This is a genomic window from Paucidesulfovibrio longus DSM 6739, from assembly GCF_000420485.1.
In the GTDB taxonomy this organism is placed as follows: Bacteria; Desulfobacterota; Desulfovibrionia; order Desulfovibrionales; family Desulfovibrionaceae; genus Paucidesulfovibrio; species Paucidesulfovibrio longus.
Map to the genome: position 1 here is coordinate 285769 of NZ_ATVA01000015.1, position 57671 is coordinate 343439.

Sequence of the window (57671 nt, forward strand, 5' to 3'; positions counted from 1 at the left end):
CGTGGTTCCGCGCGGGGTGGAACACATGCCCGTCTGCCCGCGCGAAACGAAGATCATGCTCATCGAGCCCAAGGAAACCGTCAACACCGGCGACGCGGACAGCGAACGCAGGGTCGAGCCGGAGTGGATATGACCCGGCGCGAGAACATCAGCTACGGACACCCCCTGGAAGCCAAGCTCGGTTTCTCCCGCGCGCGCCGCGTGGGCGACATCCTGGCGCTGACCGGATGCGCGCCCATCGCCCCGGACGGAAGCGTGCACGCGCCCGGCGACATGTACGCCCAAACCGTGCGCAGCCTGGAAATCATCCAGGATGTGCTCGCCCGCGCCGGAGCGGGCCTCGAAGACGTGGTCCGCACCCGGATCATGGTCACGGACATGGAGCGCTGGGAAGAGGCCGCCCGCGCCCACGGCGAGGTCTTCGGCGAAGTCCGTCCGGCCTGCACTTTCTTGCAGGTCTGCCGCTTCATCAACCCGGAATGGCTGGTGGAAATCGAAGCGGACGCCGTCATGGGCGTTGCCGCGGACTGACCGCGCCGCAATAGATTCAAATCTCCGTTTAAGTCGCGGCGGGGGTGCTCTTTTATTGTGCACTCCCGCCGCGATGTGCTATGCTCGGATTGAGGGGGCATTGCAGCCGTTCATGCGGAACGCAGTTCCGAATGGATGGACGTCCTGCAACGTCATCACGCATGTCCGCGGCATGGCTGCGGAGTCATCTTTCAGACCGAGAAAGAGCACGGGGGAACCACCATGAGGAAATCCATCAAGGCGAAGCTGGTCGCGGGGCTGCTGATCACCATCGCGCTTCCTGTCGCGGCGATTTTCAGCATCATCGCCTGGAACACCAGCAACCAGTCCTTCGACAATTTCATCAGCAGCACGGACAAAGAGCTTCGCCAGGTCGACAAGACCATCGAAACCTTCATGAACCAGGCCCGCCTCAACGCCAATATGGCCGCGAGCGGCCCCATGTACGGACGCATCGACGCCGGGCTGACCAGCTACGCGGACACCACCTCGGACAACATCTCCCGCATCCGGCCCGACGACCAGCTCGGGCACGAGATTCGCGGCTTTCTGAGCTCCATTCAGAAAAGCCACCCGAACTACGTGGACGTCTACATCGGCACCCGCTACGGCAGCATGATCATGGGCAGGGACACCTCCCTGCCCGCGGGCTACGATCCGCGCAAGCGGCCCTGGTATCCCAAGGCCCTGGAAACGCCCGACCAATCCAGCATCTCCGACGCCTACGTTTCCACCACGGGCGACGTGACCATCAGCATCATGCACCCGTTCAAGGACGACGCAGGGCAGATTCTGGGCGTCGCCGCCATCGACATCACGCTCACGGACATGACCGACCTGATCAAGAACCTCAAGGTCGGCGAAAACGGTTTCGTGGTGCTGCTCCAGGGAGACGGCACCGTGCTCGCGGACCCGCGCCACGACGATTTCAACTCCAAGAAGGCCCAGGAGGTTTCCGAGGCGTACGGCGCGCTCTACGCCAAGGGCTCGGGCCACCTCGAAGTCAACGTGGACGGCGAGAAATACGAAGGCGTCATCCACACTTCCGAGACCCTCGGCTGGAAGTACATCGGCTTCATCCCGGAAAAGGAAATCATGGCGCCCGTCTACGCCGCCCTGTTCCAGATGGTCTGGGTCATCCTCGGCAGCCTCGTGTTCCTGGCCGTGGCCATCTGGCTCTTCACGGACAGAAGCATGGTGCGCCCGCTGCAACGGGTGCTCCGGTTCCTGCGCGAGGTCGTGGACGGCGACTTCACCCGGCGGCTCAATGAAACCCGCGCCGACGAAATCGGCGAGATCTTCTGCGCGCTGGACCGCATGGCGGACACGCTTCAGGCCAAGGCGGACCTCGCCACGAGCATCGCTTCCGGCGACCTGACCCGCGAGGTGCACCTCGCCTCCGAGCGCGACGCCCTGGGCAAGGCCCTGGAAACCATGAACGCGAACCTCAACCAGATCATCCGCCAGGTCAGCACCGCGTCGGTACAGATCGATTCCGGCTCGGACCAGGTCTCCAGCTCCAGCCAGGCCCTCTCCCAGGGGGCCACGGAGCAGGCCGCGTCCCTGGAGGAAATCACCAGCTCCATGACCGAGATCAGCTCGCAGACCAAGGCCAACGCCGAAAACGCCTCCCTGGCGAACCGGATGATGGGCGAAGCCAAGGACACCGTGCAAAACGGACAGAAGGCCGGACGCGAGATGGCCGACGCCATGACGGAAATCGCGGACTCCAGCGCCAAGGTTTCCAAGATCATCAAGGTCATCGACGAAATCGCCTTCCAGACCAACCTGCTGGCGCTGAACGCGGCGGTGGAGGCGGCCCGCGCAGGCAGCCACGGCAAGGGATTCGCCGTGGTGGCGGAAGAGGTCCGCAACCTCGCCTCCCGCAGCGCCAAGGCCGCCCAGGAAACCACGCAGCTCATCGAAACCGCGCTCGCGCGGGTCGAGGTCGGCCGCGAACTGACGGGCCGGCTGGATGAAAACTTCGAGGGCATCACCGGCGCGGCGGCCAAGGTCGCGGATCTCGTGGCCGAGATCGCCGCAGCGTCCAACGAGCAGGCCGAGGGAGTCGGACAGATCAACACGGGCCTGCACCAGGTGGACATGGTCACGCAGCAGAACACGGCCAACGCCGAGGAAACCGCCTCCGCGGCCGAGGAACTCGCCTCCCAGGCCGCCCAGCTGCGCGCCATTCTCCAGCGCTTCCGGCTCAAGGACCGGGATGCGTACGCCTCGAAGGAACGCTCCTCCCGCCAGGATTCCGACACCGGGCGCGGCGAACGCGAAGCCTCCGGCAAGCGCTACACCGTGCGCACCTCCAAGCCGCAGCCCCTGCCCTCGGCGCAGGCCGCAAAGCCCAAGACCGAGACAGCCAAGCCCGGCAAGCCCGCAGCCAAGCCCAAGCCGGAAACCGGCAAGGAACACGGCGGCAAGTCCGCCCCGGACGACGCCTGGGGAGCCGCGCCCGCGGCAGCTCCCAAGGCAAAGCCCAAGGCTTCCGAGGAAGTGCGGCCCGAAGACGTCATTTCTCTGGACGGCGACGAATTCGGCCGCTACTAGCAGCGCCCGCAACCTCCCGCACTTTGCAGGCCCCGGCTTCGGTCGGGGCTTTTTTCATGGCAAGGCACGCAATTTGCTTTTGCCCTTCCAGGCAATCATTTCCTCTTCAGCATATAATCGGGAGTCCACCATGGTCGATCCGCTGAAAATCGCGGTCACGCGACAGATCAACAAAGAAACGAATGCGTTCGAAAGCCATAACGGGATTGAAATCGTCAATTCGCGACCCTTGCGGGTGGGAATCGACCTTTCCAACGTCTGCAACGTCAACTGCATATTCTGCCTCGCCAAAGGCGGCCGAAAGAAGCGGTCGGATCCCGACGCTTTTCGCTCCGCGGACTGGATCGACCATCTTTCCACGCTGCTGCCCTTCATGCAGCGCGCCATCTTCAGCTCCTTCGAGGCCATCATCGCCCCGGAATTCCCCCAGGCGGTGGAAAAGGTCCGGCGCAGCTACACGCCGTTCAACATCTTTACCAACGGTCTGGCGCTGACGCCCGAAATGTCAAAATTCTGTCTGGAAAACGGTCTGGCCTCCATGAACTGCTCGTTCCACGCGGCGGACAAGACCACCTACCACGGCATCATGCGCGGCTCGGACTACGACACCGTCCTCGCCAACCTGATGCACCTGAAATTCCTGGCAAGAAAGATCAATCCCGATTTTCACCTGACCATGGTCTTCTGCGCCATGCGCCGCAACATCAAGCAGCTGCCCGCCTATGTGGACCTCGCCTATGCCGTGGGCGCCAAGGCCATCCAGGTCAACTACCTGCTCGTGACCGACGAGGACACCGGGCTGGAGCACGAGTCCATGTTCTTCCACCAGCATCTCTACGACCGCAACATCCACATCGCCAAGGCCAAGGCCACGCAGCTGGGCATCAAGCTGCTGCACCAGCCCACGTTCGGCGACTTTCAGGCTCAAAGCGGCGCCCTGGCCCCCTGCTACCGCCCCTGGGAACACCTCATCGTCACCCGCGACGGCGACGTCTCCATCTGCTGCGGCGGAACAAGCAACCAGGGCAACATCTTTGAAAAAGACTTCTTCAGCGTCTGGAACAGCGAAACGTTCCAGACCTTCCGGCGCAGGGTGAACTCGGACAACCCGCCCAAGGTCTGCCGTTCCTGCACGAGAGGCCGCGAGAACCCGCTCGATCCGCGCACGCACCTGACCTACCTGCGGCGGTTCCCGAACGTCGAACAGCAGCGCCGCCTGCGCGACATCGTCGACGGTTTCGAAAAGGGCCGGAAAGTCGTCCTGCCGGACGCGGAAACCGAACACGCGCCCTGCGCGCTGTAACCCCGGGAGAGGATCATGCTGACGCCTGTGGAACGCGCCAAAATCCAGAACAAGATTCTGCTCAACGCCTACGCCGACTCCAACACGCCGGTGCTGGCCACCTACCCAAGGCGCATCCAGATTCTGCCGACCCTGCGCTGCAACTACCGCTGCCGGATGTGCTTCCAGCCGGACGAGGACCACAAGCAGGGCGGCGAAATCGATTTCGCCCTGCTGCGCAAGCTGGAGCACGTCTATCCCTTCATGGAAGAGGTCTACTTCACCGGGGGAGAGCCGCTGCTCTATTCCCGCCTGGAGGAGGCCACGCGCCTGTTCGCGGCCCACGGCGTCCGGGTGACCATGTCCAGCAACGGCTCCCTGCTCAAGGGCGAGCTGCTCCCGCTGGCCCTGGACCACTTCCACATGATCAAGGTCAGCATCGACGCGGCCTCGCCCAAGACCTACGCGGGCATCCGCATCAACGGAAATTTCAACAACGTCATCGCCAACCTCGCGCGCGTCTCGGCCATGAAGGGACAGCGCCGCAGCCTGACCCCGCACCTCCAGTTCGGCTTCGTGGCCATGCGTTCCAACATCGAGGAACTGCCCAAGCTCGTGGCCCTCGCCGCGGACATCGGCATTTCCTCAATCCACGTGGGGCACGTGGCCTCCGGCGAGGTGCAGGGCGACATGGGCGATGAATCCCTGTCCCGCCACAAGGAACTGAGCGACGAACAGTTCCTGCGGGCCCAGGAAATGGCCCAGGCCCTGGGCGTGGAAATCCGCCTGCCCCGGCTGTTCGGCGCGGCAGGCGGCACGCAGGACGCAAAGCCGTCCACCACCAAGGTCTACGACACGGGAATCTGCAAGGAACCCTGGAAATTCATGCTGCTCAACCCGGACGGACGCATCAGCATCTGCTGCCACAAGGGCATCATCGCCGGCAACCTCGCGGAATCGGATTTCGACGAAATCTGGAACAACGCCTTTTACCAACGCATCCGCAGAACGCTGAACACGGCCAACGAACCGCCCGAATGCTCCGGCTGCCCGTACTACAAGCGCACGCTCATGGCCGAACGGGCGCGGGAGCCGCAAGCGCAGGCCGTGGTCTAGGAGGCCGTCCATGCCGCAACGCTGCGTGATCTACGGCAACTGCCAGGGAACCGCGCTGGATATATTCCTGCGCTTCAGCCCGGAATTCGCCCGGCTCTTCACTCCCTGCGTCCATTCCAACTGGCAGCAGACTCCCTTCCCCCTGGAGCAGCTCGAGGACTGCGCGCTCTTTCTCTACCAGCCGACCAAGGACCGGGGCGGGCTGGCCCCCTCCACCGAGGCCATGCTCGACGCGCTGCCGCCGCACTGCGTGCGCGTGGCCTTTCCCTATGTCTATTTCAACGGCTACTGGCCGTTCCATACGGATTCGCCCCACACGGACGTGGGCAGGGCATTTCCAAAGGAGCGCCACTACTACGCGGACAGCGTGCTGGACAAGCTCGCGGCCACGCCCCTGCCCGTGGAGCGCATCCTGAACATCTACCGCAATCTCGATTTCGAAGAAGAGCATCCGGCTGCGGAACGCCTCCGCGAAACGCTGCGCATTCAGCGTGAACGCGAAGAACGCACCGACATCAAATCCGCGGACCTCATCGAGGCGGCGTATCGCACCGAGCACATCTTCCTGACCGTGCGCCACCCCTCCAACACGATGTACCTGCGCACCTCCAACCGGCTGCTTCGGCTGCTCGGCCTGCCCCTGCTGCCCGACCGCGTCGCCGTCGCCGCGCCCAGCCCCTACAATGTCCCCTACGCCCATCCGATCCACCCCGGCCTGGCCCGCGTCCTGGGCCTGGAATTCGTCACCGACCGGACCCGCTACAATCTTTGGGGAGACTGGTTCGACTACGAAGCCTACCTGCGCGACTACATCGAGAACCGCCGACTGCTCCAGGCCCTGGCCGCCTGACTCCCCCACCCGGAAAAAAGCTTGAAGAGCGGGTCCGCTCGTATTACCAACCGGAGTACGGAGAGCGGACATCCGCACCCCCTCCGGCAACGGCCCGGCGCAAAGCGCCGCCCAGGCAACCCGAACCACGACCCGTCATGAAAATCGCCGGAATCATCTTCGAGTCCCTGCTCAAGGCGGGCGGCTACGAAATCTTCACATACAATCTCTTCAAAACCCTGGCCCAGCGGGGCAACGACGTGACGGTCTACGTGCCGCCCCGGCGGCTGCGCAAGGAACGAGGCTTTCTCTCCGCGCTGCCCTTTCACGTCCGCTCCCTGCCCCGGCAGACGAGCCTGCTGCTGAACCAGGCTCCCAAGCTGCTCGGCTGGCTGATGCGCCGCGAACAGGCCCGCCGGGGCCATGACGTCTGGCAGGTCATGGGCGCGCATCCCGAAGCCACGGCCGTGCGCGGACTGGCCGGGGTCGTGCCTCTCTGCCTGCGCACCCACGGCGACGACGTGCAGTTCGCCCCGCAATACGGCTACGGCATGCGCAAGGATCCCGGCGTGGATGCGACCATCCGCGCCAATCTCAAGCTCATGGACCGCGTGGTGGCCCTCACCCCCGGCATCGTGGACGACCTCGCCGAGCTGGGCACCCGCCGCGACCGCATCCGGGTCATTCCCAACGGCATCAGCCTCGCGCAATACGAAAAGCCGCGCGACCGCGAGGCCGTGCGCAAGCGCTGCGGGGTGACGCCGGACCAATTCTTCATCCTGACCGTGGGCCGCAACCACCCCAAAAAAGGCTTCGACCTGATCCCCTCCATCGCCGGAGCGCTGAAGGAACAGGGCAAAAATTTCTCCTGGCTCGTGGTCGGCGGCGAAACCGAAAAGCTCCGCCCGGAAATCCGCAGGCGCGGCCTGGAGGGCGTTGTCCGCCCCCTGCCGGGCATCCTCCCCCCGGCCTCGGCAGGCGCGGCCCAGGAGCTGCCGCCGGACGAACTGGTGGACCTCTATTGCGCGGCCGACGTGTTTTTCTTTCCCTCCCGGCTGGAGACCTTCGGCAGGGTCATTCTGGAAGCCATGGCCGCCCGCACGCCCGTGATCACCACCAACGCCCTGGGCTGCCGGGACGTGGCGGGCATGGGCAAGCACGCGCGCATGGTGCCCGTGGACGACGTGAAGGCCATGGTCGGCGCGCTGGTCTCCTTCATGGACGACCCGGAACTGCGCGCCCGCTTCGCCGTGGCCGGTCGCAGGCAGGCCGAGGGCCACGACTGGCAGGCCATCGCCAAGGCGTATGAACAGGTGTTCGAAGAACTCCGCGAAATCGGGCCGCGTCCGCCCGAAGAGAAACGATGATGAAAATTCGAGACGGCCTGCGCGGCGTGGTCCTGATCCTCCTTGCGTCCTGCCTTACCTTCGTCGCGCTGGAAGCGTGCGCGCGCGGCTATCTCTGGATCATCAGCGGCATGGATTCCCATGCGCTGGCCTACGGCTGGACGGATCGACATCTGAAGATGGACGGCCTGCTTTCCGCCCGTTTCGAGGAGACGGACAAGACCCTGGACCAGCAGCAAGGCGTGGTGTCCAACGACTGGGCCCCGGACGGCAGCAGCCTCGAGGGAACGCCGGAAACCGCGTTCGAGAGCGGCTGCGGCGGCGCCGTGCACTTCAATCTCTACGGGCACCAGATCCTTGCGAAGGAGATGCTGCGCTCCGAAACGCTGCAACGCCTCCTCGCCGATCCAAGATATGCGGACGGCCCCATCACGGCCTGGGCCTTTGGCGGCTCCACCACCGCCGGACGCAACTACAGCGCGGACGCCTCCTCCTGGCCGGAGGAACTGGAAAAACTTCTTCCCGACAGGCTGCGGATCGTCAACTACGGGGAAAACGGCTTCAGCTCCGACCAGTCCATCGACAGGATCAAGCGCCTGCTCAAAAGCGAACCGGCTCCCCAGGTGGTCTTCTGGGCCAACTGGGTCAACGAGTCGGACGTGCTCTACTTCGTCATGGACCGCAACTACGAGGCCCTCGCCCGCAAATTTCCCGAACTGGGCAGTCCCGAACTCCGGCAAAAGCTCTGGTCGCGCAACGCGCACCGCTATCTGCTCCGGAGCCTTGTGGTCAGCCTGGACAAGCGGCTCGCGGTTTTCCGGCTGCTGCGCGAGGCCCTGAGCGGCGTCACTCCAGCTGCGCCCTCGGAGCAAAAGGTCTCCACGCTCGCCGACGTCTTCCAGGACAGGGGCGTCGCGGTCACCGTGGAAAACTACCGCATCAACCTCGACGAGCTGCTGGAGCTTTCGCGGCAATACGGCTTCCAGGTCGTCATCGTCCGCCTGCCCATCCGCTGGCGGGGCATGCTCTGGGAAAACGGGCAGCCCAGCGACCGCTGGCTTTGGGCAGGCCCCTTCAACGAGGCCGTCGACGCGCTGGCCAAGGACCGAAACGTGCCCGTTCTGGACCTCCAGCGCCAAATGTTGGATGCGGGCTATTTCTCCACTCCGGCCGAATGAATTTTATCCCTACATTTCAGCATGTTAAATGTTTTGCCAAGGGGTTTCTTTTCTGGTACTTGATGCGAATTCCAAATCCTGTAACCCCAGCAGCATAATCCGTGCAATTGAACCAATCCTTCCAGTCGATAATAAGACATCAACCACTTTAGGAGTTTTCATGCGCAGCCTGAAGCTTAACGGTACGATCGTCAACGACGAGAACGAAGCGTACGTCATCGCCGAAATCGGCAACAACCACCAGGGCGACGTTGAAATCTGCAAGCAGATGTTCGACGCGGCCAAGGAATGCGGCGCCAATGCCGTCAAACTCCAGAAGCGGGACAACCGCTCCATGTTCACCAAGGCTGCCTTCAACCAGGTGTACAACTCGGAGAACGCCTTCGGCCGCACCTACGGCGAACACCGCGAATTTCTGGAATTCGGCGAGCGCGAATACGCCGTGCTCAAGGAGTACGCCTCCGAGATCGGCATCGACTTCTTCGCCACGGCCTTCGACCTCAACTCCGCCGACTTCCTGGCCAGCTTCGACATGCCCTTCTACAAGATCGCTTCCGGCGACCTGACCAACACCCCGCTGCTCAAGCACGTGGCCAAGATCGGCAAGCCGGTCATCCTCTCCACGGGCGGCGGCACCATGGCCGACGTGCGCCGCGCGTACGAAGCCATCATGCCCATCAACGACCAGCTGGCCATTCTCCAGTGCACCGCGGCCTACCCCTGCCAGCCGGAAGACATGAACCTGCGCGTCATCGAAACCTACATGCGCGAGTTCCCGGACGTGGTCATCGGCCTTTCCGACCACCAGAACGGCATCGCCATGGCCATGGTGGCCTACACCATGGGCGCGCGCATCTTCGAGAAGCACTTCACCCTGGACCGCACCTGGAAGGGCACGGATCACGCCTTCTCCCTGACCTCCAAGGGCCTCTCCAACCTCGTCCGCGACCTGCACCGCGCCCGCACCTCCCTGGGCAACGGCGTCAAGCAGCCGCTCGACCTGGAAGTCAGCCCGATCAAGAAGATGGGCAAAAAGATCGTGGCCGCCCGCGACCTGCCCGCCGGAACCGTGCTCACGTTCGAGGATCTGGCCTTCAAGTGCCCGGCCGACGGCATGCCTCCCTACGAACTGGACAACGTGCTCGGCAAGACCCTGACCGCCGAGCTGCCCGAAGACGGCGACCTGTCCTTCGACATCCTCAAGTAAGGGGGATTCGTGAACGACGCACTGTTCGACCTGAACGGAAGAACCGTGATCATTACCGGCGGCCTGGGACAACTGGGCCGCCAGTTTGCTTCCGCCCTGCTCCGACACGGCGCCAACGTGGCCGTGTTCGACGTGGCGGAGCCCGGCGAGAAATACCTCGCCGATTTCGCGGACCATGCCGACAGAATGCTTTTCGCCGTGGTGGACGTGACCAGCAAGGACTCGGTCATCCAGGGCCTGGAACAGGTCGCCGCCAAATGGGGCGCGCCCTACGGGCTGATCAACAACGCGGCCCTGGATTCGCCTCCGGGCGCTCCCGCCGAGGAAAACGGCCCCTTCGAGACCTATCCGGAAGCCTCCTTCGACCGGGTCATGGAGGTCAACGTCAAGGGCGTGTTCCTCTGCTGCCAGGTCATCGGCGCGGCCATGGCCGAGGCCGGACGCGGCTCCATCATCAACATCTCCTCGACCTACGGCGTGGGCTCGCCCTGCCAGGACATCTACGAATACCGCCGCAAGCGGGGCGAAACGTTCTTTAAGCCCGTGGCCTATTCCGTGTCCAAGTCCGCGCTGCTGAACCTGACGCGCTACCTGGCCACCTACTGGGCCGAGAAGGGCGTGCGCGTGAACACCCTGACCTTCGGCGGCGTGTTCAACAACCAGGACGAGGAATTCATGGCCGAGTACCGCAAGCGCGTGCCCATGCGCCGCATGGCGGGCGAGAACGAGTACAACGGCGCCGTGGTCTACCTGATGTCCGAGGCCGCCAGCTACATGACCGGCTCGAACATGGTCATCGACGGCGGCTGGACCGCCTGGTAGGCGTCGAACGCTGAACGCGGCCCCGCCGCAAGCTTCCCTAAGGAGGGGACATGCCCATCCCAGAGATCGTCGCCAACTGGATCGACGGCAAGCAGTCCCTCGCCGCCACGGGCGAGACCTTCGACAAGTTCAATCCCGCCAGCGGCGCCCTGCTCTGCAAGGGGGCGCGCTCCGCCCGCGCCGAGGTGGATGCGGCGGTGGCTTCCGCCAGGGCGGCCCAGCCCGCCTGGGCCAGGGTGCCCGCCGTGCAGCGCGGCATGATCCTCCACGACGTGGTCAAGGCGATGGAAGCCCGCAAGCAGGAGATCGCGGAGATCGTGCACCTGGAAACGGGCAAACGCATGTCCGAGGCCCTGGGCGAATGCGGCGGAGCCATCCAGCTCGGCCTGTTCTACGCCTCCGAGGGCCAGCGTCTTTACGGGCGCACCTGCCAGTCCGGCGCGGCCAACCGCTTTTCCCTCTCCGTGCGCCAGCCCGTGGGCGTGGCCGGACTGATCATCGCCGCCAACACCCCCATCGCCAACGTGGCCTGGAAGATCTTCCCGGCCCTGATCTGCGGAAACGGCGTGGTGCTCAAGGCCGCCGAGGACACCCCGGCCACGGCCTGGATCATGGGCGAAATCATTTCCGGCGTCCTGGAACGCCACGGCCTGCCCGGCGGCGTCTGCAACATTCTCCAGGGCCTGGGCGCGGAAGCGGGCCAGCCCCTGGTGGAGCACCCGGACGTGGGCGTGGTCTCCTTCACGGGCTCGGCCAAGGTCGGGCGCATCCTCGGCGAGATCGCGGGCCGCAGGCTGGCCAAGATCTCGCTGGAACTGGGCGGCAAGAACGCCCTGGTGGTCTGCGACGACGCGGACCTGGACCGCGCCGTGAAGTTCACCGCGCTCTCGGCATTTTCCAACGCGGGCCAGCGCTGCGTCGCAGGCAGCCGGATCATCGTTTTCGACGCCGTGTACGACGATTTCAAGGCCCGGCTTCTGGCCGCCACGGAGAAGCTGCGCGTCGGCTTCGGCGAAGAGGACGATTTCGGCCCGGTGGTCAACGCCCGCCAGCTCGCGAACATGTGCGCCGCGGTCAAGCGCGCCGTGGACCAGGGCGCGGCCCTGCTCGCGGGGGGAGGACGCCTGGAGGACGAAGCCCACGCGGGCGGCTACTACATGGCCCCGACCATCCTGGAGGGCGCAGCCCCGGACGCTGAGATATCCCGCGAGGAACTTTTCGGGCCGATCTGCTGCCTCTACAGGGTCAAGGACTTCGAGGAGGCCCTGGCTCTGACCAACGACTGCGACTACGGCCTTTCCGCCTGCGTCCATACCCGCGACCTGGACCGGGGCATCGAGTTCTGCAAGCGCGTGCGCACGGGCATGGCCGTCGTCAACGGCGCGACCTTCGGCTCGGAGCCGCACATGCCCTTCGGCGGCGTCAAGCAGTCCGGCAACGGTTCCCGCGAGCCCGGAACCGAGGCCATCGACATCTATTCCGACCTCAAGTGCATCAACATCCATACCGAACAGGACAATCTCTGATGGCCTACACCGCCAAATACATCTCCCGCGAAGCCCTGGCCGACATCGTCTTCGCGGACGCCCCGGCCCAGCGCCGCGCCGCGGCCTTTGCCGAGGCCAGCCGCATCAACTGCCTGTACATGATCCAGAACGCCGGGTCCGGGCATATCGGCACGAGCTTCAGCTCCCTGGAGATCATGAGCTGGCTGCACATGGAGGAGATGGACGAAAACGATTTCTTCTTCTCCTCCAAGGGGCACGACGCCCCGGCCCTCTACACCGTGCTGCTCGGCCTGGGCCGCCTGCCTTTCGAAAAGCTGCACCAGCTCCGCCGCCTGGGCGGCCTGCCCGGCCACCCGGACGTGGGCACCGAGTGCATGGTCACCAACACCGGCTCCCTGGGCATGGGCATCGCCAAGGCGCGCGGCATGATCAAGGCCCGCCGCCTGGACGGCCGCCCCGGCCGGGCCTTCGTGCTCCTGGGAGACGGCGAGCTGGAGGAAGGGCAGATCTGGGAATCGCTCCAGCCCACGGCCAACGGCGAATACTCCGAGCTGACCGTGATCGTGGACCACAACAAGATCCAGTCCGACACCTGGGTTTCGGACACCTCGGACCTGGGCGATCTGGAAACCAAGTTCCGGGCCTTCGGCTGGGAAGTGGTCCGCTGCGACGGCAACGACGTGGACGCGCTCAGCGGCGCGCTGGCCTACCTGCGCGGGGTGGAGGCCAGGCCCAAGATGCTCATCGCGGACACCATCAAGGGCCGCGGCGTGAGCTTCATGGAGCGGTTCGACGCCGAGGCCACGGGCGGCCTCTACGCCTACCACTCCGGGGCGGTCTCCCCGGAGGTCTACGCCAAGGCGCTGGCAGAGCTGACGGCCAACCTGACCACGGCCTGCGCCGAGGCAGGCATCCCCATGCCCGCCTTCACCGAAGCGGAGATCACTCCGGCCACGCCCCTGGAAAATCCGCAAAAGCTCGTGGCCGCCTATGGGCGCAAGCTGCTGGAGCTGGGCGGCGAGCGCGAGGACATGGTCGTGCTCGACGCGGATCTGGTCCTGGACTGCGGACTGCTCGGCTTCCGCGACGCCTTCCCCGACCGCTTCGTGGAATGCGGCATCGCCGAGCAGGACATGGTTTCCATGGCAGGCGGTCTGGCGCTTTCGGGCAAGCTGCCCCTGGTGCACTCCTTCGGCTGCTTCCTGACCACGCGCCCCGGCGAACAGATTTTCAACAACGCCACGGAAAAGACCAAGATCATCTACGCGGGCTCCCTGGTGGGCATCCTGCCGGGCGGCCCGGGCCACTCGCACCAGAGCGTGCGCGACATCGCGCTGATGTCCTGCGTGCCGGGCATGACCTGCGTCGAGCCGTGCTGCGAGGCCGAGACGGAAATGGCCCTGGAATGGGCCGTGCAGGCCAACCCCGGCAGCACGTACATCCGCCTCGTGTCCATTCCCTGCCCCAAGAGCTTCGAGCTTCCCGCAGGCTACAGGCTCACGCCCGGCAAGGGCGCGGTCCTGCGCGAAGGAAAGGCGGACGCCCCCCTGGTCTTCGCCTATGGCCCGGTGCTCACGGAGCAGGCCTGCCGCGCCGCGGACCAGCTCGCCGCTCAGGGCATCGACGCGACCGTGGTCAACCTGCCCTGGCTGAGCGGCGTGGACGAGCAGTGGCTGCGGGAGATCGTGGGCACGCGCGACAACGTGCTCACCCTGGACAACCACCTGCTCAAGGGCGGCCAGGGCGAAATGCTCGCGGCCACGGCGGCCCGCCTGGGCCTGGGCGCGCGCTTCCACTGCCTGGGACTGACCGGCAAGCCCGCCTGCGGCCGCAACGACGAAGTGCTGGCGCACCACGGCCTGGACGCGAATGGAATCGCCGGCCGCGTGCGGGCCATTGTTGCATAGGGCGCCGCCAAAGGTGGGACAACGCCCCGGCGGACGAAGGAAACTGGACAATCTCTGCACCGTCAGAGTAGTATTCGGCATTTTACAAAAGGATAGGTAGATGCAGGCTGTCATTCTTTGCGGTGGCCTCGGCACTCGTCTGCGCGAGGAGACCGAATTTCGCCCCAAGCCCATGGTCAACATCGGGAGCAAGCCCATCCTCTGGCACATCATGAAGATATACGCCACCCAGGGGATCACCGAATTCGTCCTGTGCCTCGGCTACAAGGGCGAGATGATCAAGAACTACTTCTGCCACTACGAGCTGATGAACAACGACGTCACGCTCGAACTCGGCAGGCCGGACCAGCTCTGCATCCACCAGAAGCACTCCGAGGCAGGCTGGAAGATCACCCTCGCGGACACCGGCCCCAAGACCCTCAAGGGCGGCCGCCTCAAGCGCATCGAAAAATACATCGACGGCGACACGTTCATGGTCACCTACGGCGACGGCGTGGCCGACGTGGACCTCAAGGCCCTGCTCGCCTTCCACAAAAGCCACGGCAAAATGGCCACGGTCACCGGCATCTCGCCCAAATCCCAGTTCGGCATCCTGAACACCGACGACGCCCAGGTCAAATCGTTCATGGAAAAACCTGATCAGGTCAGCACCGACCTGGTCAGCGGCGGCTTTTTCGTCTTCGACAGGCGGCTGTTCTCCTATCTCAGCGAAGATGAGGACTGCGACTTCGAATACGGTCCACTGGAACAGATCGCCAGAGAAGGCGAGCTCATGGTCTACCGCCACGACGGCTACTGGTCCTGCATGGACACCCTGCGCGACACCGAGCACCTGAACGACCTCTGGAACCGGGGCGCGGCCCCCTGGAAGATCTGGTAATGCGCCGGGCCGGGCTTTTCGGCAACGCCTATGACGGAACCCGTGTTTTTCTCACCGGAAACACGGGCTTCAAGGGCTCCTGGCTCCATCTCTGGCTGGAAGCGCTGGGAGCCAAGGTCACGGGCTTTTCCCTGGCCCCGCCCTCGGAGCCGTTCCACTTCCCTCTGCTCGACCTCGAAGGCTCCACCGTCACGGGCGACATCCGCGACCGCGCGCAGCTCGCCCGCGCCATGGCCGAGGCCAGGCCGGACATCGTCTTCCATCTGGCCGCCCAGCCCCTGGTCCGGCGCTCCTACGCCCAAGCGCCGGAGACGTTCGAAACCAACGTCATGGGCACGGTCAACCTCTTCGAGGCCTGCCGCGCAACGCCATCCGTCCGGGCCGTCGTGAACATCACCAGCGACAAGTGCTACGAACAGCTGGAATCGCCGCGCGGCTACGTCGAATCCGATCCCATGGGCGGCCACGATCCCTATTCCTGCTCCAAGGGATGCGCCGAGCTGGTCACCGCGTCCTACCGCCGATCGTTCTTCGCGCCCGCGCAGCCGCCCGTGCTGCTGAGCTCGGTCCGGGCGGGCAACGTCATCGGCGGCGGGGACTGGGGCGAGGACCGACTCATCCCGGACATGATGCGGGCCGCAGCGCAAAGCCGCGAATGCATCATCCGCAGCCCCCTTTCCGTGCGTCCCTGGCAGCACGTCCTGGAGCCGCTCTGCGGATACCTCATGCTGGGCCGACGCCTGCTGAACGGAGAATCGGTCTTTGCCGACGGCTGGAACTTCGGCCCGGCGAACAACTCCTTCCTGACCGTGGCGGAAGTGGCCGAAGCTGTTGCAGCTCATTGGCCCGCCGCTCGCCACCGCGCATCCCCCCCGTCCAACGCTCCCCACGAAGCCGCCATGCTCCGGCTGGACACCCGGAAGGCCCAGGAGGAACTGGACTGGATTCCCCTTTGGGACACCAGGCGGGGAATCCGGGAGACCGCCCGCTGGTACAAGGCGTATTATGAAGACGGCGAGGTGCTCACGCGGCAGCAGCTCGAAACGTACGTCAACGAGGCACGGCATGCGAACCGGGCCTGGACGGGGAACGCGGAATGATCTTCGAGCCGACCCCGCTCCAGGGCGCATTCGTGATCATCCCCGAACCCTTCCGCGACGAGCGCGGCGGGTTTGTCCGGGCCTTCTGCTCCCGCGAGCTGGAAGAGATCGGCTTTTGCGAACGCATCGCGCAGATCAACCAGTCCTACACCACCAGCAAGGGAACGGTACGCGGGCTGCACTTCCAGCATCCGCCGCACGGCGAGACGAAATTCGTCCGCTGCCTGCGCGGGGCCGCCTTCGACGTCATCGTGGACATCCGCGCCGGCTCGCCCACCTTTCTGCAATGGTTCGCGCGCACCCTGACGCCGGAAAACATGCAGACCATGTTCATCCCGCAGGGGTTCGCCCACGGATTTCAAGCCCTTGAAGCCGACACCGAGCTGCTCTATCTCCATTCGACCCATTATGCGCCGGGCCACGAGGGCGGGCTGCGCCACGACGACCCGGCCCTGCGCATCCGCTGGCCGCTTCCCGTGACCGTCCTCTCGGACCGGGATCGCAACCATCCTGAAATCACGGAAGACTTCTCCGGAGTCCAGTTATGAATTGCCGCTTCTGCAACACGCCGCTCTCGCACCAGTTCATCGACCTTGTCGGCTCGCCGCCGTCCAACTCGTTTCTCTCCTCCGAGCAGCTGAACGAGCCGGAAACGTACTACCCGCTGAAGCTCTTCGTCTGCCGCGAGTGCCATCTGGTGCAGATCGACGAATACAAGAAGTCGGACGACATCTTCAGTTCCGAATACATCTATTATTCCTCGTACTCCACATCCTGGCTCAGGCACGCCGAGCAGTACGTCGAAATGATCGCCCGGCGTCTGGACCTCGGGCCGCAAAGCCTGGTCATGGAAATCGCATCCAACGACGGGTATCTGCTCCAGTACGTCGCGGCCAGGGGCATTCCCTGCCTCGGCGTCGAGCCCGCGGTGGAGACTTCCGAGGTAGCCCGGAGCAAGGGCATCGAGGTGCTCAACGAGTTTTTCGGCAAGACGCTGGCCGCCCGCCTTTCCGGCCAGGGACGGCAGGCCGACCTCATCGTGGGCAACAACGTCCTGGCCCACGTGCCCGACATCAACGACTTCGTGGCCGGATTGGCCGAAGCCCTCAAGCCCGGCGGCACCGTGACCATGGAGTTCCCGCACCTGATGCGGCTGGTGTCCGAAAACCAGTTCGACACCATCTACCACGAACACTTTTCCTACCTCTCCTTCCACACGGTGCAGCGCATCTTCGCCGCGCACGGGCTGAAGGTCTACGACGTGGAGGAGCTGCCCACCCACGGCGGTTCGCTGCGGGTCTACGCGGGCCATGCCGAAAACGCGGCCCAGCCCGTCGGGCCGGGCGTATCCCAAATGCTTGAGAGCGAACGCGCCGCCGGAATGATGGAGATGGACTACTACGAAGGCTTCCAGGCCAAGGCCGACAAGGTCAAGCACGACCTGCTGGAGTTCCTGATCGACGCGCGGCGCTGCGGCAAGAAGGTCGCGGCCTATGGCGCCGCGGCCAAGGGCAACACCCTGCTGAACTACTGCGGCGTGAAGACCGACCTCGTCTCCTTCGTTGTCGACCGCTCGCCCCACAAGCAGGGGAAGTTCCTGCCCGGCTGCCACATCCCGGTGGTCGGCGAGGACGTCCTGCAGACGGAACAGCCCGACATCGTGCTCATCCTGCCCTGGAACATCAAAGACGAGATCATCGAACAACTGGCCTACTGCAAGAAGTGGGCGGCGCAATACGCCATTGCGATTCCGTCCTTGCGAAGCGGAAAAATATAGCAGGATTCGCGGATTCGACTCTGCTTTTCTTTTCGTCAGAACAACGTGCGTCCCGCCCTACCCCGCCCCCCCCGCAACCCAAGCCCCGCGCGGGGAGAAAGAAGTTGACCCATCAAACGTATTTCATTAACCATCCACAAAACAACATACAAAGCCGACCGTTATGGACTCCGGCATTGGATCGGGTGAGAAATGGACCCCATACGCGAATTCGAAAAGACCAGGGAACAACTCGTCGCCGACCAGGGCGACAACGCTTTGCTGAAGGATCATGCCGCACACTTCGCCTGCGAGTCCATGAGAAGCAAATACACCTACAACTTCAGCTGGATGGGCCGCCCGATCATTCAGTATCCGCAAGACATGATTGCGATGCAGGAGATCATCTGGAACGTTCAGCCGGACATCATCATTGAAACCGGCATCGCGCATGGCGGCTCCCTGGTGTATTACGCCTCCCTGCTGGAGCTGATCGGAGGTCCGGGGTACGTCCTCGGCGTCGACATCGACATTCGCGCCCACAATGAAGACGCCATCAAAAAGCATCCCATGTGCAAACGAATCAAGATGATCCAGGGGTCATCCGTGGATCAGCAGATCGTCGAGCAGGTACTGGAACATGCGCAAGGAAAGAAGCGCGTGCTGGTGGCCCTGGATTCCAACCATACACACGAGCATGTGGCGAAAGAACTGCAACTCTACTCGCCGCTTGTGACCAAAGGCAGCTATCTGGTCGTGTTTGACACCGCTGTCGAGTTTGCGCCTGACGAACTGAACGACGACAGGCCCTGGAGCGTCGGGAACAATCCGATGACCGCAGTTCGAGAGTTCCTCAAAACGACCCCGCGCTTTGAAATCGATGCAACCTTCGACAACAAGCTGTTGATCAGCATGGCGCCCAACGGCTACCTGCGTTGCATCGCGGACTGAGAACAAGCACGTTTATTAACTGACGACATCTCCCAGGAGGCACCTTGCATTCTTTCTTCAAAGCCCTCATCAGGCCGATGAAATACATCCCCTGCCTGCGCGGCGTTCGCGACAAGCTGATCGACCGTGAATTGATCTTCACGCGGGGCAAGGTGACCTTCAATGAAAACGACCTGATCCTTGTTCATCGCAACCCCCATTTCATGGAGAACGAACGATTCATCGAAGCCTATGACAAGGGGCGGCGCTATGATCCGAACTACCCTCCGATCCACTGGAGACTGCATACGATCTGCTGGGCCGCGAAACAGGGGTTGGCCCTCCAGGGAGATTTCATCGAGTTCGGCGTTAACAACGGCTTCTTCGCCGAAACCCTCGTGCAATACACGAACTTCAGCCAATATGACCGCAAGCTCTACCTCGTGGACACCTTCGAAGGGATGCAGGGCGAGCTTCTCTCCAACCGAGAGCTGAGCCTGACGGACTTCGACAAGGGCAACTACAACCACGACACCCACGACTGGTATCCGCAAGTCAGGAAACGCTTCGAGCCCTACCCCAACGTTGAGGTCGTGAAGGGGGCCGTCCCCGGCATTCTGGCTTCGCTGGAACATATCGAACGCCTCGCTTACGTTTCCATCGACATGAATTGCACGGTCCCTGAAATCGCCGCGGCCGAATTCTGCTGGGACAGAATGCCCACAGGAGCTGTGATCGTTTTGGACGACTACGGCTTCACCAAGCATACGGAACAGCGCGACGCGTTCGATGCTTTCACGAAGGAAAAGGGGATCGAAGTCATGCTTCTGGCGACAGGGCAAGGCATCATCGTCAAACCGTAAGGCCACTCATCCCAACGCGGACATCCCGTTCCCCTCGATAGAAAGACGCATGGCGGCCTCCGCGCTTTTGAGCGCTGAGCTTGGAATGCGGTTCGAGACCGATGCAGGGAGCCAAAGAAAATGGAATTTCTCGTAACCGGGGCAAGCGGCTTCGTCGCCCGTCACCTCATTCCGCATTTGCTGAACTGCGGGCACAAGGTGGTGGCCACTTCCCGCACCGGGAACAGTTTCATCAATTCCCTGTCCGGAAGCAACCTGACCTTCGTTCCGTATGACCTGTCCGACGAAGGCAAGGGCCTCTTCGATCTGTTTCACCGACCGGATCACCTCATCCATCTGGCCTGGGAAGGACTTCCCAATTACATGGAGTCCTTTCACGTGGAGGACAACCTCCCCCGCCACCTTCGATTCGTCCAAACCCTGCTCGACGAAGGCCTCCGGGCCATGACCGTGGCCGGAACCTGCCTGGAGTACGGCATGAAATCCGGCTGTCTGGCCGAAAGCATGGCTGCCGAGCCCACCGTGCCCTATGCCCAGGCCAAGGACATGCTCCGCCGGGAACTGGAGCGGCGCACAGAGAAATACGGCGCATCCCTGCGCTGGCTTCGCTTCTTCTACCTCTATGGACCGGGGCAATCGCCCAGGAGCCTTCTCCCCCAGCTGGAGGCCGCTGTGCGTCGCGGCGATGCGACTTTTCCCATGTCCCCCGGCGACCAGGTTCGGGATTTCCTGCACATCCATGAGGCGGCCGGACAGATCGCCGCGATAGCCCTTCAGAACGAAGTGACCGGGGTCATCAATTGCTGCAGCGGCAGTCCGACGTCCGTGCTCGATTTCGTGTCCCGGCACATCAAGGCCAATGGATGGGAGATCACCCCCGAGCTGGGAGTCTATCCCTATGCCGACTACGAGCCCAAAGAATTCTGGGGCGACACGGTGAAACTTCGTTCTGCTTTCGAGCGTTCCTGACTACAAACGGGCTTGCCCCGAAAGGCTTTGCCGACCATGACCCAGCCTCGCGTCCCCAAGATTTCGCTTGGATTGCCGGTATACAATTCCAAAAATACGATCAGAAACGCGCTCGACGCGTTGCTCGGACAGACGTTTACCGATTTCGAGCTGATCATCTCGGACAACTGTTCCGACGACGGCACATTCGAAATCTGCCGGGAATACGCGGAGCGCGACCCGCGAATCCGGCTCTACCGCAATGAATCCAATCTCGGAATAACGGAGAATTTCAGAATCGTCTGCAGAAAAGCCCGTGGGGAATACTTTCATTGGGTGGCCGGAGACGATTCCTGGGCAAAGGAATATCTGGGCACCCTTTCCGGAATGCTCGATTCCTCTCCGCGCGCCTCTCTGGCCGCCGCGCTGCTGCACCGCGAATATGAAGACGGGTCTACCCTTCCGACAATCCGATACGAAGGGAAGGACAATCCCGAAAAATTGCCTCGTTTCCTGATCGCCGCAAGATGCATCAGCAGCAGAACGAAAATTCGCGACAAAAAATACGGTCTCTTCGTATGCAGCCTGATGCGGACGAAATATCTGCAAGAAAATATTGACTTCATGCCCCTACAGCTTGGAGAACGCCCCCTTATCGCCTTCCTTGCCCTGTGCGGCCCGATACTCGTGCTCAACACGGAACTCATGATCAAGCGGCTGCATCGAAACCCGTTCTGCGTGCGAAATCCCGACGACGCCTACAGCACAATCGACTTCCACCACTCGCTGCTGGACAAGCTCAAGATGACTTTCGCCTTCCTGTGGAAGACCCGGTCCATCTCTCCCCTGACCAAAATCATCCACCTGCCCCTGCTTGCGGGCACGCTTTTGACCGAGAGAAAAGTGAGAAAAGCCATCAAGCTGCGCCTGAAATCCGAGGAAAATCCAAACGTCGATGAGTAAAGGCTTCTCCCGCTCCGGCAACGCTCCGACAGGAAAAGGGACGGATGCCTAGCGGTATTGGGGCGGCAGATCCGCTGTGAAGTAGGATTTTTCGCGGGTCTTGATGGTCAGGTTCGGCGAACTTCCGAACACGATGGAGCAGTCGGGAATCACCGCGTCCTTCACATAGGCGTTGGCCCCAAGAACCACGTGGTCGCCGATGCGGCAGTCGCCGAGGATCTTGGCCCCGGACATCATGGTCACGTTGACGCCGATCACGGGGTAGATGCCCTTGTTGTTGCCCACGGTGCAGTTCTGCGAAAAGCGGAAGAAATTCCCGAAGCGGCCCCGCCCGATGACGCTGCCCACCGGATGGTCCAGAAAGAAAACGTCCGGCATTTCGACTTCGTAAAAGAGATCGAACCCGTTGAGCGCCTTGTTCAGGTAATAGACCCTGTCGGCCAGGGTGCCGACGGATTCGCGCAGGCGGAAGATCGAATTCGAGAGATAGTACAGGAAAATGGCGTACTGGCTGGACTGGAACGGGTTGAAGTAGACTTCGCCCCCACGCCGATAATACCGCGACGATTCGTGCGCAAAACAGTGCTCGCAGCGTTTGAGCGCCGATTCGACCCCCTGCTCCAGAAGCACCCTTTCTTCGGAATGAAAGAGAAAAAGGCTGCCCAACTGCCGGGCCACCAGATCAAAAAGTTCCGTCTTTGGAATTTCAATTATCATGGTTTTCCGCCCGTTGTTCTCTCAGGTGCGCGGCGCGGGCAGAATCAGCCCGGCGCCGCGTCCTTGGTGATCTAACTTTCCAGCGAATACCCGTACTTCTCCATGGCCGCCTTCAACGCGGCAACGCCTGCGTCGTCCATCTCCGCGTAATAGGAACTCGTGTACCGCTTGCAGATGCCCCGCAATTCCAGGATGGCCTTTTCTTCCGCGGCCTGGAGAAAGTTGTTGGACTTTCCGCCCTTGGGCCATTCGGAAAGAAACGAGCTGAGCCGTTGCTGTTCCTTGAGCGCGGCTTCGAATCCCTGCTCCCTGAACGCCTTGTAGACGTTGATCATGGCTTCGGGCACCGCCGAACCGAGGCTGGAGGTGTGCCCCTTGACGCCCATGCCCAGGCAGGCGGCGAACTGGCTGGCAACGGCCGTGATGACCTGGAAGCCCTCATCCTGCAAGGCCGAAACCTTGAGGATGTTCACGGCGTCCTTGGTGGAATACTTCACTCCGGCGATGTTCGGATAGCCCTTCATGCCGGCCACGAATTCCGGGGTGAACGGCTTGGACCAGTTGGCGCTGGTGTACATCCAGAGCGGCTTCGAGACGTTGTCCGCGATGTGCCGGTAAAACCAGCCCAGACGTTCGAAGGAGAGCAGCGTGTGGTAGGGCATCACGTGGTAATACTCGAAATCCAGCCCTTCGATGTCCTTGGCGAAGCGGAGGATGTCCTCCATGGCGAAGAATCCGGTCCCGACCACCAGCGGCAGGCGTCCGGCGTTCTGCTCCGTCACGATCCGGGCGACCTGGAGGCGTTTTTCATAGGACAGGTTCATGTCCTCGCTGCCGGTGCCGAGCACCCACAGCCCGCCGATGTCCTTGGTGGCCAGAAAATCCACAAGACGGCGCAGGCCGGCTTCGTCCACGTCGCCGGTTGCGGTGAACGGGGTGGACAGGACAGGAATGACGCCTTCGATGCGACGCGGCTGACTCATATTACTCGCTTCCCTTTTTTCTCAGATGTTCGATGTAGGCCTCGGCCTTGAGGAAATCGGCCTCGGTGTCGATGTCCGTGGAGTGGTATTCATCCATGAAGATCGGCACCTGGCGCGGAGAAATGTGCTTGCGCTCGCGCACGAACCACGGCCGTTTCATGGCGTAAATGGATGCGTTGTACATGTAGAACGGTTCCACCTCTGCCGGATCGGCGATGGGATGGTAGTCCTCCAAAACGCCGTCCCGCACGGCCTTGAGGATGGGATCGCGCTTCTTGTAAGGCCCCTTGACGCTGACCGCCGTGTCCAGATCGGACTCCCACAGCCGCGTCACGGCCTCGTCGATGTGCTCCGGATCGCGGATGGGACAGGTGGGCTGGAGCAGGACCATGATGTCGTACGGCTTGCCCGTGGCGCGCTCCATGAACTCCATGGCATGCATCACGGTGTCGATGTTGCGGACCTTGTCGCCCGCAAGTTCGTCCGGACGCTTGAAGGGCACGGGCGCACCCCACTTGCGGGCCACCTCCAGGATCTCGTCGTCCTCGGTGGTCACCAGCCAGTCCGTCAGGGTCCGCGCCCTGGCGGCCGCCTCGATGGTCCAGGCGATGAGCGGCTTGCCGGCCAGCATCATGATGTTCTTTCGGGGCAACCGTTTGGAGCCTCCCCGGGCGGGAATGACTCCAAGCACGCGCGGTCGGTTCATTGGGCCTCCTCCCTGGATTGCAGAACCTCTTGGATGTGGTTCAGGGTCAGTTCCATGTCCTTGTGCGCTTCGGCCCTGTCCAAGGTGGTCTCGTATTCCGCGTCGAGGAAAAGGCAGATCCGCCTTTCCCGCTCCTCCTTGGGAACCTGCCGCTTCTGCGCCTCGAATATGGATTCGTCCAGCTTGTTGGGATTGGTGCAGCGGACAGCGAGGCCCACGACGTCGTAGAAGCATTTTTCCAGCGTGACGACGGGCTTGCCGAACATGATGCCCTCCCAGCCCGCGGTTCCGTTGTCCGTGACGACCAGGGACGCGTTGGCGATGTAGGGATATTGCGAACCGAACGGATCGGCCAGGATGGTGCGTGGATAGCGCGAGACGGACTTGAGCCACCGGGTGAAGCGCCTGCCGCCGTTGCCCTTGTGCTCGCGCACGAGCAGATCCAGTCCCAGAGGCAGCATGGAGCCCACGAACTTGATGCAATGCCGCTGGGTGTGCCACAGCGGAGCCCGGAAGTTCAACATCAGCTCCGGTTCCTTGTGCAGCGGAAGCAGGCAGTAGCTCATGCCCTTCAGCTCGTCCGGGCTGAAGGAACGGAAATACTTGCGGTGGGCCATCTTGCACCAGAGGATGCGGTACATCTCCACGATCCGGGAAAAAACCGGAGCCAGGGGCGGGCCCTGAAACCCCTTCCGCACGTGACGGAGTTTCTCCCGAACTAGCTGCCAAGCCTGCGCCGGGGTGGAGGCAAGGCTCAGCCTGGCGAAATTCTTCCAGTTTTCGAGAATGTACGCGGAAGGCGCTGGCGCGTTGAGAAAGGAATCAAGACGATTGCGGCCCGCGGTTCCGATCGCCTCGCCGGACTCCATTTTCTCTTCGTACCGTCTCTGCCCGCGCGTGTTGTCCATGAGCAGATCGTCCGTCCAATAGATGCGCTTGGCTAGGCACTTGGAATTTCGGAGCGACAGGAACGGGATGCCCCGCAGCTCGCAGAGCAGGTACAGGGGGTGGATGGTGAAATCGCAGTTTGCCCGCCCCAGGACCACTTCCACGTCAAGAAGATCAAGCTGCTGCTCCCAGAAGGAAAAGCAACGCAGAACGACCCGTTCGGCGTAGCTCGCATCCTTGCGGCAGAGTTGCTGCAACCGGGTATTGAACCAGTAGTATTCGTGCTCCGTCCAGGCACGGACCAGCTCGCGCTCGCCGGTCAGCAGAATGCGACCGAAGCTGCGGCCGCTCTTGCGTTCGCAATCCCTGACCAGCTCCCGCAGACGCTTTTCCTGCGCCGGGTCGGACTCCCAGGGCTGCGGCTGGAGAAAATCGAAATACGGAAGCTGCGAGGCTCCGGCCTTGAAGCAATGCCGATAATTGTATGCTTCGCTGTCGTGACAATACACCGTGACTTTCGATCCGCGCTCCAGGGCGGCCCCGGCGATGGAGCGGAAATAGTATTGGTCGGGAATGGCGTTGAGGATGAGGACGTGGTCTGGCGTCATGTTGGATTCCGTGAAAAGAGGTTATGCGAGGGCGAAACCGTGAGGCGCATCCGGCGCATGCGCTTTCTCAGTCAAGCAGATACCGTTTGAAGAACCGCGTGTCGTCGGCCAGCCGGACGCTCTCCTCGATGGCCGAACGCAGGGCGTCCCAATCCAGCTGCACACGGTTGTCCGGCGCCGCTCCCGCAGGGACGATGGGGCACCGGCCCTCCAAGAGGCTGCGGGCGGAGCCGACAAAGGAATCTTCGCCGAAATCGATGAATACCGCAGGCTTGTTCGAGCGCATGGTAATATTGAAGGTCGATGTCCTCAAGCAGGAAAAGAGGATCACGTCCGCGCTCTCGACCACCTGCTCGAAGCGCCTGTTCTCGTTGTGAGCGCCGATCACGGATTCGAACTCCATCGGCGCGCGTGCCCGGCTTTCGGGATGCTCCTTGAAGATGGCTTCGTAGCCCCATTCGCGCAACCGGGCGAGCAGTCTCGCCTGGAAATCCACGGCCACCACGTCGGATTGCAGGGGATAGACCCTGCTTTCCTCGCCGATGTAGAACACGCCGACCAGCATGACGCTGCGAACCTGCTCCCTCGGAGCAAAGGACGCAAAGGCGGCACCGGCGTCCTTGCCTTCGGGCCAGGGTACGGAAGCGATCCGGGGCGCATGCTTGGAGAAGCTCCGCCAAGCGTCGAGCTGCCCGGCGAGCAGGTCGCGCTGCCGCTTCGTGTAGGTCATGAACACGTCGCACTCGAAAAATTCGTTGAGGCAGAAGCACTCCTCCCACCGCAGATAGGAATCCCCCAGGGCGTGGTCGTGTCCCGTGACCTCTCCGCCGCTGCCGCGCACGGCCAGACGCAGCATCCGATCCCAGATGTTCCCGCCGCTTCCGGTCCAAAGTCGCGAGGGCAGTTCGTGGGGCCTGGCGTCGAGCCGCGCGAGGTGTGCACCCACGAGGCGGCAGCCACGCTCCATCTCCCCGCGCAAATAGTCCCGGAGATAGCCGGGCAGCGGCTCGCCGCAGTCCTGAAACGTTGCGGCAACGAGATCGCAGGCTTCCTCCAACAAGTCCCGGGAAACAGCGACGCTCGCGGGCACAGATCCCACGGAGGCGAACCAGTGCTTGTGTTCCAGGTAGCCGACGTTTCTATCGCTCCCGGCGGCGTGCATGGAGATGATGTCGCTGCGCTTGGTGGTCACGACGCCGTCCCGAAGCAGGGCGCGCGAGGGACGCGCCGAGGAGATGCGCGGGAGATCCTGCTTCGGCAGCGCGGAAAAACACACGGCGTCCGGCGCGCTCGCGGTCTGGCGCTTCTTTCCCGTTCTGAAGAGCTTGCGGAAAATGCGCAGCGGATTCTTGAAGCGCGGCGCATCCCCATTCTTCGTGTTCGCCAGCACGGAGAAAAGAGGCGGCCCGTCTGGAGCGCGCCCCTGGAAAACGGCATCCCAAAGACGGAATCCCGCTCCGTAAGCCGGAATCCGGCCGGAAGCGTCAAGCCGCCGGGACAGCAGCACGGCCTGATACAGCCCCATGCACTCGCTCAGCCAGAAGATGCTCAAGAGCCGCAGTTCCCGCGCTCCGGGTACGCCCTCCGCCGCAGCGCCGTCCAGCATGGGCAGCAGCCGATGCAGCAAGGCGTCGCGGAAGGCGACCATTTCCGCCCGGCTGACCGGCCAGAAAAACGGCTCGACGCCTTCCGCGCCCGGAACGATGCGCTCGATGCTCAGCGGCGCGGTCTGCTCCTGGGCCATGCTCACTCGCCCGCTGCCAGATGGTCCCAGGCCAGCGGCGTTCCCATTTTCAGGTCGCGGCTCGCCTTCCTGCCAAGAACGGCCTCGTAGTGCCGGGTGTGCAGCCCATCGGCGGGCCGGACGGACCGCACGTTGTCCCTCGTGAACGGCTCGCCTGCCTTGATGTCCGCGCTGACGAACAGGGAGCGCCGAAAGGCCACGCTGGCCCGCTGGTTGTCGGTAAGCTCGTAGCAGACGCGGCCCAGAGCCTTTTCCGTGACGCGGATCGCCTCGACCATGGACCGGAACTCCTCCGGCTCCAGCGAGAACGAGGCGTCGGAGCCGCCGTCCGCCCGGCAGAGGGTGAAATGCTTTTCGATGATTTGCGCGCCGATGGCCACGGCGGCTATCGGGGCCACGGGGCCGAGCGAATGGTCGGAAAGACCGGCGATGCAATCGAAGGTCTCGGCCAGATGCGGGATGGTCAGCAGGTTTGTTTCCTCCACGGGAGCCGGATAGGCGCTGACGCACTTGAGAAGGGCGATTTCCGGGGTTCCGTTCGCGCGCAGGGTCCGCACCGCCTCTTCGATCTCACCCAGGGAGGCCATGCCCGTGGACATGATCACCGGCTTTCCCGTGGCCGCGATTTTCTTCAGCAGGATCAGATCCACCAATTCGAAGGAGGCGACCTTGAAGCAGGGCACGTTCATCTGTTCGAGAAAATCCACGCCGCTTTCGTCGATGGGCGTGGAAAAGCAGTCCAGCCCGTAATCCCCGGCAATGGCGGCCAGCTTTTCATGCCACTCCCAGGGCATGTAGCTCTTCTGGTAGAGGCCGTGCAGGGTCTCGCCGTTCCAGACCGTGCCCTTGATGCGGAAATATTCGTTGTCCGCCGGGAGAGTGAGCTTGTCGGCCGTATAGGTCTGGAGCTTGATGGCGTCGGCCCCGGCCTTGGCCATTTCATGGACGATCCGCTCCGCCCGCTCATACGACTGGAGGTGGTTGGCCGACATCTCGGCGATGACATACGTGGACTTTGCGCAACGATCTTTAAGCATCGGCATCGAAAGCATCTCCATTGAGACATTTCAGGGCCAGGGGTTCGTTGATGTGACGAACGGTTTCCTCGTACCCGACGTTGAAAAGCATATCCCAGAAGCACATCCAGGGAACGAACGCTTCGGCGTTGAACTGGGGATATGCGAGCGGTTCGTAATGGTGAAACAGCAGCATCTCTTCGGGAAAGACCGCGTCGATCCCGTAATGAATGCCGTTGGCGCCGGAAATGTAATGACTCGCCCCCACGGCCTCGGCAATGGAATAGAGATGGGCGGGTCCGGTCTCCTCGTGGTCGATGTCCAGCGTGCTCGACCGCACGAGATTCGGCTTGAACCCGAAGAACCCGCAAAGGGCCGTCAGGTAATCGACGATGACGTCCGCGTAGGGAGCGCCGTCCGGGCCGATGTCCCGCAGGACCGAGAACAGGGAATCGAGCCATTCCTGGTTGAAGCAGGGGGCGTTCTTGTAGTGGGAGGCGATGCTGTTGTAGTGGTCCGCGACCCAGGCGTTGCCGGATATTTCGGCGTCCTGGATCATGGCCTTGCGCGAAGAGGAGATGGGCACGCTCAGCCAGCGCGGCCCTTTGGCCGTCAGGATCTTGTTCCGGTTTTCCACTCCGAGATACTGGCGCTGCACGTCGTCGAGGATGACGAAAAGATCGCTGTGGAGCAAGCGGCTGAGATAGCACGGGACTGGCAGGTAGCGTGGCTGGCTGATGATGATTCGCATTCAATACTCGCAATGGTGATGGGGGTGGTCCGGGTGCCGGGAGGCCGGGCTAGCGATACGCGACTCCCCGCAGGAACATGAAGGCCTCGGCGGCGGCGCAGCCGCACTGCGCCCCGCGCAGCCTAGCCTGGGCGCGAACGGCCTCGTAGCTTCGCGGATGGGGAAACGGACGCATCTCGGAGTCGTAGCATTCAAGCAGAGCCTGCTTGTCTTCAAGTTCCTCGGCGATGTCCACATAGCAGTTGGGCTGGAAAACCGAATCTCCGGGGACTCCATACTCGGTGCTGGACATAACCTCAAATGAGAATATCTGCGGGATGCGCAGCGTCGGCAACGGCCGGAAAACCGTCAGGACGGCCCGCTGGGTCAGGACATGGTCGTTGTTGAGGTCGCCGACGTGCTGCGTGAAGACCAGGTCCGGCTCGAAGGGCAGAGCCCGCGCCTCGATCCACTGCACGATGTCCAGCAGGGCCACGGAGTCGAAACGGTTGTCCGGAAAGCACGCGCACTCCAGCCCGACCTCGTGCCGGGAAAAGCCGCGCAGCTTCTCCAGGAGCGTGGTCCGGTCTTTTTCCGCCTGCTGCCGCCCGCTCTCGGCGGGCGTGTCCGTCCTGGCGGTCGGGCCTTCGCCCAGCAACAGGATGTTCGCCTGTGCGCCTTCCTTGAAGGCCCGGACCAGCGTTCCGCCGCAGCCCAGGATTTCATCATCCGGATGCGCCGCGACCACGAGAATCTTCTTGTTCCGAAAATCGATCATTGCTCCACCTGCTGCAATTCAAACGACCAGACGTCCGCGGAACGATGAACCAACCGTTTCTTCCTGCGGAAGCCGACACTCAGGAACAGATTTTGGGACGGAAGGTTCTCCGCCTTGACGTATGCCAGAAAGGGCAGTCCGGGGGCAATCCTCGCGGCCAGGGCGCACCCCTTGCGGAGCATGTCCTTGCCGATTCCGCCTCCGCGCGATTCCGCGCCGACCGCGATGGTGATCATCAATCCGCCCTCGGCATGTTCAAAGCGAACGTATCCGCACGGCTGGCCTCCGCGTTCGGCAATGAGAAAGATGTCGTCCGATTCTAGAAACCTCGCAAACCAAGCCTGGTGCGTCTCAAAGGAGATGCGGCCGGGAGTGAAGGCCGTTTCGCGCACCAAGGGATCGTTGACCAGCTCGAACACGAAATGGACGTCGTCTTTCGTTGCCCGGCGCAAGGTCGGCTCCGGCGCGTCCCACCCGCGCATGGCCCGGCACAGGCGCTCCGCTCCCCGGCCGTCCACAAGGGCGGTCATGCGCCGGACATGCTCCGCGAATAGGGACATGTCCGCCAAGGCGCTGTTGATCGCGGCCGGATCCTTTGGAAAACAAATTTCGTTCTCTTCGAGAAACCGCACATTGTCGCGCTGGTTGTCGGCTATGGAAAAGACCGCGAACGGAATTCCGAGATAGCACAATTCCCAGCACGTCGAACCGCCAGCCGTAATGCAGAAATCCGTATCCAGAAGCAGCTCGGCCATGTTTTCAACGTGGTCGAGGATCTCCACTTCGCCCGCAACAGCTTGGGCGGCCCGCTTCAAGGCGGCCTTGTCGCTTTCCCCCGCGACGACGCGCAGCGTATACCCGGCAAGGTCGAGGGAGCGGAGCCAGGCGATGGAATCCTGGAAGAAGGCCCCTGTATCGCTGCCTCCGAAAGTCGCCAGGATCACGTCCGCCGAGGTTTTTCCGGGGCTGGCGTCCCGGAGGGGCTTTGCTTCGAGAAATTCCGGGCGGATCAGGACGTAGCGATGCCCCAGGCACTTCCGGCCTATGGCCCCGGCGTAGCGAAACGTCTCCGCCGCGGTGTTCTGGTTGAAGAGAATGTCGGCTTCGTACTCGGGCAGATGATTGTTGTCGTCCACGACAAGGGAGCGCCGTCCGTTCGCGCGGGCAGCATGATGATGGGCCGGTGTGAAATGGTAGCCGTCAAGAACGACCCAGGTCCGTTCGCCGTCCGACGGGAATCCGGCCTCGACGGTTTCCAGCCTGTCTGCGAATTCCTCAGGAGAGATGCGGCAATGGGACCTGGACTCTTCCGCGGCGGAAAACCCGCTCCGCAGGATGCGCTCCCGAACCCAGGGAATCGAAAGCCGCCCCAGAAAGACGACCTGCCCCCCCAGCGCCTTCCAGGAATGCGCCAGGGCAATGCAGCGCATGACATGCCCGGCACCGATCTCAGGCGTGGCATCGGCACAAATGATCAGCAGCATGGCATCCCTTGCAATGGTTTAGCGGCGGTTCGGCAATTCTGCGGCCTTGGCCGCGCGGCGGGGCTTCTCCTGCTTTCCCGGTTCGGGTCAGCGGCTCTCCCCTCGCAGCTCCCGTTCCAGCCGATCCCGCTCCGGACCGTCCGGTAGCCGCCGACCGTACGTCGCGAGCGCGGAAGACATCGAGCCTTCGTCCGGCACGTCCACAAGAATCCCGTCGATTCCGTCCAGCGCGTTCACATAGGCGGCGCACAGCGCATGGCCGCCGGCATGGCTCCATTCTCCGCAGCGCGCCTCCCACCAGGATTTCCGGCCAACCGCGCCTTCTTCCCCGGTTCTGCCGTCGTCCCCGGCCAGCCAGACGTCGCACGCATGCACCCGAAGCGGCCTTTTCCGGCCAGCCTCGCGCAGACGGTCCAGGGCGGCATGGAAAAATTGCACATCCGGCAGGAACGGCACCTGCACGACGGAAATGGCCGGCTCCGCAAGCACCCGCAGAAGCTGCTCCGGAGTGCGGACCACGGCTCCGAGCGTCTCCAAACGCCCCGCGCGCTGCTGCTCGCAGAGCCGCTCGAAGATTTTGCCGTCCTGGGCGTCCAGCCAATCCGCCTCCTCCAGCAGCACGGTGTCGACCATGTCCCGCCGCAGCAGCATGCAGAGCCGGTACAGCAGCGCGTCCACCATGGCGGGCGCGCAGCCGTTGTCCAGCGCCGGATCGGCCAGCGCCTCGCGCAGCCCCAGCGAAGAGATGACCCTGAAATTGTCGCAGGAGAGCTTGCCGATGGTCTTGGCCGCCTTTTCGCGCGCCGCAGGCTTCGCGTTCCCGATCTGGACCTGCTGGATGCCGTTTTCCACGACACCGGAATAGTAGGATCTGGTCGCGCCCGCTCCCGCGTCGTCGCCGACATCCGCATCCACGGTCCGCACGATCAGCTTTGCCGCCGAGTCCTCGGTCGTGACGAAGGAGGACTTCTCCGCCAGCATGCGCATCAATTCCTTGCAGGTGATGCCCAGGGGATCCTGAACATCGGCAAACACCCGGCATACCCGGATGTAGTCGTCCAGGTAGTCGATGGTGCAGCGCAACATGCTGGTCTTGAAATGCGAATACCCCCGAAAATACGCTACCCTGTAGTTTCTTTCGATGTAGGGCATGACGTGTTCGCGGTCGTAGTCGCTCGTGGTCGTCTCGTTGGAGAGCCGCAGCAGCCCCAGCGTGGTGACCTCCGCCGCGATGCCCAGGGGCACGCCGTTCCCCGGATACACGGTCGTCATGAAGTCGCAACCGGCAGCGAGAAATTCGTCGAGCACGTCCTGGATGAATTCGCCGTCGGGAAAGACATTGTCCGCCGTGATCCGGACCACGATCGTATCCGGGGCGCAGCCCTCCAGGGCCGAGACAAAGCGTTCGAGCACATCGTCCAGGCTGCCGCGATGGCAATCGACCCCATGTTCCGCAGCCACCGAGGCGAGCTGGTCGTCGCTGGCCTGGGTGGAGGTGACCAGACGGACCCTCAATCCGGTGTTCGCCGCCCGCTTGGCCCCCAAAACCGCCACGGGAATGCCCCGTATGGGCAGCAGCACCTTGCCCGGAAGCCGGGAGGAATTGGTCCGCGCCTGAAGCAGGACCACGACGTTGGAGGACGCTACGCTAGGCACCGCACACCTTCTTCATCTCGGCACAGATGTACTCCATGTGCTCCTCGACCCCGCACCACATGGGCAGGCTGAGGATCTCCCGATACGCGGCCTCGGAAACGGGGCACATGCCGTCCTTGGTGCCCAGCCGCTCCCGGTAGTACGGGTGCAGGTGCACGGGAATGTAATGCACGTTGACACCGATTCCGGCCTGCCGCAGCGCGGAAAAGCTCTTGTCCCGCTCGCGGACGCGGACCACGAACAGGTGATAGGCGTGGAGCACGTCCTCGTCACGCGCCAGAGGCGCGATTCCCGTTCCCTGAAAGCTCTGCTCGTACTGCCGCGCCACGGCGTTGCGGACCTCCAGGGATCGGGGCATTTTGTTCAATTGGCTGATGCCGAGCGCGCACTGGATGTCCGTGATGCGGTAGTTGAATCCGAGCTCGGTCATTTCGTAGTACCAGCCCCCGGCCTTTTCCCGCTGGCGGGCGTCGGTGCTGATGCCGTGATTGCGGAAGCGGCGCATCTTCAAGGCAAGCCCGGCGTCGTCGGTGACGCACATGCCGCCTTCGCCCGTGGTCAGATGCTTGACCGGATGGAAGCTGAACACCGAGATGTCGGCCAGGGTGCCGACCTTGCGGCCATGATACTTGCCGCCCAAGGCGTGGCAGGCGTCCGCCACCAGGGCGAGGGAATGCTTGTCCGCAATGCGCCGCAGGGCGTCCCAGTCGCAGGGGTGCCCGGCATAGTCCACGCCGACCAAAGCCTTGGTCCGGGGGGTGATCAACGCTTCCGCCCGTTCGGGATCGATGAGCAGATTGTCCGCCAGAACATCGCAGAACACGGGCGTCCCGCCGCAGTAGAGCACCGCGTTGGCCGTGGCCGCAAAGGTCATGGCGGGCACCACGACCTCGTCTCCGGGGCCTATGCCCAGGGCGTGAAACGCGGCGTGCAGGGCCGCCGTGCCGGAAGAGACGGCCACGCCGTGCTTCGCGTCCGTGAAGGCGCAGATCGCCTGCTCGAACTCGTCGACCTTGGGTCCGGTGGTCAGCCAGTCCGAACGCAGAACATCCAGGACCGCCTGCTCGTCGTCCGCGTCGATCCTTTGGTGACCGTAGGGAATCATAAGTCCTCGATCATTTCTTGCAGTTTGGGGATGTCGAGCCACTGGGCGTTGTCCCTGGAATTGTACTCAAATCCTTCGGGAACGGGCGTGCAGCCCTCGTCGCTGTACTCGATGCCGGGCTGCCGATGCTCCGGCCGGATGACGTAGTACGAATCGTATTCGACGGTATGCCGCGCGTCGTCCTGGGTGATCATGATCTCGTGCAGCTTTTCGCCGGGGCGGATGCCGACCACGTCGATCTCGCAATGCGGCGCAATGGCCTTGGCCAGGTCCAGGATGTTCATGGACGGCAGCTTGGGCACGTAAAGTTCTCCGCCGCTCATTCTTTCCAGCGAATCCAGCACGAATTGCACCCCGTTCTCAAGGGTGATCCAGAACCGGGTCATGCGCGGATCGGTGATGGGCAGCTTATTGGCCCCGGACTCGGCGATCTTGCGGAAAAAGGGAATGACGCTGCCCCGGCTGCCGACCACGTTTCCGTACCGGACCACGCTGAAGCGCGTTTCCCTGGCGGAGCTGTAGGAATTGCCGGCGATGAAGAGTTTGTCCGAGCAGAGCTTGGTGGCGCCGTAAAGATTGGCCGGGCTGGCCGCCTTGTCCGTGGAGAGCGCGACCACCCGCCGCACGCCGGTGTCGATGGCCGCGTCGATGATGTTCTGGGCGCCGAGGATGTTGGTCTTGACCGCCTCGAACGGGTTGTATTCGGCAGCGGGAACCTGCTTCATGGCGGCGGCGTGGATCACGATATCGACGCCGTGGAAGGCGCGATACAGGCGTTCCTTGTCGCGCACGTCGCCGATGAAGAAGCGCAGGTTGGGGTACTTGTCCTCAGGGAAGTCCTGGGCCATCTCGAACTGCTTCAGCTCGTCCCGGCTGAAGACGATCACCTTCTTGGGCTCATAGCTGTCGAGCAGCGTCCGCACGCACTTCTTGCCGAAGGAGCCGGTGCCTCCGGTGATCAGGATCGTTTTTCCGTTAAACATGTATCCTCCTGGTGAGGTCTGCCGGGTTTCTTGCCTTATGCGCCTTTCGCCCCGCCAGGGGCCTTGCCTTCCAGCAGCGCAAGCATCAGGTTCCGTATCTGGGCCACCTTGGCCTCGATGGAAAATTCATTGCGGACATCCTCGCCCGCGGCGCGGGCCAGGCGAGCAGCGAGGGCTGCGTCCCGCAGCACCCGCTCCAGCGCGTCCGCCAGCGCCGGAGCATCGCCGAACGGGACAAGCATGCCGTTCTCTGCATGCCGGATGATCTCCCGGATGCTGCCCACGTCCGTGGCCACGACCGGGGTGCCGATCATCATGGCTTCGGGAACGGTGCGCCCGAAGGAGTCGAATTCCGAAGGCTGGACAAGAACGTCGCAAGCCGCCACGATTTCCTTGGCACGCAAATCCATGCCCGTATAGACCACGCGCCCGGCAATTCCAAGCTCTTCGGTGCGCTTTTCCAGGTCCGCGCGGGAGCGGCCGTCCCCGACCACGAAAAGCAGGGCATCGCCGCCGCGGCGGGTGTATTCGGCATAGCCTTCCAGCAAAAAGGAATGCCCCTTTTCCGGAATCAGCCGGGAAACGCAGACGATCTTCTTGCTCGACGCCAAAACGCCGAATTCGGCTTCCAGATCGAGAGGTTCGATCCGGAAGACCGGCATGCCGTTGTAGATCAGAAAAGACTTTTGCGGATCCACGCCGCGCGCTTCCCAGTATTCCTTCACCACGCGGGCGTTCGGGATATACGCTCCAACGTGGCGGTTGGCAAATTCGGCCTTGGCCGGGGTGAAGGGTTCACCGTTCCTCGACCGCAGGTGGCACATCAAGGGAATGCCCATGTCCTTGGCCACGCAGCAGCCGAAAATATCCCGGTCGATCTGGTCGTTGAGGTACAGCAGGTTCACGTTCCGCTCCCGGATGATCTGCCGCAGCTCCCGGATCAGCGGTCCATGCACCAGGCGAACCACGCTTTCGCCGAGGAACGGCATCCTCCGGAACACGCCCTCTTCGAGGTGCTCCAGCCGCTTTTGCAGGAACCAGGGCACGGTCTTGGTAAACACCCAGTCCCGCAGCAGGTGCGTTTCCACCCCTGCCTCAAGCATCAAATCATAAAACCGCGTCCTGTTCACGAACACCACTATGGGCTCGAACAGTTCGCGGTCCAGGGCCTGCACCATCTGGTAGAGACTCTGGAACGATCCGCCGCCCTGCGTTCCGGTTTCGGTGAACAGTATTCTATATTTGGACATCCGGATAATGCTCCTCGAACAGGGCCAGGGCGTAGAGCTGCTGCGGCAGGCTCTTCAACTTCCAGTGCTTTCTGGCCTCGTCCATTTCCCGGACCAGGGACGGCATGTCGAACAGCTCCCGAAGCAGCGCGCTTTCCAGCACGGCAGCCCGGAACCGCTTTTCGTTGCGCTCCAGAAAATTCGGCGGCATGAGGCCGAAACCCGCCTTGCCCTTGCGCCAGCGCACCGAGTCCGGAACGTTGTCCGGCAGGCTGGCGCGCAGATGATATTTATTGAATCCGTTCCGATACTTGTATTCCATGGGAAGATGCACGTACTTGGCAAGACGGTAGTCCAGCAGCGGCGAGCGCAGCTCTATGGAATGGGCCATGCTGTTGTGGTCGTTCATCCAGAGATAGGACGGCATCTGTCCGCGCAAAAGGTCGAAGATCTGATATTCCGTGGGATCGGCCAGCCTGTCGCGCGAGTATGCCTGCCGCACGATTTCGGCTGCGGCGTCCGCTCCGACCCTGTTGCAGTGGCGCAAAAGGAAGCCGGCCCGTTCCTCGGCCTTGGTCCGGAAGCCCCGCTTGGGAAACACGCTGCGCCGAAGGAACTTCCACCAGCTTCCCACCTGCTTGAACGCGCCTTCCGGGCCTTCGCGCTCATCGGTGAGCCGTTTCAGACGCATGGCCGGAAGCATCCGGCGACGGCGCATCAGTTCCTGCATGGCCAGGGTGAAATAGGGGGAATAGCCGCCCAGGACTTCATCCCCGCCCGTGCCGTCCAAGACCACTCGGTTGCCGTCCTCGGCGATCTTGCGGCAGACCAACCAGCCCGGCAACGCCACCAGCCCGAAACTGACCGGAGCCTCGTAGTGGCGCACGATGGCGTTGAAGGTCTCCGTGAACATGGCATCGTCCACCCGGGACGGCACCTCGATGAGCCGGATGCCGAGCGCGTCGGCCAGCTCCTTGGAATACCGCAGGTCGTCCGGATCGTTCACGTCCAGGGTGTAGAAGGAGACGTTCTCCTTCGCGGCCTTGTTCCGGGCGATGCAGGCCGCGACCATGGTCGAGTCCACCCCGCCGGAGACCATCACGGCCACGGGAACGTCCGAGCGCAGGCGCAACTCCACTGCCGAGGCGATTTCCCCCTGGAGCGCTTCCGGATCCGGCGTCTCGGCCAGAAAGCTCTCGATGCCGTTGTTGCGCATGATTTCCGGCTCGTGCCGCTCCAGGTCGAAGCGCATGGCGCACCCCGCAGGCAGGCTGCGGATGCCTTCATAGAGGGAAGAGCCGTCCTCGAAGGTGGGAATGCGTTTGCCGGAAAGAAAACCGAAGAGGAATTCGGGATTGAGCTTCCGCCGGACGCCGAGGATATGGAATATGGCTCGATATTCGGACGCGGCGATGAAATCGTTCTCGCCGTGGTAATAAAAAAGCGGCTTCTTGCCGTAACGGTCGCGGCCGAGCAGCAGCTCCCGCCTGTCCGGCCTGTGCAGGGCAAAGGCCCACATGCCGTTCATGCGGCGCAGGCACTCCGGCCCCTGCGCGAGCAGGTGGCGCAGGAGCACCTCCGTGTCCGAGCGCGTCCGCAGGCTGCCTTCGGCCAGCTCGGCCGCCAGCTCGATGTAGTTGTAGATCTCGCCGTTGAAGACGATGCCCGCGCCCGTGGCCGCGTCGGCCATGGGCTGGCTGCCGCCGTCCGTGAGGTCGATGATGGAAAGCCGGGCGTGGGCCAGCCCCACGTCGTATTCCGCGCCGGAACGCGGATTTTCGCGGCCCCAGTGCAGAGGGTTTCTGCCGCCGCGTTCCCAGAGGAACACGTTGCGGGCGTCCGGCCCGCGGTGCCGCAAAAGCTCGGCGGCCTCGGCCAGACGGTTGCCGTCCACGCCGCCCCTGCGACGAACCCAGATGCAGATCCCGCACATATTTCCGCTCCTCGCTACAGGGCGTGGAGGTCCACGCCGTATTCCTCGCGCAGCACGTCCCGGAGCCAGAGCGAAAGCACGTGGCGCTTGTGCGGATGGTGGTAAACGTATTCCCGCCGTCCCACGACCTGCGGAAAGCCCAAGGCGTTGTATCGATAGTAGTGTCGGTGTTCGCGCACGCGCTTGCGGTAGCGCAGGGCCGCCCCCAGCAACGGCAGCGACTCCAGCAGCCGCTCGGCGCGCTTGCCGGACTTCGCCTGCCGGGCCTGGAAGCGTTCCAGCTCGGCACGGCGGTCGAAACGCTCCGGCACGACGTCCTGGAACACTCCCCAGGGGTCGTGGGCCGCGGCGTACTTGGCGTAGAAATAGCCGCGCAGCTTGAGAGGAATGGACAGGCGGCGGAAGAATTCCATGACTTCGCGATCCCAAAGCGGCATGGCCCAGTCCCGGCCGAAAAATTCAAAGACCCGCGCCCCGCCGATGACGTATTTGACCTGCCGCTCGCGGCATTCCCAATACTCGTACCGGGCGGCGTGCCCCGCGTCGCCGTCGGCGGGCAGGCTCCTGGCGTTCGCGTCCTCAAGCACCGCGCGGATTCGGCGCTTCAGAGCCTCGCGCACGCGGGAACGGCGAAGCAGGTCGCCCCAGAGCGAGTAATGCTTGTCGAGGATGGCCTGCTCCACCAGGGAAGGATCGGCGCAAAGCTCCGGGAAGAAAAGATAGCGCAGATGGCTGCCGTTGATGAAGTCGCCAGACTGGCCGGAGAGAAACACCGCGTCCTTGTCCAGGACGATATTGCCCCGCGTGGTCCGGAACGGGCCGGAATGTTCCGCCACCATCCGGATTGCGGGCCATTCCGTGATGCAGGGCAACGCCGTGCCGTCGTGGGCATAGGCCCAGAATTCGCGCATGGCCGCGCCGTGGTAGTCCTCGCGCAGCCCCTCCGGCGTGTAGGGAACCTCGAACCAGGGCAGATCCAGGGTCTCGGCCACTTCGCGGCTCTTGCGGGCCTCGTGGTTTCCGGCCAGGCCGTAGGCGAAGCAGACCACGTTGTCATGGCCGAGCCGCTTCAGGGCAACGGCCAGGAGCCGGGAGTCCAGGCCCCCGCTCAGGGGCAGGGCCACCTGCCGCCCGTTGAAGCTTCGCAGAGCCCGGCGCATCGAGGCCAGCACGATCTCGTCGAAGGCGGCCAGGGCTTCCGGCCCCTCGTCGTCCATGTCGTAGGTGCAGAGATGCGCGTCGTAGGACTCGCTCCGAGCCCCGCTGCGATCCAGGCGCACGCACTCGCCCGCCTGCACTCCGCAGACGCCCTCGTAAAGGGTGTTCTGCCCGGTCACGTATCCGGCCGTGGCGAATTCCGCCACGGAGTCCGCGACCAGGGGATGTTCCCTTCTGAGCAGCGTTTTGACGTCGTCCGAAGCCCAGGGCCGGACCGACTCGATCGCGCCCGCGTCCCGGCGGTAGAAAAGCGGTATGGAGCGGATCGCGTCCGCGCCGAGCCAGAGCGCGTCCCCGGCTTGATACGTGACCGCGAAGTGCCCGTTCAGGCCGTCCATGACCTTCGGAAACTCCACGCCCCGGCAGAGCCGCCCCAGGACGTGCTTCGCCAGCGCCTCGCCCGCAAGGTGCGTGCCGCCGTCAAAGGCCCAGCCGCTCGTGCGGCAGGCGCGTCCTTCCATTTCGGCACGCGCCCATTCGCGCTTGCGAAGATCCACCCGCTCCGTCATGAAAGACATCCTCGGTCATCGCGCATCCGCGCAGGAAAACAAACGCGGGCCAAGCGTCATCCAGTCACGCAAGGAACCGCACGATCCTTCTCGAACCCATCATCCCCGGAGTGGACACGGCGCTCCGGCGGCAGAGGCGTCGGCGCGCGGGCCGGAACGGCATGTCCCCGCCCGGCGAACCGGGACTACTCTTCGTTGAACTGCATCTCATACAGCTTGCGGTACAGCGGGCAGCTGTCCAGCAGCTTCCTGTGCCGCCCCTGGCCCACGACCTTGCCGTTCTCCATGACCACGATGAGGTGGGCGTTGAGGATCGTGGAGAGGCGGTGGGCGATGACCAGGCTGGTGCGGTCCTTCATGAGGTTGTCCAGGGCCTGCTGCACGATGCGCTCGGATTCGGTATCCAGGGCGCTGGTGGCCTCGTCCAGGATCATCAGCGGCGGGTTCTTGAGCAGGGCGCGGGCAATGGTGATGCGCTGCTTCTGCCCGCCGGAGAGCTTGGTTCCCCGCTCGCCCACAACGGTGTCGTAGCCGTTCGGCAGTTCCAGGATGAAGTCGTGCGCGTAGGCCGCCTTGGCCGCGCGCTCGATGTCCTCCTGGGTGTGCTCGCCGCGCACGTAGCCGATGTTCTCGCGGATGGTCATGTTGAAGAGGAAGGCGTCCTGGGAGACGATGCCCATGTGCAGACGCAGGCTCTCCAGGGTATAATCGGAAAGGGGCAGGCCGTTGAGCAGGATGCGCCCCTCCTGCGGGTCGTAGAACCGGGGCAGGAGGTTGACCAGCGTGGTCTTGCCCGACCCGGACGGTCCCACGATGGCGATGCGCTCGCCCTGCCGCACTTCGAGGCTGACGCCGTCCAGCGCGGGGGTGTTGTTCTGCGGATAGCTGAAGCGCACGTCCTCGATGCGCATTTCCTCGAACGCCGATCCGAGGGTCTTGCTGCCGCCGTCCTCGACCACGATTTCCGGGGAGTCCAGCAGGTCGAAGGAGCGCTCCGCGCTGGCCAGGGCGCCTTGCAGATCCTGATAGGAAGTGTTGATCTTCTTGATCGGGTCATAGAGCATGATGATGGCGGCCATGAACGAGAAAAACGTACCGGCCGTGGAGTGTCCCTCGATGACCTTCAAGCCGCCGTACCAGATCACGAGGCCCGCGCCGAACGCGCCGATCAGCTCCATGAACCGGGAGGAGAGTTCCGAGGCGAGCACCCCGCGCAGGGCCACCGTGACGAGGTCGTGGCTGCGCTTGAAGAAGCGGTTGGTCTCCATCGCCTCGTTGGCGAAGGCCTTGACCACGCGCACGCCGCTGACGCTCTCCTGCACCAGGGTGTTGATGGTCGAGGCCACCACGCGGCCCTCGCGCCCGATCCGGCGCAGCTTGTTGCCGAAATAGAAAAACGGATAGATCGCCAGGGGCATGACCAGAAGCGCCCAGAACGCCAGGTAGGCGTCCTGCATCAGGACCACGCCGATGAGGCCGATGATGGTCAGCGTCTCCCGGCAGATCATCACGATGGACGGGATGATGCCGCCGACCCCGCCCACGTCGCCGAGCACGCGGGACATCAGGATGCCCACCTGGCTCTCCTCGAAGAAGCGCATGGGCAGGCGGATGAGCTTTTGGTAGGAGTCGTTGCGCATGGCCTCGGTCACGCGCAGCTTGGTGGTGTCCATCAGGTAGATCTGGAGAAAGCGGGTCAGGCCCTTGGCCAGCATGACCCCCACGAACATCAGCGGCACGAGCATGAGCGCGTCCACGTCCTTGTTCACGAAGATCTCGTCGATGGCGGGCTTGACCAGGTAGGCCACGGCGCCGTTGCTGGCCGAAACCACGGCCGCGCAGGCCGAGGCCAGGATGACCTTCCAGAGATGGGGCTTGAAATACCCCATGGACCGGCTGATCAAATGGCGGTTGCTGAATTCGTGCAGCTTGATATCGCTTTCGAATTTGTCTTTTTTATGCTTTTTCATTTGAGGGGGGGGTTGAATCGGCTCTGCCGGACGGCTTCCGGGCAGTTGCGAACAGGATTGAACGTGCTTCGCCGAAGAAGCAGAAACCTACCAGAACTTGCGAAAATGGCAAGGTCGGAGATGGCTGCCGCGGATCATCGACCATACTGAAATGATTATAGTTTGTGCGGGGGATGACATCCGTCTCCATTTGGCTTACTCCCAGGCCCAGGCGGATCGTGCGGGCTCCCGCACGGCGTCCCCGCCGACCACTCCACGCATACCCGACGGCCAAGATGACCAGAACAAACCTCGCCCTGCTGAAACCAAAGCGCATCCTCGTCTGCCAGCTCAAGCAGATCGGCGACGTGCTGCTGACCACGCCCTGCTTCGAGCTGCTCAAGAAACGCTGGCCCGACGCGGAACTGCACGTGCTGACCTTCGACTATTGCGCGCCCGTGCTGGAGAACAACCCGCACGTCGCCAAGGTCTGGCCCCTGCCCGGCAACGCCGGTCTGCTCGGATCCCTGGGCTTTCTCTTCCGCGCCGCCCGCCAAAAATACGACCTGGCCGTGGATTTCCAGCAGCTGCCCCGCTGCCGGCAGGCCATGCTGCTCTGCGACGCACCCGTGCGACTGACCTTCACGCCGAAGCGGGGCCGCAGCCTTTTCTATACCCACTGGACGGAAAACACCGGCATCTACGCCACGGCCATGAAAAGTTCCATCCTCGCCCCCCTGGGGATCGAATGGAACCTCGAAAAGCCGCGCCTATATCTCTCGGAAGCGGAAACGGCCTGGGCCGGGGAATGGTACGCCGAACGCGGCGTATCCGAACGCGACCTGATCGTCACCGTGGACGCCTCCCACCGCCATGAGACGCACCGCTGGTTCCCGGAACGCTTCGCCGAGGTCATGCGCCTCGCCGCTGCCGAACGTCCGGACCTGAAATTCGTCCTGCTCTACGGACCGGGCGAAAAGCCCGTGGCCGACGAGGTCTCACGGCTGGCGGACCTGGCGGAACGCTGCCTGGTGCCGGAAAAGCAGACCACGCTGCGCGAACTGGCCGCGCTCATGTCGCGCGCGCGGGTGCATCTGGGCAACTGCTCGGCTCCGCGCCATTTCGCCGTGGCCCTGGACGTGCCCTCCCTGACCATCATCGGCGGCAACGGCACCACGGCCTGGCAATTTCCGAGCCTGGAACACCAGATCGCCCATCTCTACATCGACTGCCACAAATGCAACGAGAACGTCTGCCCCAATGGATCGCTGAAGTGCCTGCGGGATCTGCCCGTGAACATGGTCCTGGACAGGCTGCTGGCCATGCTCGACCATGATTTCAGAAAGGCCGCGGACGCCGCGCGCCCCTACCCGAACACCGGTTGGCGGGAACTGAAGTCCTGACCTGAGGGGCCGTCTTCGGAAAACCCTTCCCTACCCGTTGAGCCGCCTGCGCGCGGCGAAGCGGTCCGCATCGCCGTCCGACTCCCAGACAGGATCGGGCAAAAGCTCTTCCGCGCAGAAGCGCGCCGCGCTGGCCACGTGCCGCAGGCTGGCATGGGGGGCGGGTTTCCATTCCAACTCCCCGGCGCTCGCGCCCGACAGCGCGTCTTCCAGAATCCCCTCCCCCCTTGCGAGCCGCAGCCTGCGTTCGAAGCGCAGTCCGCAGCCGCCGCCGCGAAAGATCATCCGGCTTTTCAAGAAGGGGATCAGACGGTTGCCGAAACAAAAGCTGAACATGCGCAAGGCGGCGTGGCGCAGGGGCGTGCTGGCGAAAAATCCCCGCAGCGTCACCGGACCTTCCGTCAGCAGCACGGTCTCCCCGTCCTCCTGGAGCAGCGCGCATTCCCACTGGTCCGACTGCCAGTGCGTGGCCGCGATCTTCCCGGCCCTGGCCGCGCGCCAGCCGAAATCCGCGTCCAGCAGGCCGTCCGGCTCGAAGAGATAGCAGACGCCGCCCTTGCGCCCCGCGAAAAACAGGCTTTGCCCGGATGCGTGGCGCGCGTAGATGCCGCAATGGGCGAAAAACTCCTCGCCTCCGGCCTCGCAGGGCAGAGGCGAAGGCGCGCACAGGGCCGGAAGGTGCGCCAGGGCGCGAAAATGGGACTGGAACAGATAATGGCAGGCGTAGCGGTCGTCCGTGGCGTGCAGATAATGGTCCGGTTCCGCCGCTCTGGCGAGCATGGCCCGGACCACGGCCGAGGCGGCCGGATCCGTGGCGCCCAGCCGGACAAGCCCGTAGGGCGCGAGATAGTCGGTATTGCGCGAATTGGCCATCACGGGCAGGCGGCCTCCCGGCGCGAGCATCCAGGCCATGAAGCCCGCTGCCCGGCGCATGGCCGCGAGGGCGCGCTCGTCCGAGGTCACTTCCAGATAGTCCCAGAGGCAGTCCAGGGTCACGCAGAGATAGCCCAGGTCCGGACCGCCGTATTCCGGAAACCAGCCCTCCTCGCTCTGGGCCGCGAAAAACGCGCTCAGCCGTTCCTCCAGGCGCACCGCGTCCACGCGCACCCCCGGCAGCCGCGCGGCCAGGGCCAGTCCGGCCAGCCCCGCGGCCTCCTGGTTCAGCGCGTTCCGCTCCGGGTGGGCCAGCAGCCAGTCCACGCAGCCCTGCACGGCCCGCAGAACCGCGGGCTCCACCTTCCTGCCTCCCTGCTCCCGCAGGAGCAGGCCCACGGCGTAGAGGCTGAAGGCCGCGGGCGGGTAGCCGCTCTCGCGCGGATAATATTCGTCGAATCCGCCGCCGCGCAACTGGCGCGAAGCCCAGAAACGCAGCCCCGCGTCGATCCATTCCCGCACGCGGGGATTTCCGGCCAGAGGGTTTCCCAGCAGGGAGGAGCGGTGCAGCACCTGGAGCACGAGCAGCCCCTGTTGCAGAATCATGGAGGAAAAGTCCCGCATCTTGTAATGCCAGAAATCGCGGTCGAAGCAGCCCGTCCAGGGCGAGTCCGGATCGCGCTCCATCTGCGTGAGAATGCGCGGCGCATGCAGCCGCAAAACGTCCCAAAGTGCGCCTTGCAGCGCTTCAGCCTCGCTCATGCGGCCTTCTCCTCATCTCGTACCAGAAACACGGCAGACCCAGCGCGCCCGGCAAGAGCACGCGGGCCACGGACAGAATGCCCACGGAAAGCGCGGTTTCCATGCCCAGGGCCGGACCGAACCACCAGAGCAGGGCCGCGTCGCGCGAGCCCACGCCCGCGGTGGTCAGGGGCAGGATGCCCGCCAGCAGGGCCAGGGGCGCGCCCGCATACAGTTCGTCCAGGGGAGTCGTGACCCCGAACACCTTGAACATGCACCAGAATTGCAGCACCTGCACGGCCCAGAGCAGCAGGGAAAGCACCGCCACCAGCACGAGGTCGGCCTTGCGCGCCCAGACCGCGTCCCAGGCGGGCTTGAGCCGCTGCTCGTCGCCCTTGAAGAGCAGCCGAACCGCGAGACGAAGCAGCAGGTCCATGCGGCCGAGCAGAAAAATGCCCACTGCCCAGCAGGCGAGCAGGGGCAGAAGCAGGGCGAGCACGACGCTCCGGGGCTGGAATTGCGGCGCGTGCAGAATCAGGAGCAGCGCCAGGGTCAGGATGGCCAAGGTGGCCAGGAGGTCAAAGACCTTCTCCAGAACGACCAGGAAATACGGCAGAAATTTGCGGCCTTCCACGAACAGCCAGAGCCCCTTGACCATTTCGCCCATCTTGCCGGGCACCACGAGGTTGGCGCTGTAGCCGCCGAGGGTTTGGCAGAAGGCCCGGCCTGGGGAGAGCCGCACCCCGCCGAAAGCCGAGGCGATGCGGCGCCAGCGCAGCCCGGCCAGCAGCAGTTGCGGCGCGAGCAGGCCGAGATACGCGGCCAGCCAGAGCGGATCGGCCCGGCGCAGGGTCCGGCCCAGCGCGGCCACGTCCACGAGGGAATAGAGCGCGGCCAGCACCGCGAGGCTGAACGCGGCGGTCAGGAGCAGCTTGATCCTGCCGGAGAAACGTCTCTTGGCAGGCCTAGACAAGCGGCCCCTCCACCCGCTTCAGCTCGCCGACCCGCACGCCCACCTTCACGGAGCGGCGCAAACGCGAGAGCAGGGAAAGCAGCCGGAACGGGGCGAGCGGCTTGGGCAGCCGCCGATTGAAGAAATGCGTGACCGCGCCCATCAGCGGGCTCAGGCCATACTTCTTGTAGCGCAGGTTGGGCAGGTGCATGTGCAGCAGGGTGCGCTCCTCCAGCTCGAAAAGCTCCACGCCGCCCCTGGCCCGCGCGGCTTCGAGCAGCTTGAGCCCCTTGCGCGTGCGCGCCAGAACGGCCGTCAGATTGCGGTGCCCCTTCAGCCAGGCGTCCCCGCAGACGAGGTCGGCCCCCTCGCCCATGTAGAAGGTGCAGGCCGCGCAGCCGGGCCGCACGAACTGCATGTTCACCAATTCGTAGCTTTCCTTGCCGAAGCACACTTCGCGCCCGTCCCTGGCCGTGACCCCGAACCCGCCCGGATACGGGCCGCGGCGATACCCCAGCCTGCGCACGTCCTCCGGCAGGACTTTGGCCTTGCGCAGCAGATAATGCGTGGCTTCGTGGGACATGTTCCAGCCGCAGAAGAAGCTGAGCACCGCGCGCACGCCGAACTCGCCGCGCGCCTGCCAGCGCCGCGCCACAGGCACGAGGCAGGGCTGGCAGACCACGGCCAGCCGCGCGTATCCGGCCTTGGCCGCCTCCAGGACGGCGCGCCGAAGCTCCGAGGCGGGAATGAAGCTGTAGACCGACCCGGCCTGGGCCAGCACGGCCTGGGGCGAGGCGAGCACGAGATAGCGCGGCGTGACGGGATCGTCCGGGGCAAAGCCCACGGCCAGAACGGCGTCCACCTTGTCCTGGGCGAACAGCGCGCAGAGCGCCGCAGTCAGCACCCCGCCGGACGCCGCCGCGTCGCGCGCCACGGGATCGGCGGCCCGCCCCAGAAACATGCTCCGCACCGGTCCCAGGAGCCAGTCGCGGTCGTAGTCGCCGGAAGCGATTTCCCTGCGTCCGGGCGCGTTCTTCAGGCCGCGCTTGCCCTGATTGCGGCGCACGTCGATGCGCCGGGCGCGGATGACGTGTCCGGGGCGGGTCTGGGGGCCGTCGGCGGGTTCGGGCCTTCTGCCAGGTGCTTTGGACATGGTCGGCTCCGGTTGGCTGCGCTTACTCGCCGTCCCTGGCGCGGGGCTTGACCCCGTCCAGCTCGAGCCGCATGACCCGCTGGCGGACGTCTTCGAGCAGCTTGCGGTTCACGGCGGTCAGCTCGCCCAGCACGCCCATGGCCACGCAGACGAAGCCGGAGAGCAGCAGGATCGCGGCGAGGATCAGGCTGGGCACGTGCGCCCTGTCCGTGCCCATGAGGTAGAGCACGAGCCAGCGCAGGCAGAGCAGCCCGCCCATTCCGAACAGCACGCCGCCCACGCCCATGAAGAACTTCACGGGCCGGTAGGTCACGAAGATGCGCAGCGTGGTGGAGAGCGACTTGCGCAGATAGGAAAGCATGCTCTTCATCAGCCGCGACTCGCGCAGCTTCTCGTTGACCTCCACGGGCACCGAGATCACGGCCATGCGGGCCTGTCCGGCCTGGATGATGGTTTCCAGGGTGTAGGTGTATTCGCTGAAGACGTTCAGGCGCATGGCCGCGCGGCGGGTGAAGGCCCGAAAGCCGCTCGGCGCGTCCTGCACGGGCGTGGAGCTGACCTTGCGGATGACCCACGATCCGATCTTCTGAAGCATCTTCTTCAGGGGCGAAAAGTGTTCGATTTCCGTGATGGGCCGCGCGCCCACGACCATGTCCGCCTCCTGGCGCAGGATCGGGGCCACGAGGTCGGGAATGCAGTCCGCGCAGTACTGGTTGTCCGCGTCGGTGTTCACGATGATGTCCGCGCCCAGCTCCAGGCAGGCGTTCAGCCCGGTCATGAAGGCCTTGGCCAGTCCGAGGTTGCGGGTGTGGCGCACCACGTGGTCCACGCCGTGGGCCTTGGCCACCTCCACGGTGCGGTCCGTGCTCCCGTCGTCGATGATCAGCCAGCGGACTTCGTCCACGCCGGGAATCTCGCGCGGCAGCGCGGCCAGGGCCACGGGCAGGGATTGCTCTTCGTTGTAGCAGGGAATCTGGATGAACAGGGTGGTCATATGCGGCCCCGGAGATAGGTTGAACGGCTTTGCTTTGGTCAGCCCCCGATCCTAGACCATCAGCCGGGCCGGGGCAAGCGCGCCTCTCGACCGCGGGCCGGGTTTCGGCTATCCTGCGCGCGATTTGCCCGGCGCCCAAAGGCCTTGCCACATTTCCCAGGAGAAACCGCCATGCCGTCCCTGTTCGACTCCCTGCCTCCCGCCCGCCGACACCTCGTGTTCTGCGTGCTCCTGGCCCTGGCCTTCTGCCTGCTGCACGGCGCCAAGGTCGACGACAGCGGCGTGGGCGGCGACGCCCGCGAATTCCTTTCCACGGCCTATCATCTCCAGCGGCACGGCGCCTTCTCCATGCAGCACAGCCCGGAGCCGCCCACGAACCTGGACGCCTACCGGCCGCCGGTCTACCCGCTCTTTCTGGCCGCCATTTTCGAGGCCACGCCCGGCCTGCGCGCGGACAGCTTCGGCTGGCTCTTCGACCCCGCCTCCTCCGGCCTGGAGGAGAACCACGGCCCGAAGATCCTGCGGGTGGTCAAGTATGCCCAGGTGCTGCTCTATCTCGGAGCCGCGTTCATGGCCATGTGGATGGCCGCGCGCATCACCGGGGACCGCCGCTGGGGCTACGCCGCCTTCGTCCTGACCATGCTGCACCCGTTCCTGGGCAGCTACGTCAACCGCTATTATTCGGAACTGGTGGCTTCGGTGATTCTGGCCGGGTTCAGCCTGCTCTTCTACCAGGCGGTGCGCCTGCGCAGCATCGGCTGGTTTCTCTCGGCGGGGCTCTGCCTGGGCGTGCTCGCGCTCACGCGGGCCCAGTGGTGGTATTGCGGCCCGGCCTGCGCGCTGTTCGCCGTGTTCGTGGCGATCATGCGCCGCAGGGAACGCGCCGCCTTCGGCAGGCTTCTGGTGGGGGCGCTGGCCATGTGCGTGGTCATGGCCGCCGTGGTCACGCCGTGGAAAATGCGCAACCAGGAACGCTTCGGCCGCAGCTTCATCACGGAGCGCGCGGGCATCGCCCTGGACCTGCGCTCGCGCTACGTAATGATGTCCGACACGGAAAACCTGGCCTCGTTCCTCTACTGGACGCGCATGAGCGAGCTGCGGGACGAGCTGCTGCCCAGCCTGATCCCTCCGGCGGAATACCGCAACCTCGTGCGCGAGGAAGGCTACTACGCGGCGGCCCTGCGCCGCAGCGGGGAATTGGAGGCAGAGTATCCGCGCGCCCAGGCCGACCAGATCCAGTTCCGGGAGGCTGCGGAACGCATTCTCGCCCACCCCTGGAACTACCTCAAGACCCTGCCCGCCATCACCTACCGGGGCATGATCGACGGCAATCTCTCGGTGCTCAACCTGCTGATCTGGTTCGTCTGCTTCCGCGTGGTCTTCGGGCTTCTGCGGCGGGGGCAATGGGAAACCCTGGCCGTCTACGCCCCGCTCATGGCCATGTGGGGCTTCGACTCGCTGGTGACGCACAACATCACCCGCTACAATTCGGTGGGTTCCGTGCTGCTCATGGTCGCCCTGGCCCACGGGCTCTGGCTGCGCCAGCAGAAGCGGGCCGGGCGCGGGGTCGGCGCGGGAAGCGCAGCGCCCTAGGAGCCTTCGCCGAGCAGGGTCCGGTAGATGTCCTTGAGCCGGGCCACGTACCGGGTCATGGTGTAGTTCTCGGCGAGGCGCTTCGCACTTACGGACATTTCCGTGCAGCGAGACGGGTTCGAAAGCAGTTCCACGAGCCGGGCCGCGATGCTTTCCGGCTCGGTGGTGCAGACGAGGGAACACTCGGACGCGATTTCGATGGACGGAACGTGCTCCGAGATGACCGCGGGCAGCCCGCAGAACATCGCCTCCACATGGGTCACGGGCAGCCCCTCGTAGTCCGAGGGCATGGCCAGCAGCGAGGCCGCCCGCAAAAAGCGCGGCACCTCGGAGTTGGGCCGATACCCCGCGAGCACGGCCCTGCCGTCCAGGCCGAGCTGGCTCTTGAGCTGCTCCAGGTCGTTGCGCAGGGGACCATCGCCCAGGATGACCAGCCCGGCGTCCGGAATGTCCTTCAGGACCAGGGCGAAAGCCCGCAGCAGCTTGTCGAAATTCTTCTGCTCCACCAGCCGCCCCACGCCCAGGATCACGGGACCGTCCAGCCCGAAGAGCGCCTGGAGATCGTGCGCGGGCACGTCGAGCTTGCTCGGATCCACAGCGTTGTAGAGCACCTGCATGGGCCTGCGGGCGAGGTTGTGTTCGCGCCGGATGGTTTCCAGGGCGGCCTTGGATACGGAAAGATAGAGGTCCGTGCGAAAGGAGAGCAGCTTGTTGATCAGGCGGCGGTGCAGCTTGCGCTCGCTTTTGACGTTTCGGATGTGGGTGATGACCGGGACGCCGAGGCCCCAGGCGGCCAGCCTGCCGAAATAGTCGCCGGAAAACTGGAGCGTGTGCACGATGTGGGGGCGGATGCGCACCAGTTCCTTGCGCACGTTGCTCGCCGTGGAGAGCCGCTGGGTCTTGAGAACCTTCTTGCTGTCCGCGGTGCAGACCACGTGCAGCCCGGCGTCGAAAAATTCCCGGGTCTTGCGGCCCGTTCCGGACACGTTGACGATGTGCGCCTCCACGTCCGGATCGTCCTGGAACGCGAGCCCCAGGTCGTAGAGCCAGTTTTCCACCCCGCCGAAGGGCAATCCGCCGATGACGTAGGCGACCCGGATTTTTTCAGGACTGGACATGATGCGTTTTCCCCCTTCTTGCGCGCCGGGCGGCGCGGCGGGGCCACCCTAACAGAATGGGCATGGATTGCAACGCGGCCCCTCGCGCGCCCCGGCTGGAATATCCTGCGGGCGCATTTTCACGCCAGGGAGTGATTGACCTTTTTCCGGTCTTGGTCAACAATGTTCATGTATGAAATTCGTCCGCTCCACAGGGGCTCCACAGGGGCTTTCCGGAGCGGTTCCGCAGATGGAGCAGACAAAATGCTGAGCATCGACGAGGTTTCCGGAGAGGCCATGACCATCCTGCTTGTTGAAGACAACGACGCCCACGCCGAACTTGTGATTCGCGGCCTGCGGGAGCAGCAGATGCTCAACCGCATCTGCCACGTGCAGGACGGCGAGGAGGCGCTGGACTACCTCTTCCGCAGGGGGGACTACGAAGACCCGGAAAAGAGCCCGCGTCCGGGCCTGATCCTGCTGGACCTGCGCCTCCCCAAGATCGACGGGCTCGAAGTTCTCAAGACCATCAAGAACAACGAGGAAATGCGCTCCATCCCCGTGGTCATCCTGACCACCAGCGAGGCGGACAGCGACGTGCAGGACGCCTACAAGCGCTACGCCAACAGCTACCTCGTCAAGCCCGTGGACTTCTCCAACTTCAACAGCCTGCTCTCGGACCTGGGCTTCTACTGGCTCGGCTGGAACCACCGGGCCAACTGACCCCCCCGCGAGAGAAACGCGACACGAGCTTCAGCCCGCCCCAAGCGGGCTTTTTGCGTTTCGGCGCACTCGGGCCGCCGCGCCGAAGGCGCCGCCCTCCCCCTCCTTGCGGGCCTCGTCCGTCTGCGCTACTCTGCTGCAATGCCATCCCCCCTGCCCCAAGAACGCATCGCCGAATTGACGGACAGCTTCGCCTCCTGGGTCGGCCTTTCGTCCCCCGGCCAGCAAATCCTGGCCGGAATCCTGCTCGCTGCCGTCGCCCTGGTCCTCTTCCTCGGCCTTTCCCTCTGGCTGCTGCGCGTTTCCTGGCGCAGGACAGAAAGCTGGGCCGAGCGGCGCAGCGGAGGCATGGACCCGGAAATCATGTCCCACACGCGCAGCTGGCTGCGCAATCTCCTGCTGCTGACCTCCCTGCGCGCCGCGCTGCATTTCGTGCCCTTCGGGCCGGTATCGGAACGCTGGATCGGCCACATCTTCCTCGCGGCACTGACCGTGACCACCATCAGCCTGAGCTTTTCGGGCTTCCGCTTCTCGCTGGAACTCTATCTCCGGCGGCGCGGCTCCTCGCTTGCCGAACACAAGAGCCGCGTGCTCCTGCCCGTGGTCAAGGGCGTGGCCTACATCCTGGCCGCGGTCTTCCTGCTCGACAACTACGGGGTCGAGATCGGAACGATCATGGCGGGCCTGGGCGTGGCCGGCGTGGCCGTGGGCTTTGCGGCGCAGGCCGTGCTCGGCGATCTCTTCAGCTATTTCGCCATCCTTTTCGACCGCCCCTTCCAGATCGGGGACTTCATCCTGGTCAACGACCAGATCCGCGGCAACATCGAGCACATCGGGCTGAAGACCTCGCGCATCCGCAGCCTGGACGGCGAGCAGATCATCATCTCCAACACGGACCTGACCAGTTCCAGGGTCAAGAATTATCGGCGCATGACCCGGCGGCGGGCCGTGTTTTTCTTCGGCGTGGTCTATTCCACGCCCCACGACGTGCTCGCCGCCATTCCCGGCTGGGTCCGGGAAATCATCTCGGAGGTTCCCCGCTGCGAGTTCGACCGGGCGCACTTCTTCCGCTTCGGCGACTCCAGCCTGGACTTCGAGGTCGTCTATTTTTTGAACACTCCGGAATACCTCGACTACATGGACGCGCAACAGGCCATCCATCTCGGCCTTGTCCGCCGCTTCGAGCAGGAAGGCGTGGACTTCGCCTTCCCGACGCGCACCGTACACCTGGCCGGGAACACCCCGCCGCCGCCCAGGAGCTGACATGTTCGACTTTCTGAAATGGCGCGAGGTCAAGAGCCACCAGCCGCCCGGCACCCTGATCTACGCCGGGCGCGAACACGGCTTCTCGCCCACGCTGCTGCACTTCGCCTACGACGAAAACGGCCTGGAAGAGACCTGCCTTGATCCGCAAGGGGAAAAGCCCGTCCTGGAAGACGGCAAGACCCGGTTTCTGCTGCTTTCCGGCGTGCACGACAGCGGCATCATGCTCCGGGTGGGCGAATGGTTCGGAATGCATTCCCTGCTGCTGGAAGACGTGATGAACACCACGCAGCGGCCGCACATGGAGCTTCCGGAGGACGGCATCTTTCTGGTCCTGCGGGACGTGAGCTTCGACCCGGAGGAAATCAAGCTCCAGTCCCAGCAGCTCTGCCTGTTCCTGACGGGCAACACCGTGGTCGCCTTCCAGGAGGACGAATCGCCCCGCTGGGAAGGGGTGCTCGGCCGCCTGCGCAAGGGGCGCGGGCGCATGCGCGGGGCCGGGCCGGAATATCTGCTCATCGCCCTGCTCGACGCGGTCGTGGACCGCAAATACGTCACCCTGGGCAGCATGAGCGAGGCGGCCCAGGATCTGGAAGACCGGCTCGACGGCAAGCCCAGCGAGGAATGCCTGCTGGAGCTTTACCGCCTCAAGCGCGAGGTCATCCTGCTGCGCAACCTGACTCTGCCCACGCGGGACATCCTGGACAAGCTCGGCGACCCGGACGAGGAGCTGCTCTCGCCCGACGTCCTGCCCTACCTGCACGACGTGCGCGGACACTCGGCCCAGGTCGCGGACGCGGTCCAGGCCCTGCACGAAATCCTGACCGGGATGCTCGACGTGCAGATCTCGCTCCAGGGCATGCGCATGAACAGCGTGATGAAGCTGCTCACGCTCATCGCCACCATCTTCATCCCCCTGACCTTCCTGGCGGGCATCTACGGCATGAACTTCGAGTTCATGCCGGAGCTGCGCTGGCGTTTCGGGTATCCCGCCCTGCTGCTGCTCATGAGCGTGGTCGCGGGCAGCATGCTCCTGTACTTCAAGCGCAAGGATTGGCTCTGACGCGCTGTCCCCGCGCCGAACCGAACGACCAAAAAAAAGCCCCGGAAACCGGGGCTTTTTTTAATCCGAATGAAGACGCTTACGCGTTGCGGCGCTGCGGGGCGCCCTGGGCGGCGTTCCGGGATTTTCCCCGGCCGCCGCGTCTGCCGCGGCGGGAACGTCCGGCTCCCTGATCTTCCTCGCCGTCGCGGCTGCGGGCGGGTCCGCTGCGGGCCGCGCCCGCGCGCTGCGGCTGCTCCAGGGGAGGCAGCGTACGCGCGTAGGGATTGTCCCGTGCGATGCGGTCGTCCGAAACGCTTCGAGCGGCGCGGCCTTCGGTGCCGCGCTCCTGTCCGGAAGCCTCCCGGGCCGCGCGGGGCTGCGCGGAGCTTCGACCTGCGCCGCGCCCGCCGCCCCGGCCGGCGTTCCGACCGTTATCGCGGCCATTGTTGCGTCCGGCGTTGCGCGCGGGGCCTCTGGCCTCGTCGCGCGGATCCGGGCGCTGTCCGGCGGCGCTGTAGTCGAAGCCGTCCAGCTTGCGGCGCTCGATGCTGCTGCCCAGGATGCGCTCGATGGCGCGCACCTGGAGCTCGTCCTCGCCCGTGACCAGGGTCAGGGCTTCGCCGCTGCGCTCGGCCCGGCCGGTGCGGCCGATGCGGTGGGTATAGGTTTCCGCCGTGTCCGGCAGGTCGAAGTTGATCACGTGGGAGATCTTTTCGCAGTCGATGCCGCGCGCCGCGATGTCCGTGGCGACCATGATGCGGTAGCTGCCGCGCCGGAACCCTTCCAGGGCCTCCTGGCGGCGGTTCTGCGAGAGGTTGCCCTGGAGCGAAGTGGCGGCCCAGCCCCGGTTCTCAAGCTTGCGGGCCAGCGATTTGGCGCGGTGCTTGGTGCGGGTGAAGACGAGCACGCAGTCGTGCTCGGTCTTGCGCAGGAGCGCCTCCAGCAGATTGGGCTTGAGGTGCGAGGGCACGGGGTAGAGCGCGTGGCTGACGGTCTTGGCCGGCGCGTTGTTGTCCACCTGCACGGTCACCGGGTTGCGCAGGACGCCGTCGGCCAGCGAGCGGATCTCGCGCGGCATGGTGGCGGAGAAGAGCAGGTTCTGACGGTCGCGCGGGAGGCGGCCGAGAATCCGGCGCAGGTCCGGCAGAAAGCCCATGTCGAACATGCGGTCCGCTTCGTCGATGACCAGGGTTTCCACCTGGGAAAGATCGGCGTCGCCGCGATTGAGCAGGTCGAGAAGTCGGCCCGGGCAGGCCACGCAGACCGTGGAGCGGGAAAGCGCCTTGATCTGGGGAACCACGCCCACGCCGCCGAAAACGGCGGAGCTGCGGATGCCGGTCTGTTTGCCCAGGGCCACGAAGCTCTCATGGATCTGGAGCGCCAGCTCGCGGGTCGGCGCGAGCACGAGAACGCGCACCGGGCCTTGCTTGGGCGCGTCGGTATTCAGCAGACGTTGCAGGATGGGCAGCACGAAGGCCGCGGTCTTGCCGGTTCCGGTCTGGGCCAGGCCGAGAACGTCGTGACCGGCGAGGACGTCCGGAATGGCGCGTCCCTGGATGGGGGTGGGGGAAACGTAACCGCAAGCGCGGATGCCCGAGCGGATGCGCTCGTCGAACGAAAAGGAATCAAAATTCACAGTATATCCTGGAATAAAAGGAAACTCGGTCGCCACGCGTGACGGCGGCGACGCAGCCGAGGTTCTCGGCTTGAATCAGGCGAAGGCTCTGGGACGAGGCGGAGCTTGGTCCGGTGTGGGAACAAAGTCGGCGACCGCGAATTCGCGGCGGCTGGGGCGCATGTCCAGTCACGCTGAGTTCGTTCCTATATACACATCCTGAAAGGATTGTAAACCCTCTTCTCTCTTCCCGGAAAATCAACTCAACGTAAGCGATTACATACTGACGCATAAAATATAACACACATAATCAGCCCGCCTTGCTACGCTCTGTCATCATCCGAGCCGCCACTTCTGTCCAAGGAGCGCCATGCCGACCACTCTCGAACGTGAATTCGCCGCCACCGCGCGCAGCTTCCTGCTGACCTTCATCTGTCTCGGACTCGTCACCGCGGCGGGAGTCTATACCCTCTACCGCCAGGATGTCCGGGAAAAGCACACTCTCTTGCTCCGGGAGCAGACCACCGCTGTCAATGCGCTCTCCCGTTCCGTGATCCGGGAGATGCGCAGCGTCTACCACGACCTCCGCCTGCTCGCCAGCCACTACGAGCTGCACGATTATTTGATGACGGGAAAAGCCGAGTCCAGCCACATGCTCGAATCCGAGATGATCGCCCTGGCCAGGATAACGGATTTCTACGACCAGATCCGGCTGCTCTCCCCCGACGGAATGGAACTGGTGCGCATCAATTACGACAACGGCTCGCCCAAGGCAGTGCCGCACGACCAATTGCAGAACAAGGCCAGCCGCTACTATTTCCAGGAAACCGCAAAGCTTCAACAGGGAGACATCTACGTCTCCCCCTTCGACCTGAACGTGGAGCACGGAAGGATCGAACAGCCCATCAAGCCCATGATCCGCGTGGGCATGAGCCTGCGCGACAAAAACGGCAAACTCCAGGCCGTACTGATCCTCAACTACCTGGGCCAGCGTCTGCGCGACGCCGTGCGCAGGACCGCGCTCCGCGCCAGCGCCGTGCCCATCATGCTCAACAAGGACGGCTATTACCTGCTCGGCCCCAGCCCCCAAGACGAATGGGCGTTCATGTACGAAGGCCGCGAGACGCGCTCCTTCGCGCACGCCCGGCCCCAGGCCTGGGAACGTATCAGCAACACCTTCAACGGGCAGCTGGAAGAACCCGAAGGACTCTATACCTATTCCACGGTTTTCGCGGCTCCTCCCGCCGCAGGAGCGCGCCGCGGCCTGGACGCGCGGCAATGGAAGATCCTCAGCTTCGTTCCGGCCAAGGTGATGAACTTCCACAAGGAAAGGCAGGAAAAATACGCGACCCTTTTTCTCGGCGGCCTGCTCATATCCCTTTTCGCCGCGTCCATGCGCGCACGGCTGGTGCGCTCCAACGTCCGCGCCCGCGCCCACCTGGAAACCGCCCGCCAGCTCGCCGTGGACGCCAACAGGGCCAAGAGCGAATTTCTGGCGCGCATGAGCCATGAAATCCGCACGCCCATGAACGCGGTCATCGGCATGACCTATCTGGCCCTGCGCACGGAGCTGACCCCCAAGCAGCAGGACTATCTGCGCAAAATAGATCTCTCCGCCAAATCCCTGCTCGGCATCATCAACGAGGTTCTGGATTTCTCCAAGATCGAATCCGGCCAGCTCGTGCTCGAACACACCGAGTTCCAGCTCGACAACGTGGTCAACAACGCCGTGAGCATCGTGAGCCTGAACGCCGAGGAGAAAGGCCTCGAACTCGTGGTCATGGTCCGCAGCGAGGTGCCGAACAATCTCCTTGGCGACCCGCACCGGCTCGGCCAGGTTCTGCTCAACCTCCTGGGCAACGCCGTCAAATTCACCGAGAAAGGCGAAGTCCTCCTGAGCGTGGACCTCATTGAGCGCCACGGGGACACCGCACTGCTGGAATTCGCGGTGCGCGACACGGGCATCGGCATCACGCCGGAACAGGCCAAAAATCTCTTCCACCCCTTCAACCAGGCCGACGGCTCCATCACCCGCAAGTTCGGGGGAACCGGCCTGGGCCTGACCATCAGCCAGCGCATCGTGGAGCTGATGGGCGGCGAGATAACCCTGGACAGCGCTCCCGGCAAGGGCAGCCGGTTTTCATTCCGCATTTCCGCTGCAATCCAGCCCGGAAAAACCAGGGACCAGTTTCTATCGCCCATTGAAATGCGCGGGATGCGCATCCTCGCCGTGGACGACAACAACATCTCCCGCGTGG

48 protein-coding genes (2 of these 48 only partly in view) are annotated in these 57671 nt (G+C 64.0%); 26 read left to right on the forward strand and 22 right to left on the reverse strand.

Annotated features, from left to right (window positions below; translation table 11 throughout):
* The 20 genes from G452_RS0112345 to G452_RS20715 form a co-directional block, all read left to right on the forward strand.
* Window positions 1-133: the end of a cupin domain-containing protein gene (locus G452_RS0112345; RefSeq protein ID WP_022662574.1), read on the forward strand. 239 nt of this gene lie to the left of the window's left edge; only the last 133 of its 372 coding nucleotides appear in the window; the start codon falls outside the window, past its left edge; its stop codon occupies window positions 131-133.
* On the forward strand, window positions 130-531 hold the full coding sequence (locus G452_RS0112350; protein ID WP_022662575.1) for a RidA family protein: 402 nt from the start codon (window positions 130-132) through the stop codon (window positions 529-531). Before G452_RS0112345 ends, G452_RS0112350 begins: the two co-directional genes overlap by 4 nt.
* 222 nt (window positions 532-753) lie before the next feature.
* On the forward strand, window positions 754-3090 hold the full coding sequence (locus G452_RS20710) for a methyl-accepting chemotaxis protein (RefSeq protein WP_022662576.1): 2337 nt from the start codon (window positions 754-756) through the stop codon (window positions 3088-3090).
* Between the two features lie 130 nt (window positions 3091-3220).
* On the forward strand, window positions 3221-4393 hold the full coding sequence (locus G452_RS0112360; protein ID WP_022662577.1) for a radical SAM/SPASM domain-containing protein: 1173 nt from the start codon (window positions 3221-3223) through the stop codon (window positions 4391-4393).
* Window positions 4394-4408: 15 nt separating this feature from the next.
* A complete protein-coding gene (locus G452_RS0112365) occupies window positions 4409-5488 on the forward strand; it encodes a radical SAM protein (protein WP_022662578.1) in 1080 nt (359 codons plus the stop codon).
* Window positions 5489-5498: 10 nt separating this feature from the next.
* A complete protein-coding gene (locus tag G452_RS0112370; protein ID WP_022662579.1) occupies window positions 5499-6338 on the forward strand; it encodes a WcbI family polysaccharide biosynthesis putative acetyltransferase in 840 nt (279 codons plus the stop codon).
* Window positions 6339-6475: 137 nt separating this feature from the next.
* A complete protein-coding gene (locus G452_RS0112375; RefSeq protein ID WP_022662580.1) occupies window positions 6476-7684 on the forward strand; it encodes a glycosyltransferase family 4 protein in 1209 nt (402 codons plus the stop codon).
* Window positions 7681-8841: an SGNH/GDSL hydrolase family protein gene (locus tag G452_RS0112380; protein ID WP_022662581.1), complete on the forward strand. Its 1161-nt coding sequence runs from the start codon at window positions 7681-7683 to the stop codon at window positions 8839-8841. The genes G452_RS0112375 and G452_RS0112380 overlap by 4 nt, the downstream gene beginning before the upstream one ends.
* A gap of 160 nt (window positions 8842-9001) precedes the next feature.
* Window positions 9002-10048: an N-acetylneuraminate synthase family protein gene (locus tag G452_RS0112385; protein WP_022662582.1), complete on the forward strand. Its 1047-nt coding sequence runs from the start codon at window positions 9002-9004 to the stop codon at window positions 10046-10048.
* Window positions 10049-10057: 9 nt separating this feature from the next.
* The gene (locus G452_RS0112390; RefSeq protein ID WP_022662583.1) at window positions 10058-10870 is read left to right on the forward strand and encodes an SDR family oxidoreductase; all 813 of its coding nucleotides are present in this window, start codon (window positions 10058-10060) and stop codon (window positions 10868-10870) included.
* Between the two features lie 50 nt (window positions 10871-10920).
* Entirely contained in the window at window positions 10921-12396 is a 1476-nt protein-coding gene (locus G452_RS0112395) for an aldehyde dehydrogenase family protein (RefSeq protein ID WP_022662584.1), read from the forward strand.
* Window positions 12396-14285: a transketolase family protein gene (locus tag G452_RS0112400; RefSeq protein WP_022662585.1), complete on the forward strand. Its 1890-nt coding sequence runs from the start codon at window positions 12396-12398 to the stop codon at window positions 14283-14285. The genes G452_RS0112395 and G452_RS0112400 overlap by 1 nt, the downstream gene beginning before the upstream one ends.
* Before the next feature lie 100 nt (window positions 14286-14385).
* Window positions 14386-15165 (forward strand): glucose-1-phosphate cytidylyltransferase, encoded by a 780-nt coding sequence (gene rfbF, locus G452_RS0112405; protein ID WP_022662586.1) that lies wholly within the window; start codon window positions 14386-14388, stop codon window positions 15163-15165.
* A complete protein-coding gene (gene rfbG / locus G452_RS19410; RefSeq protein ID WP_022662587.1) occupies window positions 15165-16265 on the forward strand; it encodes a CDP-glucose 4,6-dehydratase in 1101 nt (366 codons plus the stop codon). Before rfbF ends, rfbG begins: the two co-directional genes overlap by 1 nt.
* Complete coding sequence (gene rfbC / locus G452_RS0112415; RefSeq protein WP_022662588.1) at window positions 16262-16813, forward strand: dTDP-4-dehydrorhamnose 3,5-epimerase; 552 nt, start codon at window positions 16262-16264, stop codon at window positions 16811-16813. The genes rfbG and rfbC overlap by 4 nt, the downstream gene beginning before the upstream one ends.
* Complete coding sequence (locus tag G452_RS0112420) at window positions 16810-18042, forward strand: class I SAM-dependent methyltransferase (protein WP_022662589.1); 1233 nt, start codon at window positions 16810-16812, stop codon at window positions 18040-18042. Before rfbC ends, G452_RS0112420 begins: the two co-directional genes overlap by 4 nt.
* 192 nt (window positions 18043-18234) lie before the next feature.
* Window positions 18235-18972 (forward strand): cephalosporin hydroxylase family protein, encoded by a 738-nt coding sequence (locus G452_RS0112425; RefSeq protein WP_022662590.1) that lies wholly within the window; start codon window positions 18235-18237, stop codon window positions 18970-18972.
* Window positions 18973-19016: 44 nt separating this feature from the next.
* The gene (locus tag G452_RS0112430) at window positions 19017-19814 is read left to right on the forward strand and encodes a TylF/MycF/NovP-related O-methyltransferase (RefSeq protein WP_022662591.1); all 798 of its coding nucleotides are present in this window, start codon (window positions 19017-19019) and stop codon (window positions 19812-19814) included.
* Window positions 19815-19934: 120 nt separating this feature from the next.
* The gene (locus tag G452_RS0112435) at window positions 19935-20783 is read left to right on the forward strand and encodes an NAD-dependent epimerase/dehydratase family protein (RefSeq protein WP_022662592.1); all 849 of its coding nucleotides are present in this window, start codon (window positions 19935-19937) and stop codon (window positions 20781-20783) included.
* A gap of 36 nt (window positions 20784-20819) precedes the next feature.
* Window positions 20820-21725 carry a glycosyltransferase family 2 protein gene (locus G452_RS20715; protein ID WP_022662593.1) on the forward strand — a complete coding sequence of 302 codons (906 nt, stop codon included), beginning with the start codon at window positions 20820-20822 and terminating at the stop codon, window positions 21723-21725.
* Window positions 21726-21773: 48 nt separating this feature from the next.
* On the opposite strand, the gene G452_RS0112445 is transcribed toward G452_RS20715, so the two are convergent.
* The 16 genes from G452_RS0112445 to G452_RS0112520 all read right to left on the reverse strand — a co-directional run bounded on the left by G452_RS0112445 (window position 21774) and on the right by G452_RS0112520 (window position 41901).
* A complete protein-coding gene (locus G452_RS0112445) occupies window positions 21774-22442 on the reverse strand; it encodes an LbetaH domain-containing protein (RefSeq protein ID WP_022662594.1) in 669 nt (222 codons plus the stop codon).
* 71 nt (window positions 22443-22513) lie between these two features.
* Window positions 22514-23425 (reverse strand): dihydrodipicolinate synthase family protein, encoded by a 912-nt coding sequence (locus tag G452_RS19420; RefSeq protein ID WP_022662595.1) that lies wholly within the window; start codon window positions 23423-23425, stop codon window positions 22514-22516.
* A gap of 1 nt (window position 23426) precedes the next feature.
* Window positions 23427-24131 (reverse strand): acylneuraminate cytidylyltransferase family protein, encoded by a 705-nt coding sequence (locus G452_RS0112455; RefSeq protein WP_022662596.1) that lies wholly within the window; start codon window positions 24129-24131, stop codon window positions 23427-23429.
* The gene (locus tag G452_RS21695; RefSeq protein WP_022662597.1) at window positions 24128-25627 is read right to left on the reverse strand and encodes a hypothetical protein; all 1500 of its coding nucleotides are present in this window, start codon (window positions 25625-25627) and stop codon (window positions 24128-24130) included. Before G452_RS21695 ends, G452_RS0112455 begins: the two co-directional genes overlap by 4 nt.
* Window positions 25628-25694: 67 nt before the next feature.
* Window positions 25695-27371, reverse strand: coding sequence for a hypothetical protein (locus G452_RS0112465; RefSeq protein WP_022662598.1), 1677 nt, complete (start codon window positions 27369-27371; stop codon window positions 25695-25697).
* Window positions 27372-27373: 2 nt separating this feature from the next.
* Window positions 27374-28414, reverse strand: coding sequence for a pseudaminic acid synthase (gene pseI, locus G452_RS0112470; protein ID WP_022662599.1), 1041 nt, complete (start codon window positions 28412-28414; stop codon window positions 27374-27376).
* Window positions 28401-29138: a WbqC family protein gene (locus G452_RS0112475; protein ID WP_022662600.1), complete on the reverse strand. Its 738-nt coding sequence runs from the start codon at window positions 29136-29138 to the stop codon at window positions 28401-28403. Before G452_RS0112475 ends, pseI begins: the two co-directional genes overlap by 14 nt.
* 49 nt (window positions 29139-29187) lie before the next feature.
* A complete protein-coding gene (locus G452_RS0112480; protein WP_022662601.1) occupies window positions 29188-29895 on the reverse strand; it encodes a PIG-L deacetylase family protein in 708 nt (235 codons plus the stop codon).
* The gene (gene pseG, locus G452_RS0112485) at window positions 29892-31379 is read right to left on the reverse strand and encodes a UDP-2,4-diacetamido-2,4,6-trideoxy-beta-L-altropyranose hydrolase (protein WP_022662602.1); all 1488 of its coding nucleotides are present in this window, start codon (window positions 31377-31379) and stop codon (window positions 29892-29894) included. The genes G452_RS0112480 and pseG overlap by 4 nt, the downstream gene beginning before the upstream one ends.
* Window positions 31380-31466: 87 nt before the next feature.
* Window positions 31467-33035: a cytidylyltransferase domain-containing protein gene (locus tag G452_RS20720; RefSeq protein ID WP_022662603.1), complete on the reverse strand. Its 1569-nt coding sequence runs from the start codon at window positions 33033-33035 to the stop codon at window positions 31467-31469.
* Window positions 33028-34140 (reverse strand): UDP-4-amino-4,6-dideoxy-N-acetyl-beta-L-altrosamine transaminase, encoded by a 1113-nt coding sequence (gene pseC / locus G452_RS0112495; RefSeq protein WP_022662604.1) that lies wholly within the window; start codon window positions 34138-34140, stop codon window positions 33028-33030. Before pseC ends, G452_RS20720 begins: the two co-directional genes overlap by 8 nt.
* On the reverse strand, window positions 34137-35123 hold the full coding sequence (pseB, locus tag G452_RS0112500) for a UDP-N-acetylglucosamine 4,6-dehydratase (inverting) (protein WP_022662605.1): 987 nt from the start codon (window positions 35121-35123) through the stop codon (window positions 34137-34139). The genes pseC and pseB overlap by 4 nt, the downstream gene beginning before the upstream one ends.
* Before the next feature lie 35 nt (window positions 35124-35158).
* On the reverse strand, window positions 35159-36373 hold the full coding sequence (locus tag G452_RS0112505; protein ID WP_022662606.1) for a glycosyltransferase: 1215 nt from the start codon (window positions 36371-36373) through the stop codon (window positions 35159-35161).
* Window positions 36360-38285 (reverse strand): asparagine synthase (glutamine-hydrolyzing), encoded by a 1926-nt coding sequence (asnB, locus tag G452_RS0112510; RefSeq protein WP_022662607.1) that lies wholly within the window; start codon window positions 38283-38285, stop codon window positions 36360-36362. Before asnB ends, G452_RS0112505 begins: the two co-directional genes overlap by 14 nt.
* Before the next feature lie 14 nt (window positions 38286-38299).
* A complete protein-coding gene (locus G452_RS0112515) occupies window positions 38300-40012 on the reverse strand; it encodes an asparagine synthase-related protein (protein WP_022662608.1) in 1713 nt (570 codons plus the stop codon).
* 185 nt (window positions 40013-40197) lie between these two features.
* Complete coding sequence (locus tag G452_RS0112520) at window positions 40198-41901, reverse strand: ABC transporter ATP-binding protein (protein WP_235619616.1); 1704 nt, start codon at window positions 41899-41901, stop codon at window positions 40198-40200.
* 356 nt (window positions 41902-42257) lie between these two features.
* On the opposite strand from G452_RS0112520, the gene G452_RS19430 reads away from it, so the two are divergent.
* A complete protein-coding gene (locus G452_RS19430) occupies window positions 42258-43364 on the forward strand; it encodes a glycosyltransferase family 9 protein (RefSeq protein WP_022662610.1) in 1107 nt (368 codons plus the stop codon).
* A 30-nt stretch (window positions 43365-43394) separates the two neighbouring features.
* Here G452_RS19430 and G452_RS19435 read toward each other — a convergent pair whose 3' ends face one another.
* Genes G452_RS19435 through G452_RS0112545 form a run of 4 tightly spaced genes read right to left on the reverse strand, consistent with a single transcriptional unit; the run spans window position 43395 to window position 48077 of the window.
* Window positions 43395-44999, reverse strand: a complete 1605-nt coding sequence (locus G452_RS19435; protein WP_022662611.1) for a hypothetical protein — start codon at window positions 44997-44999, stop codon at window positions 43395-43397.
* A complete protein-coding gene (locus tag G452_RS0112535; protein WP_022662612.1) occupies window positions 44986-45951 on the reverse strand; it encodes a lysylphosphatidylglycerol synthase transmembrane domain-containing protein in 966 nt (321 codons plus the stop codon). The genes G452_RS19435 and G452_RS0112535 overlap by 14 nt, the downstream gene beginning before the upstream one ends.
* Window positions 45944-47083 (reverse strand): Coenzyme F420 hydrogenase/dehydrogenase, beta subunit C-terminal domain, encoded by a 1140-nt coding sequence (locus G452_RS0112540; protein WP_022662613.1) that lies wholly within the window; start codon window positions 47081-47083, stop codon window positions 45944-45946. The genes G452_RS0112535 and G452_RS0112540 overlap by 8 nt, the downstream gene beginning before the upstream one ends.
* Window positions 47084-47105: 22 nt before the next feature.
* The gene (locus tag G452_RS0112545; RefSeq protein WP_022662614.1) at window positions 47106-48077 is read right to left on the reverse strand and encodes a glycosyltransferase family 2 protein; all 972 of its coding nucleotides are present in this window, start codon (window positions 48075-48077) and stop codon (window positions 47106-47108) included.
* Window positions 48078-48248: 171 nt separating this feature from the next.
* Between G452_RS0112545 and G452_RS0112550 the strand changes: the two genes are divergently transcribed.
* On the forward strand, window positions 48249-49670 hold the full coding sequence (locus G452_RS0112550) for a hypothetical protein (protein ID WP_022662615.1): 1422 nt from the start codon (window positions 48249-48251) through the stop codon (window positions 49668-49670).
* On the opposite strand, the gene G452_RS0112555 is transcribed toward G452_RS0112550, so the two are convergent.
* Window positions 49667-50788 (reverse strand): glycosyltransferase, encoded by a 1122-nt coding sequence (locus tag G452_RS0112555; protein WP_022662616.1) that lies wholly within the window; start codon window positions 50786-50788, stop codon window positions 49667-49669. The genes G452_RS0112550 and G452_RS0112555 overlap by 4 nt on opposite strands.
* 243 nt (window positions 50789-51031) lie before the next feature.
* On the opposite strand from G452_RS0112555, the gene G452_RS0112560 reads away from it, so the two are divergent.
* The 3 genes from G452_RS0112560 to corA all read left to right on the forward strand — a co-directional run bounded on the left by G452_RS0112560 (window position 51032) and on the right by corA (window position 53816).
* Complete coding sequence (locus G452_RS0112560; protein WP_022662617.1) at window positions 51032-51490, forward strand: response regulator; 459 nt, start codon at window positions 51032-51034, stop codon at window positions 51488-51490.
* A 141-nt stretch (window positions 51491-51631) separates the two neighbouring features.
* A complete protein-coding gene (locus tag G452_RS20725) occupies window positions 51632-52753 on the forward strand; it encodes a mechanosensitive ion channel family protein (protein WP_081650602.1) in 1122 nt (373 codons plus the stop codon).
* A gap of 1 nt (window position 52754) precedes the next feature.
* On the forward strand, window positions 52755-53816 hold the full coding sequence (gene corA / locus G452_RS0112570) for a magnesium/cobalt transporter CorA (RefSeq protein WP_022662619.1): 1062 nt from the start codon (window positions 52755-52757) through the stop codon (window positions 53814-53816).
* Window positions 53817-53895: 79 nt separating this feature from the next.
* Here the strand turns inward: corA and G452_RS19445 are convergent, their stop codons facing one another.
* Window positions 53896-55434 (reverse strand): DEAD/DEAH box helicase, encoded by a 1539-nt coding sequence (locus tag G452_RS19445; protein WP_022662620.1) that lies wholly within the window; start codon window positions 55432-55434, stop codon window positions 53896-53898.
* A 349-nt stretch (window positions 55435-55783) separates the two neighbouring features.
* Between G452_RS19445 and G452_RS19450 the strand changes: the two genes are divergently transcribed.
* A protein-coding gene (locus G452_RS19450) for a hybrid sensor histidine kinase/response regulator (RefSeq protein ID WP_022662621.1) crosses the window boundary here: on the forward strand, window positions 55784-57671 show its 5' portion. It continues 1304 nt past the right edge of the window; the window shows 1888 of its 3192 coding nt (coding positions 1-1888); the start codon lies at window positions 55784-55786; its stop codon lies beyond the right edge, outside the window.

Excerpts from the sequence above, each read along its gene's own strand:
- G452_RS0112350 (WP_022662575.1), top strand. The coding sequence starts at position 130 with ATGACCCGGCGCGAGAACATCAGCTACGGACACCCCCTGGAAGCCAAG.
- G452_RS20710 (WP_022662576.1), top strand. The coding sequence starts at position 754 with ATGAGGAAATCCATCAAGGCGAAGCTGGTCGCGGGGCTGCTGATCACC.
- G452_RS0112360 (WP_022662577.1), top strand. The coding sequence starts at position 3,221 with ATGGTCGATCCGCTGAAAATCGCGGTCACGCGACAGATCAACAAAGAA.
- G452_RS0112365 (WP_022662578.1), top strand. The coding sequence starts at position 4,409 with ATGCTGACGCCTGTGGAACGCGCCAAAATCCAGAACAAGATTCTGCTC.
- G452_RS0112370 (WP_022662579.1), top strand. The coding sequence starts at position 5,499 with ATGCCGCAACGCTGCGTGATCTACGGCAACTGCCAGGGAACCGCGCTG.
- G452_RS0112375 (WP_022662580.1), top strand. The coding sequence starts at position 6,476 with ATGAAAATCGCCGGAATCATCTTCGAGTCCCTGCTCAAGGCGGGCGGC.
- G452_RS0112380 (WP_022662581.1), top strand. The coding sequence starts at position 7,681 with ATGATGAAAATTCGAGACGGCCTGCGCGGCGTGGTCCTGATCCTCCTT.
- G452_RS0112385 (WP_022662582.1), top strand. The coding sequence starts at position 9,002 with ATGCGCAGCCTGAAGCTTAACGGTACGATCGTCAACGACGAGAACGAA.
- G452_RS0112395 (WP_022662584.1), top strand. The coding sequence starts at position 10,921 with ATGCCCATCCCAGAGATCGTCGCCAACTGGATCGACGGCAAGCAGTCC.
- G452_RS0112400 (WP_022662585.1), top strand. The coding sequence starts at position 12,396 with ATGGCCTACACCGCCAAATACATCTCCCGCGAAGCCCTGGCCGACATC.
- rfbF (WP_022662586.1), top strand. The coding sequence starts at position 14,386 with ATGCAGGCTGTCATTCTTTGCGGTGGCCTCGGCACTCGTCTGCGCGAG.
- rfbG (WP_022662587.1), top strand. The coding sequence starts at position 15,165 with ATGCGCCGGGCCGGGCTTTTCGGCAACGCCTATGACGGAACCCGTGTT.
- rfbC (WP_022662588.1), top strand. The coding sequence starts at position 16,262 with ATGATCTTCGAGCCGACCCCGCTCCAGGGCGCATTCGTGATCATCCCC.
- G452_RS0112420 (WP_022662589.1), top strand. The coding sequence starts at position 16,810 with ATGAATTGCCGCTTCTGCAACACGCCGCTCTCGCACCAGTTCATCGAC.
- G452_RS0112425 (WP_022662590.1), top strand. The coding sequence starts at position 18,235 with ATGGACCCCATACGCGAATTCGAAAAGACCAGGGAACAACTCGTCGCC.
- G452_RS0112435 (WP_022662592.1), top strand. The coding sequence starts at position 19,935 with ATGGAATTTCTCGTAACCGGGGCAAGCGGCTTCGTCGCCCGTCACCTC.
- G452_RS20715 (WP_022662593.1), top strand. The coding sequence starts at position 20,820 with ATGACCCAGCCTCGCGTCCCCAAGATTTCGCTTGGATTGCCGGTATAC.
- G452_RS0112445 (WP_022662594.1), bottom strand. The coding sequence starts at position 22,442 with ATGATAATTGAAATTCCAAAGACGGAACTTTTTGATCTGGTGGCCCGG.
- G452_RS19420 (WP_022662595.1), bottom strand. The coding sequence starts at position 23,425 with ATGAGTCAGCCGCGTCGCATCGAAGGCGTCATTCCTGTCCTGTCCACC.
- G452_RS0112455 (WP_022662596.1), bottom strand. The coding sequence starts at position 24,131 with ATGAACCGACCGCGCGTGCTTGGAGTCATTCCCGCCCGGGGAGGCTCC.
- G452_RS21695 (WP_022662597.1), bottom strand. The coding sequence starts at position 25,627 with ATGACGCCAGACCACGTCCTCATCCTCAACGCCATTCCCGACCAATAC.
- G452_RS0112465 (WP_022662598.1), bottom strand. The coding sequence starts at position 27,371 with ATGGCCCAGGAGCAGACCGCGCCGCTGAGCATCGAGCGCATCGTTCCG.
- pseI (WP_022662599.1), bottom strand. The coding sequence starts at position 28,414 with ATGCCGATGCTTAAAGATCGTTGCGCAAAGTCCACGTATGTCATCGCC.
- G452_RS0112475 (WP_022662600.1), bottom strand. The coding sequence starts at position 29,138 with ATGCGAATCATCATCAGCCAGCCACGCTACCTGCCAGTCCCGTGCTAT.
- G452_RS0112480 (WP_022662601.1), bottom strand. The coding sequence starts at position 29,895 with ATGATCGATTTTCGGAACAAGAAGATTCTCGTGGTCGCGGCGCATCCG.
- pseG (WP_022662602.1), bottom strand. The coding sequence starts at position 31,379 with ATGCTGCTGATCATTTGTGCCGATGCCACGCCTGAGATCGGTGCCGGG.
- pseC (WP_022662604.1), bottom strand. The coding sequence starts at position 34,140 with ATGATTCCCTACGGTCACCAAAGGATCGACGCGGACGACGAGCAGGCG.
- pseB (WP_022662605.1), bottom strand. The coding sequence starts at position 35,123 with ATGTTTAACGGAAAAACGATCCTGATCACCGGAGGCACCGGCTCCTTC.
- G452_RS0112505 (WP_022662606.1), bottom strand. The coding sequence starts at position 36,373 with ATGTCCAAATATAGAATACTGTTCACCGAAACCGGAACGCAGGGCGGC.
- asnB (WP_022662607.1), bottom strand. The coding sequence starts at position 38,285 with ATGTGCGGGATCTGCATCTGGGTTCGTCGCAGGGGCGGCGTGGACGGC.
- G452_RS0112515 (WP_022662608.1), bottom strand. The coding sequence starts at position 40,012 with ATGACGGAGCGGGTGGATCTTCGCAAGCGCGAATGGGCGCGTGCCGAA.
- G452_RS0112520 (WP_235619616.1), bottom strand. The coding sequence starts at position 41,901 with ATGGGGTATTTCAAGCCCCATCTCTGGAAGGTCATCCTGGCCTCGGCC.
- G452_RS19430 (WP_022662610.1), top strand. The coding sequence starts at position 42,258 with ATGACCAGAACAAACCTCGCCCTGCTGAAACCAAAGCGCATCCTCGTC.
- G452_RS19435 (WP_022662611.1), bottom strand. The coding sequence starts at position 44,999 with ATGAGCGAGGCTGAAGCGCTGCAAGGCGCACTTTGGGACGTTTTGCGG.
- G452_RS0112540 (WP_022662613.1), bottom strand. The coding sequence starts at position 47,083 with ATGTCCAAAGCACCTGGCAGAAGGCCCGAACCCGCCGACGGCCCCCAG.
- G452_RS0112545 (WP_022662614.1), bottom strand. The coding sequence starts at position 48,077 with ATGACCACCCTGTTCATCCAGATTCCCTGCTACAACGAAGAGCAATCC.
- G452_RS0112550 (WP_022662615.1), top strand. The coding sequence starts at position 48,249 with ATGCCGTCCCTGTTCGACTCCCTGCCTCCCGCCCGCCGACACCTCGTG.
- G452_RS0112555 (WP_022662616.1), bottom strand. The coding sequence starts at position 50,788 with ATGTCCAGTCCTGAAAAAATCCGGGTCGCCTACGTCATCGGCGGATTG.
- G452_RS0112560 (WP_022662617.1), top strand. The coding sequence starts at position 51,032 with ATGCTGAGCATCGACGAGGTTTCCGGAGAGGCCATGACCATCCTGCTT.
- G452_RS20725 (WP_081650602.1), top strand. The coding sequence starts at position 51,632 with ATGCCATCCCCCCTGCCCCAAGAACGCATCGCCGAATTGACGGACAGC.
- corA (WP_022662619.1), top strand. The coding sequence starts at position 52,755 with ATGTTCGACTTTCTGAAATGGCGCGAGGTCAAGAGCCACCAGCCGCCC.